The 54722-nt window shown below is 66.6% G+C and carries 60 protein-coding genes (2 of these 60 cut by a window edge); 33 read left to right on the top strand and 27 right to left on the bottom strand.

Going from position 1 to position 54722, the window contains the following annotated elements:
- A protein-coding gene (locus M3149_RS04415; RefSeq protein ID WP_251708121.1) for a D-amino acid aminotransferase crosses the window boundary here: on the bottom strand, window positions 1–529 show its 5' portion. The gene continues 350 nt to the left of window position 1, outside the view; 529 of the gene's 879 nt are visible here — the first part of the coding sequence; its start codon is at window positions 527–529; the stop codon falls past the left edge of the window.
- 150 nt (window positions 530–679) lie between these two features.
- Here M3149_RS04415 and M3149_RS04410 point away from each other — a divergent pair, with 150 nt between their 5' ends.
- The 10 genes from M3149_RS04410 (at window position 680) to M3149_RS04365 (ending at window position 8646) form a co-directional block, all read left to right on the top strand.
- Window positions 680–1186 carry an ATP synthase subunit I gene (locus M3149_RS04410; protein ID WP_251708120.1) on the top strand — a complete coding sequence of 169 codons (507 nt, stop codon included), beginning with the start codon at window positions 680–682 and terminating at the stop codon, window positions 1184–1186.
- Between the two features lie 24 nt (window positions 1187–1210).
- Window positions 1211–2077: a F0F1 ATP synthase subunit A gene (gene atpB, locus M3149_RS04405; protein ID WP_251708119.1), complete on the top strand. Its 867-nt coding sequence runs from the start codon at window positions 1211–1213 to the stop codon at window positions 2075–2077.
- Window positions 2078–2154: 77 nt separating this feature from the next.
- Window positions 2155–2400: a F0F1 ATP synthase subunit C gene (gene atpE, locus M3149_RS04400; protein WP_009519254.1), complete on the top strand. Its 246-nt coding sequence runs from the start codon at window positions 2155–2157 to the stop codon at window positions 2398–2400.
- A 126-nt stretch (window positions 2401–2526) separates the two neighbouring features.
- Window positions 2527–2997, top strand: coding sequence for a F0F1 ATP synthase subunit B (locus M3149_RS04395; protein WP_251708118.1), 471 nt, complete (start codon window positions 2527–2529; stop codon window positions 2995–2997).
- A gap of 22 nt (window positions 2998–3019) precedes the next feature.
- Window positions 3020–3550: a F0F1 ATP synthase subunit delta gene (locus M3149_RS04390; RefSeq protein WP_251708117.1), complete on the top strand. Its 531-nt coding sequence runs from the start codon at window positions 3020–3022 to the stop codon at window positions 3548–3550.
- Window positions 3551–3612: 62 nt separating this feature from the next.
- Entirely contained in the window at window positions 3613–5169 is a 1557-nt protein-coding gene (gene atpA / locus M3149_RS04385) for a F0F1 ATP synthase subunit alpha (RefSeq protein ID WP_251708116.1), read from the top strand.
- 27 nt (window positions 5170–5196) lie between these two features.
- Complete coding sequence (gene atpG, locus M3149_RS04380) at window positions 5197–6063, top strand: F0F1 ATP synthase subunit gamma (RefSeq protein WP_251708115.1); 867 nt, start codon at window positions 5197–5199, stop codon at window positions 6061–6063.
- 44 nt (window positions 6064–6107) lie between these two features.
- Window positions 6108–7517: a F0F1 ATP synthase subunit beta gene (gene atpD, locus M3149_RS04375; RefSeq protein ID WP_251708114.1), complete on the top strand. Its 1410-nt coding sequence runs from the start codon at window positions 6108–6110 to the stop codon at window positions 7515–7517.
- Window positions 7518–7540: 23 nt separating this feature from the next.
- On the top strand, window positions 7541–7957 hold the full coding sequence (locus M3149_RS04370) for a F0F1 ATP synthase subunit epsilon (RefSeq protein WP_251708113.1): 417 nt from the start codon (window positions 7541–7543) through the stop codon (window positions 7955–7957).
- Window positions 7958–8073: 116 nt separating this feature from the next.
- Window positions 8074–8646, top strand: a complete 573-nt coding sequence (locus M3149_RS04365; protein ID WP_251708112.1) for a cyclic nucleotide-binding domain-containing protein — start codon at window positions 8074–8076, stop codon at window positions 8644–8646.
- 6 nt (window positions 8647–8652) lie between these two features.
- On the opposite strand, the gene M3149_RS04360 is transcribed toward M3149_RS04365, so the two are convergent.
- The 3 genes from M3149_RS04360 to M3149_RS04350 are packed head-to-tail and all read right to left on the bottom strand — an operon-like array spanning window position 8653 to window position 10698.
- Window positions 8653–9180 carry a TPM domain-containing protein gene (locus M3149_RS04360; protein WP_251708111.1) on the bottom strand — a complete coding sequence of 176 codons (528 nt, stop codon included), beginning with the start codon at window positions 9178–9180 and terminating at the stop codon, window positions 8653–8655.
- Between the two features lie 10 nt (window positions 9181–9190).
- Window positions 9191–10102: a TPM domain-containing protein gene (locus M3149_RS04355; protein ID WP_251708110.1), complete on the bottom strand. Its 912-nt coding sequence runs from the start codon at window positions 10100–10102 to the stop codon at window positions 9191–9193.
- On the bottom strand, window positions 10099–10698 hold the full coding sequence (locus tag M3149_RS04350; RefSeq protein WP_251708109.1) for a LemA family protein: 600 nt from the start codon (window positions 10696–10698) through the stop codon (window positions 10099–10101). Before M3149_RS04350 ends, M3149_RS04355 begins: the two co-directional genes overlap by 4 nt.
- Before the next feature lie 75 nt (window positions 10699–10773).
- Between M3149_RS04350 and M3149_RS04345 the strand changes: the two genes are divergently transcribed.
- From M3149_RS04345 to M3149_RS04335, 3 genes are read left to right on the top strand one after another with little or no spacing between them, the layout of a single operon-like run.
- Entirely contained in the window at window positions 10774–11211 is a 438-nt protein-coding gene (locus M3149_RS04345; RefSeq protein WP_251708108.1) for a YybH family protein, read from the top strand.
- The gene (locus M3149_RS04340; RefSeq protein ID WP_251708107.1) at window positions 11208–12221 is read left to right on the top strand and encodes a YheT family hydrolase; all 1014 of its coding nucleotides are present in this window, start codon (window positions 11208–11210) and stop codon (window positions 12219–12221) included. Before M3149_RS04345 ends, M3149_RS04340 begins: the two co-directional genes overlap by 4 nt.
- Before the next feature lie 14 nt (window positions 12222–12235).
- Window positions 12236–12769 carry a DUF2946 family protein gene (locus M3149_RS04335; protein WP_251708106.1) on the top strand — a complete coding sequence of 178 codons (534 nt, stop codon included), beginning with the start codon at window positions 12236–12238 and terminating at the stop codon, window positions 12767–12769.
- Between the two features lie 27 nt (window positions 12770–12796).
- Here M3149_RS04335 and M3149_RS04330 read toward each other — a convergent pair whose 3' ends face one another.
- Window positions 12797–13660 (bottom strand): c-type cytochrome, encoded by an 864-nt coding sequence (locus M3149_RS04330; protein ID WP_251708105.1) that lies wholly within the window; start codon window positions 13658–13660, stop codon window positions 12797–12799.
- A 331-nt stretch (window positions 13661–13991) separates the two neighbouring features.
- Here M3149_RS04330 and M3149_RS23155 point away from each other — a divergent pair, with 331 nt between their 5' ends.
- The 4 genes from M3149_RS23155 (at window position 13992) to M3149_RS04315 (ending at window position 16937) form a co-directional block, all read left to right on the top strand.
- Window positions 13992–15317, top strand: a complete 1326-nt coding sequence (locus tag M3149_RS23155; RefSeq protein WP_251708104.1) for a tyrosine-type recombinase/integrase — start codon at window positions 13992–13994, stop codon at window positions 15315–15317.
- 89 nt (window positions 15318–15406) lie between these two features.
- Window positions 15407–16105 carry a hypothetical protein gene (locus tag M3149_RS04320; RefSeq protein WP_251708103.1) on the top strand — a complete coding sequence of 233 codons (699 nt, stop codon included), beginning with the start codon at window positions 15407–15409 and terminating at the stop codon, window positions 16103–16105.
- Between the two features lie 3 nt (window positions 16106–16108).
- A complete protein-coding gene (locus M3149_RS23150) occupies window positions 16109–16312 on the top strand; it encodes a helix-turn-helix transcriptional regulator (protein WP_353056800.1) in 204 nt (67 codons plus the stop codon).
- 223 nt (window positions 16313–16535) lie between these two features.
- Window positions 16536–16937 carry a hypothetical protein gene (locus tag M3149_RS04315; RefSeq protein WP_251708102.1) on the top strand — a complete coding sequence of 134 codons (402 nt, stop codon included), beginning with the start codon at window positions 16536–16538 and terminating at the stop codon, window positions 16935–16937.
- A 704-nt stretch (window positions 16938–17641) separates the two neighbouring features.
- Here M3149_RS04315 and M3149_RS04305 read toward each other — a convergent pair.
- From M3149_RS04305 to M3149_RS04275, 7 genes are read right to left on the bottom strand one after another with little or no spacing between them, the layout of a single operon-like run.
- Entirely contained in the window at window positions 17642–18427 is a 786-nt protein-coding gene (locus M3149_RS04305; protein WP_251708101.1) for a citryl-CoA lyase, read from the bottom strand.
- A gap of 25 nt (window positions 18428–18452) precedes the next feature.
- A complete protein-coding gene (locus M3149_RS04300; protein WP_251708100.1) occupies window positions 18453–19286 on the bottom strand; it encodes an HpcH/HpaI aldolase/citrate lyase family protein in 834 nt (277 codons plus the stop codon).
- A complete protein-coding gene (locus tag M3149_RS04295; RefSeq protein ID WP_251708099.1) occupies window positions 19283–20647 on the bottom strand; it encodes an MmgE/PrpD family protein in 1365 nt (454 codons plus the stop codon). The genes M3149_RS04300 and M3149_RS04295 overlap by 4 nt, the downstream gene beginning before the upstream one ends.
- A 16-nt stretch (window positions 20648–20663) precedes the next feature.
- Window positions 20664–21839: a CaiB/BaiF CoA transferase family protein gene (locus M3149_RS04290; protein WP_251708098.1), complete on the bottom strand. Its 1176-nt coding sequence runs from the start codon at window positions 21837–21839 to the stop codon at window positions 20664–20666.
- 9 nt (window positions 21840–21848) lie between these two features.
- The gene (locus tag M3149_RS04285) at window positions 21849–23009 is read right to left on the bottom strand and encodes an acyl-CoA dehydrogenase family protein (RefSeq protein WP_353056799.1); all 1161 of its coding nucleotides are present in this window, start codon (window positions 23007–23009) and stop codon (window positions 21849–21851) included.
- Window positions 23010–23016: 7 nt separating this feature from the next.
- Window positions 23017–23958 carry an electron transfer flavoprotein subunit alpha/FixB family protein gene (locus M3149_RS04280; protein ID WP_251708097.1) on the bottom strand — a complete coding sequence of 314 codons (942 nt, stop codon included), beginning with the start codon at window positions 23956–23958 and terminating at the stop codon, window positions 23017–23019.
- The gene (locus M3149_RS04275) at window positions 23958–24707 is read right to left on the bottom strand and encodes an electron transfer flavoprotein subunit beta/FixA family protein (RefSeq protein ID WP_251708096.1); all 750 of its coding nucleotides are present in this window, start codon (window positions 24705–24707) and stop codon (window positions 23958–23960) included. Before M3149_RS04275 ends, M3149_RS04280 begins: the two co-directional genes overlap by 1 nt.
- Window positions 24708–24989: 282 nt before the next feature.
- On the opposite strand from M3149_RS04275, the gene M3149_RS04270 reads away from it, so the two are divergent.
- From M3149_RS04270 to M3149_RS04205, 14 genes are all read left to right on the top strand, one after another.
- The gene (locus M3149_RS04270) at window positions 24990–25157 is read left to right on the top strand and encodes a hypothetical protein (protein WP_251708095.1); all 168 of its coding nucleotides are present in this window, start codon (window positions 24990–24992) and stop codon (window positions 25155–25157) included.
- Window positions 25154–26290: an acyl-CoA dehydrogenase family protein gene (locus M3149_RS04265; RefSeq protein ID WP_251708094.1), complete on the top strand. Its 1137-nt coding sequence runs from the start codon at window positions 25154–25156 to the stop codon at window positions 26288–26290. Before M3149_RS04270 ends, M3149_RS04265 begins: the two co-directional genes overlap by 4 nt.
- Entirely contained in the window at window positions 26287–27255 is a 969-nt protein-coding gene (locus M3149_RS04260; RefSeq protein ID WP_251708093.1) for an AAA family ATPase, read from the top strand. Before M3149_RS04265 ends, M3149_RS04260 begins: the two co-directional genes overlap by 4 nt.
- Window positions 27239–28648, top strand: coding sequence for a vWA domain-containing protein (locus M3149_RS04255; protein ID WP_251708092.1), 1410 nt, complete (start codon window positions 27239–27241; stop codon window positions 28646–28648). Before M3149_RS04260 ends, M3149_RS04255 begins: the two co-directional genes overlap by 17 nt.
- Before the next feature lie 54 nt (window positions 28649–28702).
- The gene (locus tag M3149_RS04250) at window positions 28703–29194 is read left to right on the top strand and encodes a PaaI family thioesterase (protein WP_251708091.1); all 492 of its coding nucleotides are present in this window, start codon (window positions 28703–28705) and stop codon (window positions 29192–29194) included.
- 30 nt (window positions 29195–29224) lie between these two features.
- Window positions 29225–31006 (top strand): acyclic terpene utilization AtuA family protein, encoded by a 1782-nt coding sequence (locus tag M3149_RS04245; protein WP_251708090.1) that lies wholly within the window; start codon window positions 29225–29227, stop codon window positions 31004–31006.
- A 44-nt stretch (window positions 31007–31050) separates the two neighbouring features.
- The gene (locus M3149_RS04240; RefSeq protein ID WP_251708089.1) at window positions 31051–32247 is read left to right on the top strand and encodes an acyl-CoA dehydrogenase family protein; all 1197 of its coding nucleotides are present in this window, start codon (window positions 31051–31053) and stop codon (window positions 32245–32247) included.
- Window positions 32248–32267: 20 nt separating this feature from the next.
- Entirely contained in the window at window positions 32268–33053 is a 786-nt protein-coding gene (locus M3149_RS04235) for an alpha/beta fold hydrolase (RefSeq protein WP_251708088.1), read from the top strand.
- 69 nt (window positions 33054–33122) lie between these two features.
- Window positions 33123–33956: an IclR family transcriptional regulator gene (locus M3149_RS04230; protein ID WP_251708087.1), complete on the top strand. Its 834-nt coding sequence runs from the start codon at window positions 33123–33125 to the stop codon at window positions 33954–33956.
- 194 nt (window positions 33957–34150) lie between these two features.
- Complete coding sequence (locus tag M3149_RS04225; protein WP_353056798.1) at window positions 34151–35320, top strand: CaiB/BaiF CoA transferase family protein; 1170 nt, start codon at window positions 34151–34153, stop codon at window positions 35318–35320.
- Between the two features lie 77 nt (window positions 35321–35397).
- The gene (locus M3149_RS04220) at window positions 35398–36228 is read left to right on the top strand and encodes an IclR family transcriptional regulator (protein WP_251708086.1); all 831 of its coding nucleotides are present in this window, start codon (window positions 35398–35400) and stop codon (window positions 36226–36228) included.
- Between the two features lie 151 nt (window positions 36229–36379).
- Window positions 36380–37357, top strand: coding sequence for a Bug family tripartite tricarboxylate transporter substrate binding protein (locus M3149_RS04215; protein ID WP_251708085.1), 978 nt, complete (start codon window positions 36380–36382; stop codon window positions 37355–37357).
- A gap of 8 nt (window positions 37358–37365) precedes the next feature.
- Entirely contained in the window at window positions 37366–38349 is a 984-nt protein-coding gene (locus tag M3149_RS04210) for an NADPH:quinone oxidoreductase family protein (RefSeq protein ID WP_251708084.1), read from the top strand.
- Between the two features lie 52 nt (window positions 38350–38401).
- Window positions 38402–39550 (top strand): acyl-CoA dehydrogenase family protein, encoded by a 1149-nt coding sequence (locus M3149_RS04205; RefSeq protein ID WP_285886441.1) that lies wholly within the window; start codon window positions 38402–38404, stop codon window positions 39548–39550.
- 28 nt (window positions 39551–39578) lie between these two features.
- Here M3149_RS04205 and M3149_RS04200 read toward each other — a convergent pair whose 3' ends face one another.
- The 12 genes from M3149_RS04200 to M3149_RS04150 form a co-directional block, all read right to left on the bottom strand.
- Window positions 39579–40448 carry a tripartite tricarboxylate transporter substrate binding protein gene (locus tag M3149_RS04200; RefSeq protein WP_251708082.1) on the bottom strand — a complete coding sequence of 290 codons (870 nt, stop codon included), beginning with the start codon at window positions 40446–40448 and terminating at the stop codon, window positions 39579–39581.
- Between the two features lie 6 nt (window positions 40449–40454).
- Complete coding sequence (locus M3149_RS04195) at window positions 40455–41105, bottom strand: 4-carboxy-4-hydroxy-2-oxoadipate aldolase/oxaloacetate decarboxylase (RefSeq protein WP_251708177.1); 651 nt, start codon at window positions 41103–41105, stop codon at window positions 40455–40457.
- 14 nt (window positions 41106–41119) lie between these two features.
- Window positions 41120–41776: an RraA family protein gene (locus M3149_RS04190; protein WP_251708081.1), complete on the bottom strand. Its 657-nt coding sequence runs from the start codon at window positions 41774–41776 to the stop codon at window positions 41120–41122.
- A gap of 17 nt (window positions 41777–41793) precedes the next feature.
- A complete protein-coding gene (locus M3149_RS04185) occupies window positions 41794–42462 on the bottom strand; it encodes an RraA family protein (RefSeq protein WP_251708080.1) in 669 nt (222 codons plus the stop codon).
- A complete protein-coding gene (locus tag M3149_RS22995) occupies window positions 42459–42593 on the bottom strand; it encodes a hypothetical protein (RefSeq protein WP_285886440.1) in 135 nt (44 codons plus the stop codon). Before M3149_RS22995 ends, M3149_RS04185 begins: the two co-directional genes overlap by 4 nt.
- Window positions 42594–42671: 78 nt before the next feature.
- Window positions 42672–43655 carry a PDR/VanB family oxidoreductase gene (locus M3149_RS04180; RefSeq protein ID WP_251708079.1) on the bottom strand — a complete coding sequence of 328 codons (984 nt, stop codon included), beginning with the start codon at window positions 43653–43655 and terminating at the stop codon, window positions 42672–42674.
- Complete coding sequence (locus tag M3149_RS04175) at window positions 43655–44845, bottom strand: Gfo/Idh/MocA family protein (protein WP_251708078.1); 1191 nt, start codon at window positions 44843–44845, stop codon at window positions 43655–43657. The genes M3149_RS04180 and M3149_RS04175 overlap by 1 nt, the downstream gene beginning before the upstream one ends.
- On the bottom strand, window positions 44842–45792 hold the full coding sequence (locus M3149_RS04170; RefSeq protein WP_251708077.1) for a Bug family tripartite tricarboxylate transporter substrate binding protein: 951 nt from the start codon (window positions 45790–45792) through the stop codon (window positions 44842–44844). The genes M3149_RS04175 and M3149_RS04170 overlap by 4 nt, the downstream gene beginning before the upstream one ends.
- Before the next feature lie 13 nt (window positions 45793–45805).
- Window positions 45806–47143, bottom strand: coding sequence for a Rieske 2Fe-2S domain-containing protein (locus tag M3149_RS04165; protein WP_251708076.1), 1338 nt, complete (start codon window positions 47141–47143; stop codon window positions 45806–45808).
- A gap of 14 nt (window positions 47144–47157) precedes the next feature.
- Window positions 47158–48195, bottom strand: a complete 1038-nt coding sequence (locus tag M3149_RS04160) for a protocatechuate 3,4-dioxygenase (protein ID WP_251708075.1) — start codon at window positions 48193–48195, stop codon at window positions 47158–47160.
- Window positions 48196–48206: 11 nt separating this feature from the next.
- The gene (locus tag M3149_RS04155; protein ID WP_251708074.1) at window positions 48207–49196 is read right to left on the bottom strand and encodes an amidohydrolase family protein; all 990 of its coding nucleotides are present in this window, start codon (window positions 49194–49196) and stop codon (window positions 48207–48209) included.
- Between the two features lie 177 nt (window positions 49197–49373).
- Window positions 49374–49712 carry a RidA family protein gene (locus M3149_RS04150; protein WP_285886437.1) on the bottom strand — a complete coding sequence of 113 codons (339 nt, stop codon included), beginning with the start codon at window positions 49710–49712 and terminating at the stop codon, window positions 49374–49376.
- A gap of 240 nt (window positions 49713–49952) precedes the next feature.
- Here M3149_RS04150 and M3149_RS04145 point away from each other — a divergent pair, with 240 nt between their 5' ends.
- Window positions 49953–50594: a GntR family transcriptional regulator gene (locus tag M3149_RS04145; protein WP_251708072.1), complete on the top strand. Its 642-nt coding sequence runs from the start codon at window positions 49953–49955 to the stop codon at window positions 50592–50594.
- A gap of 76 nt (window positions 50595–50670) precedes the next feature.
- Here the strand turns inward: M3149_RS04145 and M3149_RS04140 are convergent, their stop codons facing one another.
- The 3 genes from M3149_RS04140 to M3149_RS04130 are packed head-to-tail and all read right to left on the bottom strand — an operon-like array spanning window position 50671 to window position 53747.
- Entirely contained in the window at window positions 50671–52227 is a 1557-nt protein-coding gene (locus M3149_RS04140; RefSeq protein ID WP_251708071.1) for a DHA2 family efflux MFS transporter permease subunit, read from the bottom strand.
- Window positions 52208–53320 (bottom strand): HlyD family secretion protein, encoded by a 1113-nt coding sequence (locus M3149_RS04135; protein ID WP_251708070.1) that lies wholly within the window; start codon window positions 53318–53320, stop codon window positions 52208–52210. The genes M3149_RS04140 and M3149_RS04135 overlap by 20 nt, the downstream gene beginning before the upstream one ends.
- Window positions 53313–53747 carry a MarR family winged helix-turn-helix transcriptional regulator gene (locus tag M3149_RS04130; RefSeq protein WP_251708069.1) on the bottom strand — a complete coding sequence of 145 codons (435 nt, stop codon included), beginning with the start codon at window positions 53745–53747 and terminating at the stop codon, window positions 53313–53315. Before M3149_RS04130 ends, M3149_RS04135 begins: the two co-directional genes overlap by 8 nt.
- A gap of 456 nt (window positions 53748–54203) precedes the next feature.
- On the opposite strand from M3149_RS04130, the gene M3149_RS04125 reads away from it, so the two are divergent.
- Window positions 54204–54722: the 5' portion of an ABC1 kinase family protein gene (locus M3149_RS04125; RefSeq protein WP_251708068.1), read on the top strand. The gene runs 1059 nt beyond the window's last position; only the first 519 of its 1578 coding nucleotides appear in the window; its start codon is at window positions 54204–54206; the stop codon falls past the right edge of the window.

Below are 54722 nucleotides of genomic sequence, written 5' to 3'. Positions count from 1 at the left end.
CGACCGCACCGACGTCGGCGCTGATCTGGCGTGCAAACACCGAGCCCAGCAGGCTGGTGCTCTTGATGTGCGCCTTGCGCCAGCGGAAATCGTCGGCCGTCACGCAGGCCACCCCGCGTGCGCGCTGCTCGGCGCTGGCGAGCTTCATTTCGCTGGCCATCACGAACACGGTTGGCCGCAGGCCCGTCGGCATGACGTGGTCGCGCAGCGCCACACCGCGTGTGACCTGCAGGTAAATGAGCTGGTTGGGCACACCCGCAGCCTGGCGGTCCGCAATGAGCCGCCGGGCGATCGCCAGCCATTCGTCGCGTGTGTGCGGGTTCGCAATGCGCAACTCGCGCAGCGAGCGGTCGAGACGATCCATGTGCTCGCCAAAGCGGAAGATGCGCCCACCGTAGGCCGGCAGGACCTCGTAGACCCCGTCGCCGAAGATGAACCCTCGGTCGAGCACGCTGATGCGCGCGTCTTTCAGCGGGCCGTAATCCCCGTCCAGAAAACACAGGGCATCGGGCAGGAAGTCGGAGGTCATGGCGGAATTATCGGGCCGGGGGTATAAGAGGGCGTCGCCTGTCCTGGCGCGTTGACGAGGCGCTGGGGTTTCTACGTATAATGGGCGGCTTTGCGACCCGGACCCGCCTGTCATTTGTCTGTCTAAAGACCGTTTCCTGCGATGTCGACCATGCTGCAAGCCAAGCCGACACCGCTGAGCGACGATGACATCGAAGATGGGGCGCAAGAACCCGAATTCAAGCCGCTGACGCGCGAACAGGCGCAGCAGTGGCGCGCCGGCCAGCCAGAGCTATCGCCCTGGCGGCTGGTGGGGGTGCAGTGGCTCGTCGGGCTGCTGGCCGCGATGGTCGCCGGGCTGCTCGTGCAGTCGGTGTCTGTGGCGGCCTCGGTCTTCTACGGTGCGGCAGCGGTGGCGCTTCCTTCGGCCCTGATGGCCTACGGATTGACCTCCAGCGCCTTGTCCCGGCTGTTGTCGGGCTTTGCGCAAGCTGCTTTTGCCGGCTTCCTGTTCTGGGAGGGCGTCAAGGTTCTGCTCTCGGTGGCCATGCTGGCCGCCGCGGTGTGGGTCCTGCCTGAGCCGAACTGGGTCGCGCTGCTGGTCGGGCTGGTGTTGGTTCTCAAGGTCTACTGGTTCGGATTTTTCATCCAGGCCCGCAGACCGGTTGCAAACGGTTGACGCTCCGCGCATTGGTGCACACAAATGGCTGCTGAAGGCACTCTGACCCCCGGCGAATACATCCGCCACCACTTGGTCCACCTGACGAACAAGAAGCAGGAGTCGATCGTCGACTTCGGCGTGATCAACGTCGATTCGGTCGTGGTCAGCAGCTTGCTGGGCCTGCTCATGTGCGTCGTGTTCTGGCTGTGCGCGCGCAAGGCCACGGCGGGCGTGCCCGGGCGCTTCCAGGCCGCCGTCGAAATCCTGGTCGAGATGGTGGACAACCAGGCCAAGGCCGTGATCCACAACGCCACCAGTCGCAAGCTCATCGCCCCGATGGCTCTTGCCGTGTTCGTCTGGATCTTCCTGATGAACTTCATGGACATGATTCCCGTGGACCTGCTGCCGAGCATCTGGCATGCCGCCGGGCCGGCCATGGGTTTCAAGGACTACCTGCGTGTGGTCCCCACCGCCGATCTGTCCACCACGCTGGGTCTTTCCTTCTCGGTTCTGGTGCTCTGCCTGTTCTACAACATCAAGATCAAGGGCCTGGGCGGCTGGACACACGAATTGGTGACCGCACCTTTTGGCACCAGCAAGAACCCCATCTGGGCGCTGCTGCTGGGCGTGGTCAACTTCCTGATGCAAATGATCGAGTTCGTGGCGAAGACGGTTTCGCACGGCATGCGGTTGTTTGGCAACATGTTCGCGGGTGAGCTGGTGTTCATGCTGATTGCGCTGCTGGGTGCTTATGCCGCCCTCTCGCTCGGTGGTGGACTCTTCTTCGTCGGACACCTGATCGCCGGCACGATCTGGACGCTGTTCCACATTCTGGTCATCGTCCTGCAGGCGTTCATCTTCATGATGCTGGCCCTCATCTATCTGGGGCAGGCGCATGACGCTCACTGACGCGACCGTCCTGGACGCGCTCGGGTAATTTCGCTTCCTTTCTTTCTCAACAAACTTCCATCTCAACAGGAGTCATCATGGAAAACGTTCTGGGTCTCGTCGCGCTGGCTTGCGGCCTCATCGTCGGTCTGGGTGCCATCGGCGCTTCCATCGGCATCGCGCTGATGGGCGGCAAGTTCCTCGAGTCCTCGGCCCGTCAGCCCGAGCTGATGAACGACCTGCAGACCAAGATGTTCATTCTGGCCGGCCTGATCGACGCCGCCTTCCTGATCGGCGTGGCCATTGCCCTGCTGTTCGCCTTCGCCAACCCGTTCACCCTGTAAATCGGTTGGTCGGCCCCGCGCGGGCGCGGCCATCGCGGTGAGCGGGCGTCACGTCCGCCGCCGCCGGGGCCCGTCCGCCGCGTAGCCGGTGTGTTTTTCCCTTAGTCCACACAGAAAGGCGTTGCGATGAATATCAATGCAACCCTCTTTGCGCAGGCGATCGTCTTTGCGATCCTGATCTGGTTCACGATGAAGTTCATCTGGCCACCGATCGCCAAGGCGCTCGACGAGCGCGCGCTGAAGATCTCCGAAGGCCTGGCTGCGTCCGAGAAAGCCAAGACCGAACTGGCCGCGGCCAACAAGCGCGTCGAGGAAGAGCTGGGCAAGTCGCGCAACGAGTCTGCCACCCGACTGGCCGATGCCGAGCGCCGCGCCCAGGCCATCATCGAAGAGGCCAAGGCCCGCGCCAGCGAGGAGGCTGCCAAGATCGTGGCCGCCGCGCGTCAGGAAGCGGATCAGCAGGTCATCAAGGCCCGCGAAAGCCTGCGCGAGCAGGTGGCCGCACTGGCGGTCAAGGGTGCCGAGCAGATCCTGCGCAAGGAAGTCAACGCCGGCGTTCACGCCGACCTGCTCAACCGCCTCAAGACCGAGCTCTGATCGAGCCACAGGAACGATCAACATGGCCGAAATCGCCACCATTGCCCGCCCGTACGCGGAAGCGCTGTTCAAGGCGTGCGGTCAGGACGCCGCTGGTACGGCGGCCTGGCTCGATGCGCTGGCCGCTGTGGCGGCCGATGCCCAGCTCCAGCAGTTCGCCGACAGCCCCAAGGTTTCTGCCCAGCAGGTATTCGACCTGATCGCCGGCGTGCTCAAGACCCCCTTGCCGACCGCCGGGCAGAACTTCCTGCGCACGGTCATCGACAATGGCCGTCTGGCCGCTTTGCCCGAGATCGCCGCCCAGTTCCGTGCGCTCAAGAACGCCCGCCTGGGCACGTCCGACGCCACGGTCTACAGCGCCTTTGCCATCGAGCCCGCAGCGCTGGCCGACCTCTCGGCGGTGCTTGAGAAACGCTTTGCCCGCAAGCTCAACCTGCAGGTCGAGTTGCAGCCCGATCTGATCGGTGGCATCCGCGTGGTGGTCGGCGACGAGGTGCTGGACACCTCCGTCAAGGCCCGCCTGGAACAGATGAAGGTGGCCCTCACGGCCTGACAAGGCTTCAAGGTTCCGCCCCGCCCGTGCCGCATACCCATTAACGAAAGAAGGAAAGAGTCATGCAACTCAATCCCGCTGAAATCTCCGAACTGATCAAGTCGCGCATCGAGGGTCTGGCCGCCAGCGCCGACGTGCGCAACCAGGGCACCGTGGTGTCGGTCACCGACGGCATCGTGCGCGTGCACGGTCTGTCCGACGTCATGCAGGGCGAAATGCTGGAGTTCCCGGCCAACAAGGACGGCGTGCCTTCCTTCGGTCTGGCACTCAACCTCGAGCGCGACTCCGTCGGCGCGGTGGTGCTGGGCGAGTACGAGCACATCTCTGAGGGCGATACCGTCAAGTGCACGGGCCGCATCCTGGAAGTGCCCGTGGGCCCTGAACTGATCGGCCGCGTGGTCAACGCCCTGGGCCAACCCATCGACGGCAAGGGCCCGGTGAACGCCAAGCTCACCGACGTGATCGAGAAGGTCGCCCCGGGCGTGATCGCGCGCCAGTCGGTGGACCAGCCGGTGCAGACCGGCCTGAAGTCGATCGACTCGATGGTGCCCGTCGGCCGTGGCCAGCGCGAGCTGATCATCGGCGACCGCCAGACCGGCAAGACCGCGGTGGCGATCGACGCGATCATCAACCAGAAGGGTCAGAACATGACCTGCATCTACGTCGCCATCGGCCAGAAGGCGTCGTCGATCAAGAACGTGGTGCGTGCCCTGGAGCAGGCCGGCGCGATGGAATACACCATCGTCGTCGCCGCCTCGGCCTCCGAATCGGCCGCCATGCAGTATCTCTCGGCCTACTCGGGCTGCACGATGGGCGAGTACTTCCGCGATCGTGGCCAGGACGCGCTGATCGTGTACGACGACCTGTCCAAGCAGGCTGTCGCCTACCGTCAGGTGTCGCTGCTGCTGCGCCGCCCGCCGGGCCGCGAAGCCTACCCCGGCGACGTGTTCTACCTGCACAGCCGTCTGCTCGAGCGCGCCGCCCGCGTGAACGCCGACTACGTCGAAGCCTTCACCAAGGGTGAAGTCAAGGGCAAGACCGGTTCGCTGACCGCGCTGCCCATCATCGAAACGCAGGCCGGCGACGTGTCCGCCTTCGTGCCGACCAACGTGATCTCGATCACCGACGGCCAGATCTTCCTGGAAACCAACCTGTTCAACGCCGGCATCCGTCCCGCCATCAACGCGGGTATCTCGGTGTCGCGCGTGGGTGGTGCGGCCCAGACCAAGCTGATCAAGAGCCTGTCCGGCGGTATCCGTACCGACCTGGCGCAGTACCGCGAACTCGCGGCCTTCGCGCAGTTCGCCTCCGACCTCGACGAAGCCACCCGCAAGCAGCTCGATCGCGGCGCCCGCGTGACCGAACTGCTCAAGCAGGCGCAGTACAGCCCGCAGCCTATCAGCCTGATGGCCGCTTCGCTGTTCGCGGTGAACAAGGGCTTCCTGGACGATGTGGAAGTCAAGAAGGTGCTGGCCTTCGAGTCGGCGCTGCACGCCCACCTGAAGGACAAGCACGCCGCGCTGCTGAGCAAGCTGCAGAACGACAAGGCGATGGACAAGGACGCCGAAGCGCAGCTCACGGCCGCCATCACCGAGTTCAAGAAGACCGGCACGTACTGATCGCCCCAGGGCCAACCAGGAGCAGCGATGGCAGCAGGCAAGGAAATCCGCGGCAAGATCAAATCGGTGGAAAACACCAAGAAGATCACCAAGGCCATGGAGATGGTCGCCGCCTCCAAGATGCGCAAGGCGCAGGACCGCATGCGTGCGGCCCGGCCTTACGCCGAGAAGGTGCGTCAGATCACGGGCAACCTGAGCAAGGCGAACCCGGAGTACACGCACCCCTTCATGGAGACGAACGACGCCAAGACCGCTGGTTTCGTCGTCGTCACCACCGACAAGGGCCTGTGTGGCGGCCTCAACACCAACGTGTTGCGCGCCGTCACCAACGAGCTCAAGGCGCTGCAGGCCGCGGGCCAGAGCGCCGAGGTCGTGGCCATCGGCAACAAGGGCCTCGGTTTCATGAACCGCATTGGCGCCAAGGTGGTTTCTCACGTCACCGGGCTCGGTGACACGCCCCACCTCGAGAAGCTGATCGGCCCCGTGAAGGTGCTGCTCGATGCTTACACCGAAGGACGCATCAAGAGCGTGCACGTGGTCTACACCCGTTTCATCAACACGATGAAGCAAGAGGCCGTGGTGCAGCAACTGCTGCCCCTGAACGCCGAGACGCTGCAGGACGGCGCTGGTGGCCGCGACTGGGACTACATCTACGAACCCGACGCGCCCACCGTCATCGACGAACTGCTGCTGCGCTACATCGAGGCGCAGGTGTACCAGGCCGTTGCCGAGAACATGGCGTCCGAGCAGTCGGCGCGCATGGTGGCCATGAAGGCTGCGACCGACAACGCGGGCAACGTGATCAGCGAGCTCAAGCTCGTCTACAACAAGACCCGTCAGGCCGGCATCACCAAAGAGCTGTCCGAGATCGTCGCCGGCGCCGCCGCCGTGTAAGGCCCGCGCCCCTCCGAATCCAGAGAAAACAGAAGGTAAACATCATGTCTCAAGTGCAAGGCAAGATCGTCCAGTGCATCGGCGCCGTCGTGGACGTGGAATTCCCGCGCGACCAGATGCCCCGCGTGTACGACGCGCTGAAGATGGAGGGCTCGGCCCTCACGCTGGAAGTCCAGCAGCAGCTCGGTGACGGCGTGGTGCGCACCATCGCCCTGGGCTCCTCCGACGGCCTGCGCCGCGGCATGCTGGTGAGCAACACCAACGCCCCCATCACCGTGCCCGTGGGCAAGGCCACGCTGGGCCGCATCATGGACGTGCTGGGCAACCCCATCGACGAGCGCGGCCCGGTCGATCAGGCGCTGACCGCGTCGATTCACCGCAAGGCCCCGGCTTACGACGAGCTGTCCCCCTCGCAGGAACTGCTGGAGACCGGCATCAAGGTGATCGACCTCGTGTGCCCGTTCGCCAAGGGCGGCAAGGTGGGCTTGTTCGGTGGTGCCGGCGTGGGCAAGACCGTGAACATGATGGAGCTCATCAACAACATCGCCAAGGCGCACTCGGGTCTGTCCGTGTTCGCTGGCGTGGGTGAGCGTACCCGCGAGGGCAACGACTTCTATCACGAGATGGCCGACTCCGGCGTCGTGAAGCTGGACAACCTGGCCGAATCGAAAGTGGCGATGGTGTACGGCCAGATGAACGAGCCCCCGGGCAACCGCCTGCGCGTGGCGCTGACCGGCCTGACCATCGCCGAGTCGTTCCGCGACGAAGGCCGTGACGTGCTGTTCTTCGTGGATAACATCTACCGCTACACGCTGGCCGGCACCGAAGTGTCCGCCCTGCTGGGCCGCATGCCTTCCGCCGTGGGCTACCAGCCGACGCTGGCCGAGGAAATGGGCCGTCTGCAGGAGCGCATCACCTCCACCAAGGTGGGCTCGATCACCTCGATCCAGGCCGTGTACGTGCCGGCAGACGACCTGACCGACCCGTCGCCCGCCACCACCTTCGCCCACCTGGACTCCACCGTGGTGCTTTCGCGCGACATCGCCGCGCTGGGCATCTACCCCGCCGTGGACCCGCTGGACTCCACCAGCCGCCAGCTCGACCCGCTGGTCGTGGGCGAGGAGCACTACACCACCGCCCGCGCCGTGCAGGGCACGCTGCAGCGCTACAAGGAACTGCGCGACATCATCGCCATCCTGGGCATGGACGAACTGGCACCCGAGGACAAGCTGGCCGTGGCCCGTGCCCGCAAGATCCAGCGTTTCCTGAGCCAGCCGTTCCACGTGGCCGAGGTGTTCACCGGCTCGCCCGGCAAGTACGTGCCGCTGGCCGAGACCATCCGCGGCTTCAAGATGATCACCGCCGGTGAATGCGATCACCTGCCCGAGCAGGCCTTCTACATGGTCGGCACGATCGACGAGGCCTTCGAGAAGGCCAAGAAGCTGGCGGCCTGAGCGGCACTGCCTGAGGAACTGACATGAGCACCATCCACGTCGACGTGGTCAGCGCCGAGGAGTCCATCTTCTCGGGCGAGGCCAGATTCGTCGCCCTGCCGGGCGAGGCGGGTGAGCTCGGCATCCTGCCCGGCCACATCCCGCTGATCACCCGCATCAAGCCGGGCGCGGTGCGCATCGAGAAGGCCGACGGTGGCGAGGAGTTCGTCTTCGTGGCCGGCGGCATCCTCGAGGTGCAGCCCGATGCCATCACCGTGTTGTCCGACACCGCCATCCGCGGCAAGGACCTGGACGAGGCCAAGGCCTCCGAAGCACGCAAGCAGGCCGAGGAAGCCGTGAAGAACGCGAAGAGCGATGTGGACCTGGCCAAGGCCACGTCCGAACTCGCCGTCATGGCTGCGCAGATTGCGGCGCTGCGCAAGTACCGCCAGAAGAAGTGATTGCCCCCGATCACCCAGCAAAAGACCGGCGCCCTGCCGGTCTTTTTTTTGTCCCACCGGCTGGTCAGTGCGATAGCCCGCCACTATGATGAATCTCGCCCCAACCGCCGAGCCCCATGTCATCGCTTTTCGACAGCCCTGAACTTGCACCCGAAGAGGTGGCCGCCCGGCTGCTGGTAACCCCGACCGCGCTTGCCGATCTCACCATCGCCGATGCGATGAAGGTGGTCGGCTACATGCGGCCCAAGCTGATCAAGGCCGGCACCGTGATCATTCACGAGGGTGAGGTCAAGAGCAACGACTACATGCTGTTGCTGCTCGAGGGCGATATCGCGGTCGAAAGCGAGCTGCCGGGTCTGCACGAAAGCATGGTGGTCAACATCATGGGCCCCGGCCACATGATCGGCGAGATGGGCGTGCTCGACGGCGCGCCGCGTTCGGCCACCTGCACCGCCAACACCGACATCGCCGCTGCCGTGCTCTCGCGCACCGCGCTCATGCGGCTCATGCGAGAAGATCCGCGTCTGGGTTCGCGCCTGCTGCTGGCGATCTCGAAACGGCTCGCAGACCGCCTGCGCGAAACCACCCGCAAGCTCAAGACCTTCGCGCAGATGAACAAGGCCCTGCAGCAGGAACTGCAGGTGGTGATGAACAACCGCACCGGCGTCAACACGCGCGGGCGCGGCTGACAGCGTTCACACGCGCATCACCTCGTCGGGCTGTTCGTTGTGCGCCGGTGCGTCATCGCCGGCGGGGCAGTGCGCCACCAGCAGTGCCGACACCTCCTCCAGCGCCTGCGTGAGGCCGTCCTCGAACGCGCCTGTGCGCAGACGGGTACCCAGGCGGTCCACGATGGCCTGCCAGGTGCCGGGCGCCACCTGGCGCGCCAGCCCGCGGTCGGCCACGAACTCGATCGCGTGCTCGGCCAGCAGCAGGTAGATGAGCACGCCGTTGTTGTGTTCGGTGTCCCACAACCGCAGCCGGCCGAACCACGCGAGCGCGCGCTCACGAACCACGACCGGAAGCGCCGGATCGTCGCGCACCCGCAGCACGTAGCTGCTCGGCAGGGACGCTTCGATCAGCAGCCGCACCTCGCCCGTGTGGCGGGCCTCGCTCGCACGCACGCGCGCCGCGAGGCGCCCGGCCATGTCGTCGGGCACGGCGCGCAAGCTGTCGCTGCGATCCATCCAGCGGTGTTTGAGCAAGCGAAGCCAGCGGTTCATGTCTGTTGCCTCACCAACCGCCAGAGGCGCCACCGCCGCCGAAGTTGCCACCGCCACCAGAGCGAAAGCCCCCGCCACCACCGAAGCCTCCCCGCCCACCACCCCAGCCCCCGCCGTGGCCCCAGCCACCCTGGCCGCGGCCACCGCGTGCCGACGGCAGGCTGCCGGTGGGCACGAAGCGCGCCAGCACCGCCACCAGCGCACCGAGGGCGGCAGCGCCAGCCGCGATCCACACCACCGACGTGATGAACCACGCGAGCGCACCCGCCGCAGCACCGGTCAGCGGCACGGCCAGGCGGCGACCGAAGGCATTGCGCATGAAGCCGGCCAGCATCGGCACGGCGAACAGCAGAAACACCAGCGCATCGGGCCAGTCGGTGCCCGCGTGGTTCGAGCTGCCTGCGTCCCCCTGCCCGGGCAGGGGCAGCGCCTCCCCGCGCACGGCGGCCTCGATGCTCGCGAGCCCGGCCTGGATGCCACCCGCCCAGTCATCCCGGCGGAAGGCCGGCGCCACGGCCTGATCCAGGATGCGGCGCGCCAGCAGGTCCGGGATCGCGCCTTCGAGCGCCTTGGCCGGTGCAATGCGCATGCGTCGGTCGTCCTTGGCGATCACGAACAGCAACCCATCGCCCACGTCGCGTCGGCCGATCTTCCAGGCATCGCCCAGGCGCTGGGTGTAGTCGGCGATGTCCTCGGGCGCGGTGGTGGCCACCATCAACACCACGATCTGCGTGCCCTGGGACTGCTCGAAGGCGGCCAGCCGGGCCTCGATGCCTTGCAGGGCGGCGGCGTCCAGCGTGCCGGTGAGGTCCATCGCCCGCGCACGCAACTCGGGCACGGGCTGCAGCGCCTGTGCCACGGCGAGCGATACCCAGGCCAGCCACAGCAGGCCGGCCAGCAGGGCCGCCCGCGTCCGACTCATGGTTTCTGCGTGCCGAAGTCCACCTTGGGCGGGGCGCTGATGGTGGCCTCGTCGGCCACGCTGAAGTTGGCCTTGGGCGAGTAGCCGAACACCATGGCGGTGAGGTTGGTGGGGAAGCTGCGCGCCAGCACGTTGTAAGCCTGCACCGCCTGGATATAGCGGTTGCGTGCCACGGCGATGCGGTTCTCGGTGCCTTCAAGTTGCACGCGCAGATCGGAAAAGCCCTGGTTGGCCTTGAGATTGGGGTATTGCTCGACCACCACCATCAGGCGGCTGAGCGCGCTGCCCAGCTCACCCTGGGCGGCCTGGAATTTCTGCAGGGCCGCCGGGTCGTTGAGCAGCTCGGGCGTGGCCTGGATCGAGGTGGCCCGCGCGCGGGCGTTCACCACCGCCTCCAGCGTGCCGCGCTCGAAGTTGGCCTCGCCTTGTACGGTGGCCACGATGTTGGGGATCAGGTCGGCGCGGCGCTGGTACTGGTTGAGCACCTCGGCCCAGGCCGAGCGGCTTTCCTCGTCCAGGCGCTGGAAGTCGTTGTAGCCGCAGCCGCCGAGCAGGGCAGCGGTGCTGACGAGCAGGAGCAGGAGGAAGCGGCGCATGTGGTTCTCCCCGGCAATGGCAGCGAATGACGGGCACTATACCCCCGGGCCGTGGCGCGACGGCACAATCCAGCCATGCCCAAGCCCAAACTTCCGCCCGGCACGCCCGACGACACGGAGGCAGCTTTCTACGAGGCCTTGCAGCACGGCGACATCGATCGCCTGATGGCTTGCTGGGCCGACGAAGACGATATCGTCTGCGTTCACCCCGGCGGCCCGCGCTTGATCGGCCACGAGGCCATCCGCACCACTTTCGAAGCCATGTTCGCCAACGGCAGCGTGATGGCGGCGCCCGAAAAACTGCACCGTCACGACGACGGACACTGCGCCGTGCACAGCGTGGTCGAGCGTGTGGCCGTCCTCACCGACGATGGTCCGCAGCACGCCTTCGTGGTGGCCACCAACGTGTACGTGAAGACGCCGCGGGGCTGGCGCATGGTGGCGCACCACGCCAGTCCGGGCTCGCGCGTCGAGCCGCCCGAGATTGCCGCGACCAGGCCTGTCCTGCATTGAAGCCCGAGCCCACCACCGCCGATCTGCAGACCTACCGCGCACCGTGGTGGCTGCCCGGCGGCAACGCGCAGACCATCTGGCCGGCACTCTGGGCGCGGCGCCACTTCGGCCCTGCGCCCGTGTGGCGCCGCGAGCGCTGGACCACGCCCGACGACGACTTCATCGACGTCGACCGCGCCGTGCTCGACAGCCACCCGCAGGCGCCCTTGCTGGTGCTCTTCCACGGCCTCGAGGGCAGCTCCAGCAGCCAGTACGCGGTGGCTTTTGCCGACTTCGCTGCCGCTCAGGGTCTGGCCTTTGCCGTGCCGCACTTTCGCGGCTGCTCGGGCGAGCTCAACCGCGCACCGCGGGCGTACCACTCGGGCGACTTCGAGGAAATCCACTGGATCCTGCGCCGCTTCGCCGAGGCCGACCCACAGCGCCCCTTGATCGCCGTGGGCATCTCGCTCGGCGGCAACGCGCTGCTGCGCTGGGCGGGCGAGATGGGCCAGTCTGCCGACGCCACCGTGCGCGCCGTGGCCGCGGTGTGCTCGCCGCTGGACCTGGCCGCTGGCGGCCACGCCATCGGGCGCGGCTTCAACCGGCAGGTCTACACGCGCATGTTCCTCGACAGCATGAAACCCAAGGCGTTGAGGAAGCTTGCGCAGCATCCGGGGCTGTTCGACGGTGAAGCGCTGCGCGCCGCGCGCGACCTGTACCAGTTCGACAACCTGTTCACCGCCCCGCTGCACGGCTTTCGCGACACCGAGGACTACTGGGCGCGCGCGTCGGCCAAGCCGCACCTCGCGCGCATTCGCGTGCCTGCGCTGGCGCTCAATGCGCTCAACGACCCCTTCGTTCCCGCCTACTCCCTTCCGCGCGCGGGTGAGGTCGGTGCGCACGTCACGCTATGGCAGCCCGTGCACGGCGGGCATGTGGGCTTTCCCGCGTCGCTGGGTGCGCTCGGCCTGCCTGGCCATGTGCGCGCCATGCCCGAGGCCGTGGGACACTGGCTGCTGTCGCACACCTGAGCCTTCCCCCATCCATGGACGAGATCGTCAAGGCCGCCCTGGCCAAATGGCCCAACGTGCCGCATTGCCATGGTTGGCTCGGCCTGGACGCGCGCGGCCAGTGGTACATGCGCGATGACCGCACACAGGCCGCGGGCCCGTTCCCCCGCAGCAAGGGCTCGCTGCTGCAGCACGACAAGCTCATCGCCTTCATCCACCGCAACTACCTGGCCGACGAGCACGGCCAGTGGTTCTTCCAGAACGGGCCGCAGCGTGTCTACGTGGAGCTCGAATGCACGCCGTACGTGTGGCGGCTGCAACCGGACGGCGCGGTGCTGGCGCACACCGGCGATGCGGCGCACGTGCGATCGAGCTTCATTGACGAGGCGGGGCGCCTGTACCTGCTCACCGACCTGGGCTTTGGCCTGGTGCACAGCGCCGACATGCTGGACGCTGCCGGGCGCGTGGAATCGGGCGAGTGGGTGCCAGCGGCCGTGCTTGCGGCCGACCTGCCGCAGCAGCACGCTTACGTGCAAAGCCCCGCGGCCATGAAAAAAGCCGGTCGATGACCGGCTTTCTGGCTTGGGTGGCCGCGGTTACTTCGCGGTGTCCAGCAGGTACTGCACTGCCGCCTTGATCTCGGCATCGGAGGCGCTCATCGCGCCACCCTTCGGTGGCATCGCGCCCTTGCCCTTGATCACGCTCGCGGTGAGCGCGTCCACGCCCAGCGCAGCGCGCGGTGCCCAGGCGGCCTTGTCGCCCGTCTTGGGGGCGCCGGCCACGCCAGCGGCGTGGCACACGGTGCAGGCTTGCTTGTACAGCGCCTCGCCATTCACGGCAGCCACGGGCGTGGCAGCCGGGGCAGGTGCTGCGGCAGCAGGAGCAGCAGGTGCGGGTGCCGCCGCCGGGGCGGCTGCCATCACCGGTGCGGGTGCGGCTGCGGCGGGCGCAGCGGCTTCGGCAGGGGCAGCTTGCTGGGGTTCCTCGAACTTCGCGCCAGCGGCGTTGGCCATGTAGACCACCGCGCGGCCGATCTCGGCGTCGCGGTAGGCCCCGCCGCCCTGGGCGCCCATGGCGCCCTTGCCCTTGAGCGCCGAGTTCAACAGCGCTTCGTAGCCGGTGGCAATGCGTGCAGCCCAGGCACCAGCGTCGCCCGTCTTGGGCGCACCGGCCAGGCCGGCGTCGTGGCAGGCAGCGCACTGCGCCTTGTACACGTCGGCACCCGCGGCCAGCGGGCGGTTGGCGTCGCGAATCTCGACGACACCGATCTTCTGGATGCGTTGCGCCGTTGCCAGCTCGCTGTCGACCGCACCCGCGGCAGGCTTGTTGCCCGACGTGACGAAGTAGACCAGGCCGATGATGACGAAGACGGGCACCACGAACGCGAAAAAGGACGTCCACAGCAACTGGGCGGGCGTCTTGATGGGGCCGGTGTGGGAATCGTGCGCGTGGTCGCTCATGGGGTCCTCAAGGGGTGACAGGCGGGCCAGTCAGTGCCTGATCGGGCCTTGCGGCAAGGCCCTGCTGGCAGTGGCGGACAGCCTGCGATTATAGCCAGCGCCCCCTGGCCGCCCGGCCGATCCCGAGCGCACCGGTAGAATGCACGCTTCAGCGCGGCTGTAGCTCAGTGGATAGAGTATTGGCCTCCGAAGATCATCTTCGAGGCAAAAACAACCAGTGCTGGCTTGGCACGCAGCGTGAGTGAGCGCTTCGGGCTCGCCAATTTGGTCCAAATCGCGGACCGAAGGCTAAACCCTCCTGGATAGACCTGACTCCACCACAGGAGTCACAGTGTCTGCCATCGAAATCCCCGGGCTTGACGTCCAAGAGCGTAGTCCCGGCTCGTACCGCGTCCGCGTTCGCGTCCATCCCTTTTTCGCACTGACCGCGACGACTGCAACCGAACTGGAGGCCGTGCAGTGGGGTTGCCGCGAACTTGGCCGCCTCCAGAACCTGCACGAGCGCCTGCGAGTTGAAGGCCGCTTGCCCGCCGTTCCTCTCACGCGCTCGAAGGCCGAGGAACTTGGGCTCGCCGAGCTCATTGCAGGCGCGTCTGGCAACGCAGATGCGCCACCGTCCGCCCCGCCGGGATCGGCGGTCCTTGTCTCCGAGATCTTGGACACCTACATGGAAAACGAAGGGCGGGAACTCAGTCCCGGATATTTCAGCCGGGCGAAGCGACTCCGGAGTTACTTCGGGGCCATGACGCTGGCCGAAGTCACGGGCGCTGCCATCAAGCGGTATATCGAAGCGAGGCTACAGGGCGAGCTGGGGCTTGGCCGTTCACGCTTCGCGGCCTACGCCACCAAGAATCGCGAGTACCAGCGGAACAGGAGGAGGCGCCAACGCGGGATTCCCATCGTGCCCCGCCGCCTGTCACAGGACCTGCCGAATCCCGGGTCGGTGCGCCACGAGCTCAAGCTGTTGCGGCAAGCGGTGAAGGCCTACGCGGTGCGCTCGGATGCCATACGCGAACGCATCGGCACATACGTGATGACGCATCCCATCGTCACGTGCGCGCTGCCAAACGCGGGCGAGCCGCGCAAGCGCCGCATCAGTGACGACGAGCTCACGCGCATCCTGAAGAAGATGAAGTGTCCGCGCAAGCGCGCTGCCATCCTGCTCGGCATCTACACGTCGCTTCGTCGCAGTGAAGTCGTGTCGCTGCGCGGTGAAGACATCGACTGGGCGGAGCGGGTGGTGCGCCTGCGGCCGCCGATGGAGCCGGATCCCGAGCGGCCGGGCCAACTACGCAAGAAACGCAAGACAAAGACGGTGGAGCGCGACGTCCCGCTGGTGCCCGAAGCGCTCGACCTGCTGGAGACGCTTGCCCCGCCCGCGCAGGGACGGATTTTCCAGTTCGCGGCAACGTCTCTCACGCAAGCCTTCGGCCGCGCCGCGGAAGCTGCCGGTGTGCGGAACGTGCGCGTGCATGACGGGCGGCGAGAGGCTCTTTCCTGGCTGCATGACGTCCATGGTCTCACCCTCGAGCAGCTGACGCTCTTCTCGGGGCACACAGAAGTGAAGACCTTGCAGAAACACTACTTCCAACCCAGCGCGGCCAAGCTCGCAGCGGCCTTGGCCGGGAAGGCGCCGGCGCGAAACATTCGTGTTTGAGCGCCGGCGATCCGCCAGGACGGAAGGCTAAACACATCACCTAGACGCGTGGAGGACAAGCCGTCCTCGCCAACAATCTAGGAGATGTCATGTCTGACTACAGCTTTCCAAACAAGGACGATTCCTTCCACACCCGTGTGACCTACACGGTCGCCGCAGAGTTCATCTACCGGCTCGATGAGTACCTTGAGGATGAACATGAGTGGAGCTCCGCGGACGGCTCCGTCCCCGCGGAGAGCCTCTTCGCAGCCATGGAGTGTGCAGAAGCGGCCGTGGGGATGCTTCATGACCTGGAGTGCGCGTGGACAGACCCCACCGTCCCAGGCTGGGGGCAGTTCGTCATCAATCCAGAAGCCCTGTCCACGATGCGCGAGGATGCAGCGAGCATCGTCAATGGCGCAGCAGAAGCGGTGAACGGCATCGCGCAGGCGCTCGCGCCTGCGCCTACCTCCGCCAGTCCAAAGAAGGCGAGGTTGCTCGCTGTGCTAGGCAACGAGTTCTTCGCGCGGTTCCATGCATTGTGCGACTGGGTGATTGGAGACGCCCAGTCCAACGTCGAGAGTTGGAAGGTGCAGATGGTCCGCGGCTGTATTGATGCAGCGATGGGAATGTTGCATGAACTCAAAGAGGCCACGTGGGCGGAAGGCGGCGAAGTGCCCGCACGGGCCATCATCCCGCTGCACGACCATGTCATCAGTGACCGGCTCGAATATGCCGGCACTGCCGCCGTGCGGCTGATGGGGGAGGTCTACCAGGCTGTGGCCGAAGCAGTGATGCAAGAGCCCTGAGGCATGCGCACCACCGAATCTCAAACGGCCATGTATCTCACTGCACCGGAAGTCGCCGGCCTTCTTCGCATCAGCCTTCGCAGTTTGTACACGTATGTCCGCGAACATCGCGTTCCCGCACCAATCTGGCTTGGTGGGAAGCGGCTCTGGCCCGCTCAGTCCGTCCACGACGCCTTGGGTGCAGCAAGTCGTCGCAGACGCCGTTGATGCGGAGAGGGGTGCCTCGAGCACCTCCGTCGTTTTGCGGGATTGCTGGCCATGCGTGTTCTTGAGGCGCCTTGCGCGGCTAGAGAAACTACAGCAGGCAACCACAGCCGCCTAAGTACTTGCAGGCCAGCCACTCTCGCCCCGCACATTGACGTAAGCAGGTCGGCGACAGGGGACACACGGAATCGGGTGCGCACGCCGTGCATCTGGGGGCCAACGCCGCTTGAATGGCAAGAATGTGCTCCCTGTGCTTCACGACCCGACCAAGGACGGATGCTTAAGGATTGAGCACCAAGGCTGCGAGCGAGGCGTGGCGCTTCGCTGGCCGGTTTCACGCGCACTTGTCAACAGCTTTATCCACCGTTATCGTGATCAAGATTCGTGTGCAGGTATCGTTTGGCCAGATTGTCGCGATGCCGCTCCTCATCAGTGCGTGTCGATGCCGACGCTGGGCCTTACGAAGGTGCGCTACCGCGGCCTTATCACGGAAAATCTGCTGTTCATGGTCGCGCTGGCCGAGTTCTGCATGATTCGCGGTCAGCTCTGGTGCCCGCGCAGGGATGGGCGTCCGCAGGGAGCTCGTCTGGTGCACGGGCAGATACAGCGTGATGACCCGGAAGGCTAAGACTCTGACCTACAGCAATCCAGGTGCAACGGCCTGCAGGCCGCACGTTCGGAGCTGCGACTGCCGCAGCAACTTGCCAAGCTCGATAGGTTCAACCTGCTGATCTCGGACGACCTGAGGGATGTGCGGCACGATCAAGCCGAGGCGCCGTTGTGTTTGGGCTGATCCGGTTTTCGATCTGCGCCACCAGTCCGACGCACTCGCCACGGGAGTCGCCCATCCCCAGGATGCCACCGCAGCAGACATGGGGGATGCCTACATCGCGAACCCGCTCCAAATCCACAGCCGGTGGGTCATAGGCCCGCGTTGATGATGGGCCCATAAAGCCTTGGGGGTTCGCCACGCCGCGCCCATGCAGAAGATCGACGCACCCTGCTTGCGCGCAGCACGCGGCCACCGCCGCTGGCTCCGAGAGTTTGCTGGCCTCGACACCCGTCTTCGAATGCACCGAATGCGGGCCGTAGCCGAAGTCTTAGTCGCCCGTCTTGATCGAGAGGCGGCGTTGACAGCAGAGATCCGTTTGGGTCGAAGTGCTTTCGATGAACTGGCTTGGCGCGGAAGATCAGACCGTTGAAGGGCAGCTCAAGCAGCTCGGCCACATCGGGCAAAGGCCAAGGGGACTTTGCAGTCGGCACCGCGGCGGTGGGGCGCACCACCCGGACAGCGTGATGCTCATCGTGGTCTGCACGGTGGCCACCTCGAGGTCACGCGCCAGGCCGGATGTGTGCGGTGGCCTCATCTTCGACCCGCTGCCAGATCTCCACCGCCATCGGTTTGTTGCTCTCCTCCAGAATGTGGCCGACCAGGCCGATGGCGCGCGCGAGCACGCCGATGCCCCGGACGATCTTCCACGGCAGGCCGAGTTCGCAGCAGATGGCGCCGATGGCTCCGGTGGCGTTGACCGGCAGCATCTTTCCGGACAGTCGCTCGGCCTCAGCGCAAATCAGCTGCTCGAGCTTGATGTAATCGCCAGAAAACCCGTTTTCCGCAGCGATCTGAAACAGCCGCGGCGCGCGCGGATCCACCGGCTTGTGCAGAGGGTGTCCGAGGCCGGGCACGATGGCGCCGCGCGCGCGGAAGCCGGCCACGACTTCGCGCGCGATCTTCTCCAGATCGGCATCTTGCGTGCCCGGGGGCAGCGCCTCGTACAGCATCTTCGCGGTGCCTTCGGTGGAGCCGACGAACACCGACCCCAGCCCGCACAGCCCGGCCGCCACGGCGGCCTGCAGCGATTCCGGAGCGCCAGCGTAGGTCAATCGGGCGGCCAGTGCGCTGGGCGTGATGCCATGTTCAACCAGTGTCACCGCCACTGCGTTGAAAAGCTTCGACTCCGCCGGCGTCGGCATGCGCCCCACGATCTGCAGGTAGGCCATGTCGCCCAGGTTGATATGGCCCATCAATTCGTCGGGCAGGCTCTTGCCGTGGACCTCGATGCGATCCGGCGTGCTCCAGGCGATGTCGGATCGAATGGGTTTGGTCTTGCGGGGCATGGGTTTCCTCTCGTTGCTTGGGGATTCAGGCAGCCTCACCTGCGCTGCGCAGGATGGCCAGCGCGCGCTCGTGCAGCGGCTTGTCGATCATCTGGCCGTCGACCGCCACGGCGGAACCGCCTGCGGTGGCAAAGGCAGCGCAGACACGGCGCGCCCAGGCGACGCGCTCGGCGCCCGGCGTGAAGGCGGCCTGTACGGACGCCACCTGCGCGGGATGGATGCACAGCTTGGCGCCGAACCCGAGCCGCCGCGCGCGCTCGGCATCGGCGCGCAGCCGCACCAGATCGCCGATGGCGGTGCTGACGCCATCGGCAGGTGCGGCCAGTCCGGCCAGGCGGGAAGCCAGCACCACATGGGAGCGGAAGTGCAGCAACTCGTCTTCGCCGCCTTCGGGGTCGCACTCGATGCCCAGGTCCAATGCCAGGTCGACGCTGCCGAAGGCCAGCCGCACCACGCCAGGCACCCGAGCGATGTTGCGCGCCTCCTCCACACCGCGGGCCGATTCGATGATGGGCAGCACGTCCTTGAAGCAACGCTCGACGACAGTGCAGGCCGCATCGATGCCGTCAGCCTTGGGCAGCATCACGGCCGCGACACCGGGGTGGCGGCACAGTTCCACGTCATCGTCGAACCAGGGGGTGCCTGCGGCGTTGATGCGCACCAGCAGGAGCGTCCGTTCATCCAGCGCGTTCGCCAGGGTGTCGCGGGCGCGGCACTTGCCCTGTGGCGCCACTGCATCCTCCAGGTCGATGATCACTGCGTCGGCGCCCGACGCGCGCGCCTTGGCATAGCGCTCGGGGCGGTCGGCGGGCACGAACAGGTAGGCGCGCGGCAACCTGCCGCAAGCATCAGCGCTCATCGCGGCAGCCAGCGGCCCATGCGAGGGACATCGACAAGTGCCCAGGTGCGGGCGATCAGGGCGTCCATCTCCGCTGTCGTCGCCGCCCCGCCGTAGGCCGCGAGACGGTGCACCTTGGCCTCCAGCTCGGGCCGGCTGAGTGTGTTGCCGGGGTCGCCCTTGGGCTCGTCGACCCTGCCCTTCAGCGTCCGACCGTCGCTGGTGCGGACGGTGACCTTGCCGATCCAGCGCTGCGGATAGGCGCTGTCGACCTCGCGGTCGAGTTCCATCGAGACCTTGTCCCGCAACGCGACCACACGGGGGGCCAGGAAGTGGCGATCGAATTCGTCCAGGCCGGCATAGCCGTGTTCCGCCACCAGGGCCAGCACGGTGCCCATCGAAAACTTGGCCTGGTGGACCGTGGTGGGAACGACGACCCTGCCGAGCACGTCGATCGCGCCCTGGTGCACGTGCGCGACAACGGCCGCGATGTCCTCAGGCTGGAGCCTGTGCTCATGCATCACCAGCAGCAGCGCATCGGCACTCGGATGGGTGTGGCGGCACGAGGCGTGGTACTTGAAAGAGGTCTCGACCGTCGCCCACCGGCTGCCAAGCCTGCTGGTCAGCCGCTTCGGGTCCGCGTCGCTCGACATGCCGGCAGCCAGCCCTTGCGCCCCCTCCAGGATCTGGCGGGCGCCGGTGAACCCGTCCCGCGCCAAATAGGCCGATGCCAGCCCGCTGGAGGCAGCATGAGCGCAGTGCAGCTGCTTGGAGTCGGCGGCGTCGCGCAGGAATTCCCAGAGTCCGGCGGCCTGGGTACCGGCGCTGCCGAAGGCATGCAGCATCTGCGCCGCGTCCAGTCGCAGCAGCCGTCCGGTCGCAGCGGCGGCTGCGAGCGTTCCAGCGGTGGCGGTGGTGTGGAAGGTGCGGTAGTGCGAACGGCCGAGGAATTCACCGACGCGGATGCCCACCTCGTAGCCCGCCACGACCGCGGCGAGAAACTCGCGCCCGCTCGCGCCGATGGACTGCGCGACCGCCAGCGCCGGCGGGAACACCACTGCGCCGGGGTGGAACACCGACCCGTTGTGCACGTCATCCTGTTCGACCACGTGCGATGCCGCGGCGTTCACCATGGCAGCGAAGTGCGGAGATGTCAGTCGCCGCGAGATCAGCACCTCGGCGGCCCCATCGGCCGGGCCCATGCTGCGCGCGTAGGCCTCGATGGACTGCACCGCCCGGGCGCATTTCCCTGCCAGGGCCGAGCCGGTCCAGTCCAGGAACAGGTCTTCCGTGCGGCGCAGCACAGGCGCCGGAATGCCACCGAAGTCCAGCGCGGCGGCGAAGGCGGCGAGTTCCGCCCCTGGATGATCTTGCACGTGCACGAGAGCTCCTTCGCGCTCAGACCGCGCCCGCAGCCCGCAGCCGCGCAATCTCCGCCTCGGAGTAGTGCAGTTCGGCCAGGATGGCATTGGTGTGCTGGCCAAGGATAGGCACGGCGCCCATCGGCGGCGGCTCGGCACCGCAGACATGGTGGGGCGGGAACAGCGCCGGCACCGTCCCCTCGGGCGTATCGATCGCGGCCCAGCGCCCCCGCGCCTTCAGCTGCGGATGCCGCCACAGGTCGGCCATCTCGTTGAGCTGCGCATTGGCGATTTGTGCGCTTTCCAGCCGCTCGATCAGCTGCGCGGCGGTCAGCCGGGAGAAAACGCCCTCGATGATGTCGCGCAGCTTCTCCTTGTGCGCCAGCCGGTTGGCGTTGCCCATGTACGCCTGCGCCAGCTCCGGCTGCAGCAGGACCTTGTCGCAGAAGACCGTCCATTCGCGGTCGTGCTGCACCCCCAGCACCACCGACTTGCCGTCGCCGCAGCTGAACGGGCCATAGGGATAGATTGCTGCATGCGCGGCGCCGGCACGCGGCGGCGGTGGCTGGCCGTCGAGGGTGTAGAACAGCGGGTAGCCCATCCACTCGGACATGGCCTCGAGCATGGAGATTTCGAGGCGACGACCACGGCCGGTCCGTCCGCGCTCCAGCAGGGCTGCGAGCACGCTGCTGTAGGCGTACATGCCCGCCGCAATATCGGCAATCGACAGCCCGGCCTTGCAAGGCTGCTCCGGCGTACCGGTCACCGAGACAAAGCCGGATTCGCTCTGGATCAGGAGGTCATAGGCCTTCTTGTCGGTGTACGGCCCGCCGTCGCCGTAACCGGAGATATCGCAAACCACGATGCCCGGGTTCACGGATTCCAGGCTGGCGTGGTCGAGACCCATGCGCGCGGCGGCACCGGGCGCGAGGTTCTGCACCAGCACGTCCGCTCGTTCCACCAGCTTCTGCAACACCGCGCGCGCTTCCGGGTTCTTCAGGTCCAGCGTCAGGCTTTCCTTGCTGCGGTTGCACCAGACGAAGTGGGAGGCCAGCCCGCGGGTGCGTGTGTCATAGGCGCGGGCGAAGTCGCCTTCCCGCGGACGTTCAACCTTGATGACCCGCGCGCCCAGATCTGCCAGCTGGCGCGTGCAGAACGGCGCGGCGATGGCATGTTCCAGCGCGACGACCAACATGCCTTGCAACGGACGCATGACTTCCCCTCAGAACGAACGCGGAAGGCCCAGCACGTGCTCGGCAACGTAGGACAGGATCAGGTTGGTGGAGATGGGCGCCACCTGGTAAAGCCGGGTCTCGCGGAACTTGCGCTCGACGTCGTATTCGCAGGCGAAGCCGAAGCCGCCATGCGTCTGGATCGCCGTGTTGGCCGCCTCCCACGATGCCTTGGCAGCGAGGTACTTCGCCATGTTGGCCTCCGCGCCGCAGGGCTCGTGCGCGTCGAACAGGTCGCACGCCCGCCACCGCATCAGATCCGCGGCTTCCAGCTCGATGTGATTTTCCGCGATCGGGAACTGCACGGCCTGGTTCTGGCCGATCGGGCGGTCGAACACACGCCGCTCGTTGGCATAGGTGGCGCTGCGCTGGACGAACCATCGCCCGTCCCCGATGCACTCCGCGGCGATCAAGGTGCGCTCGGCGTTCAGGCCATCCAGGATGTACTTGAAGCCCTTGCCTTCCTCGCCAATGAGGTTCTCCGCAGGGATCTCCAGGTTCTCAAAGAACAGCTCGTTGGTCTCGTGGTTAACCATGTTGCGGATCGGCCGCACCGTCAGGCCCTTGCCGATCGCCTGGCGCAGGTCGACGATGAAGATCGACATGCCTTCGGACTTGCGCTTCACCTCGGACAGGGGCGTGGTGCGCGCCAGCAGGATCATCAAGTCGCTGTGCTGGACGCGCGAGATCCACACCTTCTGGCCATTGACGACGTAGCGGTCTCCACTGGCGCTGCGCACCGCCGTGGTCTTGAGCCTGGTGGTGTCGGTGCCGGTCGTTGGCTCCGTCACACCCATGGACTGCAAGCGCAGCGCACCGGTGGCGATCTGGGGAAGGTAACGGCGCTTCTGCTCTTCCGAGCCGTGGCGCAACAGGGTTCCCATGTTGTACATCTGGCCATGGCAAGCGCCAGCGTTGCCGCCGTTGCGGTTGATCTCCTCCATGACGACCGAGGCTTCGACCAGCCCCAGCCCGGCGCCGCCGTATTCCTCGGGGATCATCACGGCGAGCCAGCCGGCCCGCGTGAGGGCATCGACGAAGGCCTCAGGGTAGCCGCGCGCCTCGTCGATGCCGCGGAAGTACGCGTCGGGGAAGCGCTTGCACAGGTCCCGCAGGGCCGCGCGCATCTCGGGGTGGCGTTCGCGATCCACGGATGACCTACAGCGACGAAACGAGTTCCGGGACCGCCGCGAACAGGTCGGCCACCAGTCCGTAGTCAGCCACCTGGAAAATCGGTGCCTCGGCATCCTTGTTGATGGCGACGATGACCTTGCTGTCCTTCATCCCAGCCAGGTGCTGGATGGCGCCGGAGACGCCGACCGCAACGTACAACTGCGGCGCAACGATCTTCCCGGTCTGGCCTACCTGGTAATCGTTTGGTGCGTAGCCCGCATCGACCGCGGCGCGCGACGCGCCGAGCGCGGCACCCAGCTTGTCGGCCAGTGGCTCCAGTACCGCGTGGAACTTCTCGGCCGATCCCAGGCCGCGGCCACCCGACACGATGATCGAAGCAGCGGTCAACTCCGGGCGTTCGAGCGCGACCACCTCGCGACCCACCAGCTCCGTCAAGCCGAGGTCGGGGCCGGGGGGGACGCTTTCCACCGCGGCAGAGCCGCCGCTCGCTGCAACCGGGTCGAACGCCGTCGTACGGATGCTCAGGACCTTGATCCGATCATGTGACTGCACGCGAGCGACGGCGTTGCCGGCGTAGAACGGACGCCGGAACGTGTCCGGGGATTCGATGGCCGTGACATCGGAGAGCTGCGAACTGTCCAGCAAGGCCGCGATCCGCGGCAGGACGTTCCTGCCAGAAGCCGTGGCCGCCGCCAGAATATGCGTGCACGAGGCGTCGGCACGTACCTGCTGCACCACGAGCGCGGCCAAGTTCTCTGCCAGCTGCGCGCCGTAGTGGGGGGCGTCGGCCAGCAGCACCTTGGCGACGCCGGCCGCCGCCGCGGCCGACTCTCCCGCGGCGGCGCAGCCGCTGCCGGCCACCAGCACGTGCACCGGCGCGCCGATCTGTACCGCCGCAGCGATGGCGTTGAGCGTTGCCGGCTTGAGCGCGGCGTTGTCGTGTTCTGCAATGATGAGCGTAGACATCAGATCACCTTCGCCTCTTCCTTGAGTCGCTTGACCAGTTCGGTTACATCGGCCACCTTGATGCCGGCCTTGCGCCCCGCAGGCTCTTCGACACGCAGCACGGCCGTACGCGGCTCCACGTCCAAGCCCAGCTCCGAGGCCTTGATGACTTCAAGGGGCTTCTTCTTGGCCTTCATGATGTTGGGCAGCGTGATGAAGCGCGGCTCGTTGAGGCGCAGGTCAGTGGTGATCACCACCGGCAGCTTCATCCGCAGCGTTTCGAGGCCACCGTCAATTTCCCGACTGATGGTCGCCGCATCGCCCTCGATCTTCACGCTGGACGCGAAGGTCGCCTGGGACCAGCCCATGAGTGCCCCGAACATCTGCCCGGTCTGGCCCGCGTCGTCGTCGATTGCCTGCTTGCCGAAGATGGCCACCTGCACGCCTTCCTTCAGGGCCACGTGCTGCATGAGCTTCGCCACGGCCAGCGGCTCCAGGACGGCATCGGTTTCGACCAGCACGCCGCGGTCGGCGCCGATGGCCATGGCGCTGCGCAGCGTCTCGTGGCAGCCGGCGACGCCACACGAAACCGCGATGACCTCGGTGGCAACCCCCGCCTCCCTCAGGCGCACCGCCTCCTCACAGGCAATTTCGTCGAAAGGGTTCATCGACAGCTTCTGGTTGGCGAGATCGACGCCGGAACCATCCGCCTTCACGCGCGCCTTGATGTTGTAGTCGAGGACCCGTTTTACAGCGACCAGTATCTTCACTTCAGCTCCATCGTTCCATGTACATGAACTTCCGCCCGCAGCGGCCGCGCATCTTAACATCTAACAAACGTTAGCTCGTTACAGGGCTGCCCCGCCGCAACGTCGCAGCCGCCGTCCCGTGGCACACGGCAGCTCGTGCTCCGTGACAGGCTGGGGAGTGACGGCAGCGCATTTTTTCTGTACGATGCGACTTCTAACGTTCGTTAGGCAAAACGCGTTACCGAAGACCTTCCGCCTGCGCGCGTGTGCCGTTTCGGCTGCGCCGCGCAACCAGCGCTTAGCATGCCCGTCCTGCAGACCCAGACCGAGTGCGCCTCCGCCCCCTTCGCCCACTGTCGCCAGCAGATGCTCGTGCCGGTCGAGCGCTTTCGCGAGCGCCCGCCGGCCAACGCCTTCGGCGGCGGCGTGATGCGCAAGCTCGCGGTGCGCCAGCTGGGGTTCCACCGATGAACCCCGTTGACGCAGGGAGCGGCAGGTACCCTGCCGGTAGCCTGCTCGCCGAAATGCGCGATGCGCTGCGCAGCGCACCGCCAGTGGCGCGCGGCGGCCCGTTTCCAGATGCCTGGTGGCAGCACTTGGCGCGGCGCGGCATGCTGGGCGTAGGTTTCGACGCCGGGGGCCGCGCCGCCCGTGCGGACTGGCCGGGGATAGCCGCACTGGCTGGCGTCATTTCGCACGAGAGCGCCCACCTCGGGTTGGCCCTGGCATGGCTGATGAACGAAATGCTCGGCCGCTTCGTCCTCGGCCCGTTCCTGGCCAACGAAGACGAATGCGCGCTGCTCCGCCTGATGGCAGAAGGCCGCAAGATCGTCGCACTGGCCATCTCGGAGCCGAATGTTGGAGCTCACCCCAAGCTGCTGCAGTGCTCTGCGCGCCGTCACGACGGACAATGGCTGCTCGATGGCGAGAAGTCGTACGCGAGCAACGGCCCGGCGGCCGATGCCTTCGTCGTCATCGCGACCACCGGCGAGCACATGGGCCGCAAACAATTCGACGCTTTCCTGGTCGATGCCGATGCACGGGGGCTGAACCGGACACATGCGGGCGCAGCCGCCGTGCTGCCGCCCCTCGGCCACTGTGGCCTGTCGCTCGTCGCCTGCCCTGTCGCCGACGTCCGCCGCCTGGGCGCCTTCGGCAATGCTTTCGACATGATCGCCAAACCAATGCGCGCCCTCGAGGACAGCTTGCTGGCCGGCGCCACGGTGGGCACGATGCGGGCCCAATTGGAAGGGCTGACGCGCGGGAAGCGAGGCGCCAACCCGACGCCAGAGACGGTCGAAGGTCTCGGTGCGCTGAGGCTCGAGTTGCAGGCGATCGAAACCCTGGCAACCGAATGCGCAAGGGAACTCGGCCGCCACGGCCCCGGCGAGCGCCTCGCCGACCTCAATGCCGGCGTGCGCATCGTGCTGCAACGCTGGCAGGACTCCTGCGAAGCCGTTGCCACTGCACTCGGCGACCCGGCGCCTGAATTTCTCGATCTCGCCAGCGATGTGCGCGCCGTGCTCGGCATCGCGCGTCGCGTCAGCGAGGCGCGCCACATGAAAGCCGGTATCCGCATGGTCAGCCTCAAAGGAACATCATGAAGTCCCTGCATGACTCGCACTTCGACAGCGTCGAAGTGGTGTCCTCCCGCCTGTCCCACGTCGACTACATCGCGAGCCGCCAGCTTGCCACCGCGGTCTACCTGGCCTTCAATCTCGAGAAGCCGATCCTGGTGGAGGGCCCGGCCGGAGTCGGCAAGACCGAACTCGCCAAGAGCATGGCCTCCATCCTGGAAGTGCCTCTGATCCGGTTGCAATGTTATGAAGGACTCGACGAGTCGAAGGCGCTGTACGAATGGAAATACGGCAAGCAGCTGCTCTACACCCAGCTGTTGAAGGACAAGCTGGCCGAACTGATGCAGGGCGCCGTCGGCCTGGCGGCATCGATCGAGCGGCTGCACAGCCACGACGACCTGTTCTTCTCGGAGCACTTCCTCGAGCCGCGGCCGCTGTACCAGGCGCTGCACCAGGAGCGCGGCTGCGTGCTGCTGATTGACGAGGTGGACAAGTCGGACCCGGAGTTCGAGGCCTTCCTCCTCGAAGTGCTGTCAGACTTCCAGGTGTCGGTGCCGGAGCTCGGCACGATCGCGGCCAAGGTCAAGCCGCTGGTATTCCTGACCAGCAACAACACGCGCGAGATGAGCGACGCGCTCAAGCGCCGCTGCCTGCACCTGCACATTCCCTTCCCGGAGCCCGCGGTGGAGCGGGCGATCCTCGAGCGTCGCGTGCCGGGTCTGTCGCAGGCGCTGAACCGGGAGCTGGTCGCCTTCGTGCAAGCGGTGCGCGCCATCGACCTGAAGAAGCAGCCCTCGGTCAGCGAGACCATCGACTGGGCCAAGACCCTGCTGCTGCTGAACGCCGAGCACCTGCAGTTGGACCTGGTACGGGACACTCTCAATGTGTTCCTCAAGTTCGAGCAAGACATTGCCTCCGCCAGCGAGCAGCTGCCGGCCCTGCTCGCCCAGGCTCGCAAGGACGCGGAGCTGCCGCATGCAAGCAACGCTTGAGGACTTTTTCAAAGCGCTGCGCGGCAGCGACCTGGACGTGAGCCTGAATGCCCAGATCGATGCGGCGCGCGCCACGGCGCTGGTGGGCTGGCACGACCGCGAGCTGCTCAAGAGCGCGCTTGGCGCAACCCTCGCCAAGACCGTGCCCGATCGTGCCGTCTTCGACCAGACGTTCGATCGTTTCTTCCATTTCGACGCTTTCGAAACGCAGCGCGGGGGCAAAGGAGGTTCGCGGCCCGCGCCGTCGCGGCCCGATGAGCAGCCACCGTCAGCCGCCGAAGGCAGTGACCAGGGCAGCGGCGGTCCCGGCGGGTGCCATGGCAGTGCGGGCCAGAGCTTGTCCCAGCTCCTGTTGTCGGGTGATTCAGCCGCGCTGTCACGCCGCATGCAGCAGGCAGCGCGCGATGTCGGCCTGACCGACATCTGGTTCTTCACGCAGAAGGGCTACTACACGCAGAAGATCCAGCAGGCCATGGGGCTGGAGCTGCTGGATCGGGAGATCACCGAAGCGCGCCGGCAGACCATGGCGCCGCAGCGCGTGGCCGAGCTCGAGCAGGCGCGCAAGCACCTGTTCAACGAGGTACGCAACTTCGTGGAATGCAAGCTGTCGATGTACGGAACGGCACCCACCCGCGAGCTGCACGACGACTTCCTGCAGACGCAGAAGCTGTCTCACATCGACCGCCGGGACTTCGCCCGCATGCACGAGATCGTGCGCAAGATCGCGCGGCGCCTGGCCGAACGCCATGCCCGCCGCAAGCGGCGCGAACTGCGCGGCCAGCTGGACTTCCGCCGGACGATGCGCGCCAACGCAGCCTACGGCGGCGTGATGTTCGAGACCTTCTGGCGCAGCACCAGGGTGGAACGCCCGCGCGTGGTGGCCATCTGCGACGTGAGCGGCTCGGTGCGCCAGTACGCCCGCTTCCTGCTGCTGTTTCTCTACAGCTTGGACGAGCTTGTCCCGGACGTGCAGTCCTTTGCCTTCACCAACCACCTCGTCGACGTGACTGCCACGTTCGCAGCCCTGCCCGTCGAGCAAGCGGTGGACCGCGTCCTGCAGGCAGTGGGCGGCGCAGGCACCGACTACGGGCAGGTGCTGGAAGACATCGACGCGCAGCTGATGCACCGCATCGACCGCCGCACCACGGTGCTGATCCTGGGAGACGCCCGCAACAACCGCGGGCAGGCTCGCGCCGAGATCATGAAGACGCTGTACGGGCGAGCCCGGCGCGTGATCTGGCTCAACCCCGAGCCGGTGTCGTTCTGGGGCTTGGGCGATTCCGAGATGAAGCGGTACTTGCCCTACTGCCACATCGCGCGTGAGTGCAATTCGCTGCGCCACCTGGAGCGCACGCTCGACCAGTTGCTGCGCACCAACAGCGCCAGCGCCTGAAGAAGAGGAGCCGGCGGTGCCCCGACCCAGCCCAGCATTCAACGGAGGACCAGCGTGAGCGAAAAAAAGATTCCCCAGCACGTCGTCGACGCCTTCTGGCAGCGGTGGGGCAACAACAGCTTCATGCAGGCGCAGGGCCTGCAGCTCGATGTGGTCGGCGTCGGCGAAGCCGTGGTGCGCCTGCCGCGAGCGACGGCTGCCCAGCGCGGCGGCGGCGGTTCCGACAGCGTGCTCAACGGCGGCGTGATCGCCTACATGTTCGATGGCGCACTGGGATGCGCCATTGCCTCTTCACTGCTCGCGCGCCCCGACATCGGCAGCGTGGACCCGCGCAGCTTGCGCCAGTCGACGATCAACCTCGACATCAACTATGTCGACGCGGCCACGGGCGAGCATTTCGAAGCCCGCGGCAAGGTCGTGCGCGCCGGCCGCAACATCGCCTTCGCCGAGGGCGAATTGCTCGATGCGCAGGGCCGCACCTGCGCGACGGCCAAGGGCATCTGGCGCATCTTCTGGCCCCGCGAACCGGCACCGGCGCAGGCATGAGCCCCCAGTACCCACCCGCAGACCTACACCATGAGCAAAGACACCCTCCGCATCGGCTGCGCCTCCGGTTTCTGGGGCGACACGGAATTCGCAGCAGCCCAGCTGATCGAGCACGGCGACATCGACGTGCTGGTGTTCGATTATCTGGCCGAGATCACCATGTCGCTGCTGATCCGCGCCAAGGCGAAGGACCCGGCCCAAGGCTACGCGCCCGACTTCGTTGCCACGATGAGGCCGCTGATGAAGCAGATCAAGGACCGCGGGATCCGGGTCGTGGCCAACGCGGGCGGCGTCAACCCTTCCGGCTGCCGCGAGGCACTCGTGGCCGCGGCGCAGGCCGAGGGCGTCGACCTGAAGATCGCGGCGATCCTGGGCGACGACCTGATGCCGCAGGTGGAGGTCCTGCGCGCGGCAGGCGTCAGGGAGATGTTCTCCGGCGCCGCGTTCCCGGCCAAGGTGATGAGCGCCAACGCCTATCTGGGCGCCTTCCCCATCGCCGCGGCACTGGCCGCGGGTGCCGACGTCGTCGTCACCGGCCGTTGCGTCGACAGCGCGGTCGCCCTGGGGCCGCTGATCGCGCACTTCGGCTGGAACGCCGAGGACCTGGACAAGCTGGCCCAGGGCAGCCTGGCCGGCCACCTGATCGAGTGCGGCACGCAGGCCACCGGCGGCAATTACACCGATTGGGCGAGCGTGCCGGGCTGGGACGACATGGGCTTCCCCATCGCGGAGTGCCGCGCAGACGGCAGCTTCGTCATCACCAAGCCGGCCGGCACCGGCGGCCTGGTCTGCCCATCCACCGTCGGAGAGCAGATGCTCTACGAGATCGGCGACCCGCGAGCCTACATCCTGCCGGACGTGGTCTGCGACTTCACTTCGGTGACGCTGGCGCAGGTGGGCCCGGACCGCGTCGAGGTGAAGGGTGCGCGCGGGCTTCCGCCGACTGATCAGGCCAAGGCGAGCCTCACCTATGCGGACGGATTCCGCGCGATGAGCCTGTTCATGATCGGCGGCATCGACGCCGGCCCGAAGGCACGCCGGACCGGCTCGGCGATGCTGGCGCGCGTGCGCCGCCACTACGCCGCGCGCGGCTGGCCGGACTTCACCGAAACCAGCGTCGAGGCCATAGGCGCGGAAGACACCTACGGCCCGCACGCGCGGAGCTCGGCGCGCGAAGTCATGCTCAAGGTCGGCGTGCGTCACCCGATGAAGGACGCGCTGGAGCTGTTCTCGCGCGAGGTCGCTCCGATGGCACTGATGTCGTCACCCGCCGTCACCGGCTTCACCGGCGGGCGCCCCAAGGTGCAGCCCGTGGTGCGCCTGTTCTCCTGCCTGGTGCCCAAGAACCAGCTCGAAGTCAACATCGACATGGGCGGTCAGAAGCTCGCCGCCCCGCAGCTGGCCGGCAAGCCGCTGGACGCAGGCAGGCTGCCCGCGGTGGGCGGCCCGCTGCCAGCGGCCGGTGCGTTCGCGCGCGGTGCGCGTACCGTGCCGCTGGTGCAACTGGCCTGGGGGCGCAGCGGCGACAAGGGCGACTCGGCCAACATCGGCATCATCGCGCGTCGGCCCGAGTTCCTGCCGTACATCCGCGCGGCGATCACGGAACAAGCGGTCGCCCTCTGGTTCGGCCATGTGGCCAGCGGCGAGGTCCGGCGCTACGACCTGCCCGGCACGCACGCCTTGAACTTCACCCTTCAGCAGGCCCTCGGCGGCGGTGGCATCGCCTCGGTGCGCATGGATTCCCAGGGCAAGGCCTTCGCGCAGATGCTGCTCGAGCATCCCGTGCCCATCCCGGCCGACATGGCGCTTTGACTCCTGCGACGCCTGCGCCCTTACACAGACCAGAAGGACTTTCCATGAACACCGTCACTTCGCCGACCGGGCGCCAGACCGCCTCGTCGCAGATCCAGTCGCGCGTGCGCGACATCCAGGAGGCCACGCGCGGCGTCACCGCGCAATACCCTCGCAGCTACATCCTGCAGTGCATCCAGGAAGACCGTTTTCCGGAGGAGCTGTGGCAGGCGCTCGGCACGTTCGGCCTGCTCGGCCTGTCGGTGCCGGAAGAGCACGGCGGCTCCGGCGGCGGTGTTCTCGAGATCACGGCGCTGAACGAAGCCCTCGCGCTCGCCGGCATACCCACGCTGTTCCTGGTGGTCACCGGGCTGGCGCGGGTGCCGATCATCCGCAACGGCACGCGCGAGCAGATCGCCAAGTACGTGGCGCCCACCTGCACGGGCGAGAAGAAGATGTGCTTCGCCATCACGGAGCCCAATGCCGGCACCAACAGCTTCGCAATGACCACCCTGGCGACGCCCAACGCAGGCGGCGGCTGGACGCTGAACGGGCAGAAGGTCTTCATCTCCGGCGCCCGCGATGCCGACACCATGATGGTGGTGGCCCGCACCACCAAGGCCGCTGAGGTCAAGCACCGCACCGAGGGCATGTCGCTGTTCGTGCTGGACATGAAGACGCCGGGCATCACGCTCAGGCAACTCAACATCCAGGTGGAGACCGCGGAGCGGCAGTACATGGTGTTCTTCGACAACGTGCAGTTGCCCGCCGACGCCGTGATCGGCGAGCCCGGCAAGGGCGCGAAGCTGATGTTCGAAGGCCTGAATTCGGAGCGCCTGCTGGCCGCAGGTGCGGCACTGGGCCTGGGCGACTACGCGCTCGCCAAGGCGGTGGCCTATGCGAAGGATCGGAAGCCGTTCGGCAAGCCCATCGGAAGCTACCAGGCGCTGCAGCACCGCATGGCGCTGGCGAAGGCGGAGCTTGAAGCCGCCAGGCTGATGACCTATGACGCCGCCGACCGCTTCGACAGCGGCGAGGACGCAGGCGCCCACGCCAACATGGCCAAGCTGCTGGCTTCGCGCGCCGCCGTGGCCGCGGTGGAAGCCGCCCTGCAGACGCACGGCGGCTACGGGTTCGACCGCGACTACGACATCGTCACCCTCTGGCCGATGATCCGGTTGCTGGAGATCGCGCCGATCAACAACGAGATGCTGCTGAACTACGTGGGCGAGCATGTCCTGGGGCTGCCGAAATCGTACTGAGACGGGCACATGGAGACCTGATGCAGCAGCATGAGTTCGTCGCTGGCGGGCACCGCCTGAGCGCCAGCAGCTGGGGCGATCTCGACGCCGGTGGGCCCGTGGTCGTCATGCTCCACGGCGGCCTGGACTGCACGAGTACGTGGAGGAACCTGCCACAGGCCATCGCCGAGACCACCGGGCTGGCCGTGCTCTCTTACGACCGTTGGGGTTATGGCCGATCGGACACACTGACGGCAATCCGCGAGCGCAGTTACCGGTTCGAGGAGTCCGGTCCGGTGTTCGCAGAGGTACTGCGCCACTTTCGCATCGACAGCGCTGTGCTTTTCGGCCACAGCGACGGCGGCGCCATGTCGCTGCTGGCCGCAGCGGCCCACCCGCGGGCGGTGCGTGCCGTCTGCGCCTGCTCGCCCACCATCTCGCTGGACCTGCATATGGTGCGCGGCATGGAAGTGGCTCGCCAGGCATTCGAGCGCGGCGGACTGCGCGAGCGGCTCATGCGCCACCACGGCGACAAGACCGACGCGATGTTTCGGGGCTGGCACGCACCGTGGTCGACCGAAGACGCCGTCCTGTGGTCCATGGCCGAACAGCTGGGCGGCGTGCGCTGTCCGGTGGCAGCGCTGTTCGGCCAGGCCGACCCCTACGGCTGGCGACCCAGTGCCACGGCGCTGGTCACCCATGGGACGATGCCTCTGGAAGTCACGGCCCTGCCCGGCGTCGGGCATGACCCGCAGCACAAGGCCAGGGACGTGGTGCTGTCCGCATTGCATCGCCTGCTGCTCGCAATGACATCAGACCCCGGCTGACCTCCCCACTGGTCTCACCACCCCTGGCGATCGGGCGTTCGGTCGGGGCCGCAGTACCATAGCCGCCGCATGAAAGCGAATCTGAAGAAGCCGGCGGCGCGGCAGAGCGGCGGACCTCGCTCGCTGGCCCGGTTGCTCGCCCTCTTCGACGTGCTATCAGCGGCACCCGACGGCTCGAGCCTGGCGGAACTAAGCACGCTGCTCGGCTCGCCGAAGAGCAGCCTGCGCAACTTGCTGCGTCCCCTGGTCTCCGAGGGCTTCCTCATCCACGACAGGAATACGTACCGGCTCGGCCCCTCCATCTTTCGCCTGGCCTCCAGTGTGCTGCACGCTTGGTACCTGCCGCGCGTGATGCGTCCGGTGATGGAGCAGCTTGCCAGGCAGACCGGCGAAAGCGTCATGCTCTCCGTGATGGACGTCGAGAAGGCCTTGATGATCTACGTGGACATCGTCAACGGGCCGCATCCGGTGCGCTATCAGATCGCGGCGGGCAGTGTGCGGCCCCTTTTCGCGAGCACCGCCGGGCGTGTCCTGCTCGCGCACTCGGATCGCCAGTGGCGGCAGCACTACCTGCTCGGAGTCGACCTGGACGTCGCGTTGGCCACACCGCTCACGAAAGCATCTCTCAGGAGAGAAATCGAGCAGATCCAGGCGGAAGGGATCGCCTGGTCCCTGGACGTGTACATGACCGGCCTGAGCGCCGTCGCCGCCCCGCTTTTTGGGGACGGCGGCCGGTGCGTGGCATGCCTCAACATCGCAGGACCGACAGACCGCTTCCGCCCGCAGCTCGACAGGCTCAAGGACCGGGTGAAGACGGCCGCGGCCAAGGGTTCCAAGCTGATCGCGGCCACCGAGGCCACACCCGGGTCAGAGGGTACGGGCCGACTTGAATGGGCAGCCTGAAGCGGCCTATGTCCTGCGGCTGGCGGCCATCACCCGAGCCGGTTTTCGGCGTGTGGTGAGGTCCAGCATCCGTATGCCTGCCAAGGGACCGCTGCCGCTGTCCGGCTGCATGTCCTGCATCCCGATCGCTCCATGTTTGACGTGGCCCTGCGCGCAGTTTAGATTCCCGAACATCGTTCGTAAATGAGTGCTGTGTGAACGCGTCCTCCACCCGCGGCCCGCTGGCCGGAATCAAGGTCATCGAGCTCGCCGGAATCGGACCCGGGCCCATGTGCGCCATGCTGCTGGCAGACCTGGGCGCGACGGTGCTGCGCATCGACCGACGGGAGCCCTCCGGCCTCGGCATCGAACGCCCGCTGCGCCACAACCTGCTGTTGCGCAACCGGCACAGCATCTCGCTGGATCTGAAGGATCCCGATGCGGTTGACGTGGTGCTTCGGCTGGCGGAGAAAGCGGACGCGCTGATCGAGGGCTTCCGCCCTGGAGTGACGGAGCGCCTGGGACTCGGCCCCGAGCCCTGCCTGGCGCGCAACCCGCGGCTCGTGTACGGCCGCATCACCGGTTGGGGCCAGGCCGGGCCGCTGGCGCAACGGGCCGGACACGACATCAACTACCTTGCCCTCACTGGCATCCTCGACGCCATAGGTCACGCCGGCGCGCCGCCTTCGATCCCGTTGAACCTCGTGGGCGACTACGCGGGCGGGTCGCTCTACCTCGCAGTGGGACTGCTGGCCGGTGTGCTGGAGGCCAGGCAGTCGGGGCGGGGACAAGTGGTGGACGCCGCCATCGTGGACGGCGCGGCACACCTGGCGACCACGTTCTTCGGCATGCTGGCCGCAGGAATGCTCGGGGACCGGGGGACCAACATCCTCGACGGCGGGGCGTACTTCTACGATGTGTACGAGTGCGCCGACGGCAAATGGGTGACCGTCGGCCCAGTGGAGCAGAAATTCCTGACCGAATTGCTCTGCCTGCTCGGGATCGATCCCGCCGCCGTCGGCCGCCAGTCGGACCGCGCCGCGTGGCCCAAGGCCCGCGAGTTGCTGGCCGCGAAGTTCCGCACGGCGAGCCGGGAAGAGTGGACGACGCGCCTGCAGGACAGCGACGCGTGCTTCGCGCCCGTTCTGAGCTGGGCCGAGGCGCCGCGCCACCCGCACCTGGCGGAGCGCGGCACCTTCATCGAGGTCGACGGCGTGACGCAGCCCGCCCCGGCGCCGCGCTTCTTCCGCAGCGTTCCCGACCAGCCAACACCCCCCTCGCCGAACGACGCCGACGTCGCGGCCGCACTGGCTGGCTGGCTCCCGGCCCAGGACATCGTCGCGCTGCAACGCGCCGGAACGCTGCGGCAAGCACCTGCTTCCTGAGCGCCACGTTCGTCCTGCGCATCACCCTCCCCCTTGCCCGGGTACGATGCGGTTCCCCTCCTCCACTGGTATTTCCCTTGCCCCGTGTCCAGGCAGAAGCTGCCGCTCCGAACGATGGTGAAGTCGCGGGCCCCCGCTCGCTGATGCGCGTGCTGGGCATGTTCGATGCCCTCTCGCGCGCGCCACAGGGCATGGCGCTTTCGGAGCTGAGCGAGGTGCTCGGCACCCCGAGGAGCAGCCTGCTGAATCTGCTGCGTCCGCTCGTGGCGGACGGCTACCTGGTGAACGACCGCGGCCGCTACCGGCTGGGCGGCGCGGCTTTCCGCCTGTGTGCGGGCGTGCAGGCTGCCTGGAAGTTCGACAGGGTGGTTCGCCCCTTCATGGAAGACCTCTCCCGCAGCACGGGAGAAACCGTGCTGCTCGGCGTGCTCGAGCGCGAAACGGGCGTGATCACGTACGTGCAGGTGATCCACAGCCCCCACCCCGTGCGCTACCAGATCACCGCGGGCACCGCACGACCGCTCTACGCCAGCTGCGCCGGCCGGGTGCTGCTCGCCTATTCGCAGCCGCAGTGGCGGGACGACTACCTGGCGACGGTGGCGATCCGCGCGAAGACCGCCAGGCCGATCACGAAGACATGGCTGCGCGAGACATTGCAGCAGATCCGGCGCGATGGCGTGGCGTGGGCGATCGATTGCTACCTCGACGGCCTCGCCTCCGTCGCGGCGCCATTGCTCGATGTCGATGGCCATTGCCTCGCATCCCTCAGCATCGCCGGGCCGTCGAGTCGCTTCAAGGCCGACCTCGGCAGGCTGATCGCGGCGGTGCAGGACGTCGCGCGACGCGCGTCGGGCGTGCTGGGGGGCGTGCACTTGAAAGTGTCCGGAGAAGACAGCTTCCGGTTGTGAGTTCCCAAGAAAAGCCCGCGAGCCCCGGTGCCGCGACCTGGCTTGGAGCACCCTTTCGTTTGCCTATGCAAAGGGCGTTGACCTTCGGGATCGTGGATGATATTTTCTGAACCGCGTTCGGTTTTTTGAACCCTTCAGCCGGAGACCGTGCATGACGACGAGAATCGCCAGCCAGTTGCTGGCCATCGGATGCCTCGCAAGCCTGCTGGTCCCGGCTGCTGGGGCCCAGGAGGCATACCCGACCAAGCCTGTGCGCCTGGTGATCGGCTTCGCCGCGGGCGGCGGCACGGACGTGATCGCGCGTGCTTTGGCCGAGCGGCTGGGCGGCATTCTCGGCCAGCCGGTGGTGCTCGACAACAAGGTCGGGGCGAACGGGAACATCGCCGGCGAGATCGTGGCGAAGGCGCTACCCGATGGGTACACCCTCTTGTACAACACCTCCTCCATCGTGATCAGCCCGGCGCTGTATCCGAAACTGTCCTACGACGTCACCAAGGATCTCATTCCGGTCTCGATGACGGCGAACCTGCCGCTCGTGCTGGTCGCTTCGAAGAAGCTCGACGTACGTTCCCCACAGGACTTCGTCAGCTACCTGAAGCGCAATCCAGGAAAGCTCAACTACGCATCGGCCGGGAATGGAAACATCACGCATCTGTCCACGCTGCTGATGCTGCAGTCTCTCGGGGCGCAAGCGACCCATGTCCCCTACCGCAGCGAGGCACCGGCGCTGGCCGACCTCGCCGGCGGCCAGGTCCACTTCTACCTCGCCACCGCACCGGGTGCGATCCCCCTGATCAAGGATGACCGCATCCGCGGACTTGCCGTCGGCACGCTGGAGCGCATGGACACGCTGCCGCAGCTGCCCACCATGTCAGAGGCGGTGGTCAAGGGTCTGGAGGTCGGCGCCTGGTCGGGCATCATGGCACCGGCCGGCACCAAGCCGGAAATCATCCAGAAACTGGATGCCGCGATCGCCGCCGCGCTGAAGGACAAGGCACTGCTGGAGAAGTTCGCGGCGCAGGGCGCGCTGCCCCGCTACATGCCATCGGCGCAATACGGCACGTACATGCGCGACGAACTGGGCAGGTGGGTGCAGATCGTGAAGGCAAACCCCGTGAAGATCGACTGAGCCGCCACATGTACACCGCCGTCGTCTGCCGCACCCACGACGGCCCGGATTCGCTGGTGCTCGAGCAGTTGCCGAGCCGACCACTGGCCGCCGGCCAGGTGCGCATCGCGATGCAGGCGGCGGGTCTCAATTTTCCCGACCTGCTGATGTCGCGGAACCTGTACCAGGTGAAGCCGCAGCTGCCCTTCACGCCCGGCATGGAGGGGGCGGGCCGCATCAGCGAGGTCGGCGACGGCGTCACCGGCTACGCCGTGGGCGACCGGGTGATGTTCACCGCGTGGCATGGCTGCTTTGCGCAGGAGGCGATTGCACCGGCGGAGGAACTACTGCGCGTGCCACAGGACTTCACTTTCGCCGAGGCTGCGTCGTTCGTCGTGGCAGTCTCCACGGCGACGAACGCCTTGCTGCAACGCGCCACCCTGCAGCCGGGTGAGACGTTGCTGGTGCACGGGGCCGCGGGTGGCGTCGGCCTCGCAGCAGTGCAGGTTGGCAAGTTCCTCGGTGCGCGCGTGATCGCCACGGCGTCCAGTGCCGACAGGCTGGCCCTCGCTGCCAGCGAGGGCGCGGACTTCGGCATCGACTACCGCCGTGAGAACTTCAAGGAGCGGGTGCTCGAGATCACCGCCGGCGAAGGCGCGGACGTCATCCTCGACACGGTGGGCGGCGAGGTCTTCGAGCAATCCATGCGCTGCATTGCCTGGGGCGGGCGTCTGCTCGTGGTGGGGTTCGCCAGCGGACAGATCCCCCAGGTGAGGACGAACCAGCCCTTGCTCAAGTGCTTCAGCATCGTGGGCGTACGGGCGCTCGAACATGTCAAGCGCCGGCCACACGAGGGGGCAGCCTACCGGGCCTGGATGCTGGACGCCGCGGCGCACGGCAAGCTGCGGCCGAGGGTGTGCGCGACTTTTCCGCTGGCGCGGTTCCGCGACGCGTTGGCGCTGCTCGAAGGACGGCAGGCGACCGGCCGCGTCGTGCTCGAGATGCCATCGTGAGCTGGCGGAACCGCGCTTTCACGGAAAGAAAGGAATCCAGGTGTCCCTCCTGTTGACCGAAGACCAGGTGCAGATCCGCGAGCTCGTGCGCCGTATCGCACGTGAACGCGTCGCGCCCCGCGCCGCCGAGATCGACCGCACTGCGGAGTACCCGCAGGACATGTTCGACCTGCTGCGCGAGCTCGGCCTCTTCGCGCTGCCGTTCCCCGAGGCGTACGGCGGCTCGAACAGCATGGTGTCGTCGTGCCTCGCGATCGAGGAACTCGGGCGCGCGTGCTACAACACGGCCTACCTCCTGCTGCTGCAATGGGTGCCTTTCGGCGCCATCCTCGCCGGAGGCACGCAGGAGCAGCGCGAACGTTTCCTGCCGCGGCTGGCAGCCGGCGAATTGCGTGGCGCCATCTCGAGCACGGAGCCGCAGAGCGGGTCCGATGTGGCAGGCATCAGGACGCGCGCAGCCGAAGTACCGGGCGGGTTCCGGCTGACCGGCTCCAAGATCTGGTGCACCAACTCGCACATCGCGGACTTCGTGCTGGTGGCGGCTCGGGTCGGTGACGAGAAAGGCAAGGGGTCGGGGAGCATCGGCCTGTTCATCGTGGAGCGCGGAACGCCAGGGTTCGTGGTGGGACGTAGGGAAGACAAGATGGGCGCGCGGGGCGTGCCGGCTTGCGCGCTGTTCCTCGACGATGCATTCGTCCCGAGTGAGAACGTGCTGGGCGAGCCCGGCAAGGGCTTCAAGCTCGTGATGGAGACATTCAACAAGAGCCGTCCGCTGATCGGCGCGCGCGGCGTGGGGCTGGCGCAGGGGGCGACCGACCTCGCCCGGGAATTCGTGCAGAACCGGCAGGCTTTCGGCCAGCGTGTCAGCGATTTCCAGGGGGTACGCTGGATGCTGGCGGACATGGCGATGCAGACGGAGGCCGCGCGCAACCTCGTCTACAAGGCGGCTGCGATGGTGGACGCAGGCGTGTCGCTCGAGCAGCTCGCATCCATCGCGGCCATGTCCAAGTGCTTCGCGACCGACGCCGCCATGAAGGTGGCCACCGATGCGGTGCAACTGTTCGGCGCCGCCGGCATCTCCAACGAATACCCCATCAACCGCTACTTCCGCGACGCGAAGGTCCTGCAGATCGTCGAGGGGACCAACCAGATCCAGCGGAACATCATCGCGGACCGTTTGCTCGGTCGCGGGGCGCGCTGAACGCCTGTCGGGACTTACCCGAGGTGCCTCACTGCCGCGGGATGTTCGTCGCGCGGATCGCGGCGCCGAAACGATCCGTGTAGCTTCGAAAGCTGGCAGCGAGTTCTGACGGCGAGAGATGCGCGGGCGGCGGGGAACTGTTGATGACTGCGATGGCGTCGCGGAAGGCCGGGTTCCCCATGATGCGGCCGATCGTCTGGTTCAACCGAGCGACGATGTCGGGCGGAGTGCCGGGCGGCGCCAAGATGGCGCTCGGCACGCTAACGTCCACGGGGAAGCCGGCTGCTTCCCTCACTGTCGGAAGACCAGGGTAGTTCGGCGAACGCGTGCTGGAGGCAAGCGCCAGGTAGCGCAGCTTGCCGGCCTTCACGTGCGGTGACGCCACGCCGGCGTCGAAAGCGAAGTCGACCTCCTTCGCCAACAGCGCGTTGGTCGTTTGCGCGGAACCCTTGTAAGGCACGTGCACCGCCTTGATGCCGGCGCCGCTGAGCAGCAACTCCGCAGCGACGTGCAGAGGACTGCCGGTCCCCGACGAGCCGTAGGTCAGTTTGCCGGGGTTCTGCTTGGCGTAGGCAATCAGATCATTGACGCTATGAATGGGAAGATCCGCTCTCACGACCAGTGGAAGCGGCGAGAGGCTGGTTGCTGCCACGGGCACCAGTTCCTTTTGCATGTCGAACTGGTACAGGTGCGGGTTCATGGTGATCGTACTGCCCGGCGAGTACAGCAGCGTATAACCGTCGGGAGCGGCACGCACCACGTATTCGACGCCAACGTTGCCGGCTGCGCCGACGCGGTTCTCCACGACCACCGGCTGCCGCAGTTCTTCGGCAAGAAAGCGTCCGATCACCCGCGCGGCAACATCGGGCGCGCTCTGTTGCCTCCTGTCGGTATGCATGACGGTTCAGAAGTTGTAGATCTCGAGCGTGCGCTCGCCGGCCCGCAGCCGCTGCAGGATTGCCGCTTCCTTGGCCTCGCGCTGCTCGGCGTCGTGCACGAGTTCCGCCGCCCGCTGGCGCGGCAGCACCACCACGCCATCGGCGTCGCCGACCACGAGGTCGCCGGGATGGACTGCGAGGTTGCCGAACAGGGTCGGATGGTTGATCCAGCCGCGCGCGTCAAAGTCCTTGCCCGTGCCGCGGATGCAGAGTCCCCGCGCGAACACCGGAAAGCCCAACTGCTCGAGCATGGCGCCGTCGCGCACGCAGCCGTCAATGGCCAAGCCGCCGAGGCCGCGCGCCTTCGCCGCCACCGACATGATCTCGCCCCAGTACCCCCACTCGTGAGCATCGCCCACGTGCACGACCAGCACGTCGCCCGGCTGCGTCACATAGATGGCGCGGTGCAGCCAGAGGTTGTCAGCGCCCGGTGAATCGACCGTCACGACGGGGCCACAGATGCGGAAGGAAGGCGCTACCGGCTTGATGGCGCTGGGCATACTGCCGATGCGCCCGGCCGCCTCGTGCAGCGTGGCTGCCGACAGCCGGCGCGCCTTCTCCACCACGGCAGGCGCCACACGGTCTATGTCCGCGCGGATGGTCGGGCCCGAAGGCATCTTCGGAGCGCCACTCACGGCGTGTTCCTCGCCTGGAGCTGGTGGTAGCGGTGCTTCTCGCGTGCATCGCGCAGGCTCATGCCTTCGCGCACGCTCTTGCGGATCGCGTCCTCCGCGGACTGGATCTCTTCCGCGGCGGCGAGCACTTCTTGCTCGAAGGAGGCGGGGATGACCACTACGCCGTCGGCGTCGCCGCGGATCAGGTCCCCCGGGCAGACGCGCACGTTGCCCACGTTCACTGGCACCTGCGTGGCCTCCACCTGCACCCGGTCCTTGCCTGTGCGCATCCAGTGGTCGCGGCTGAACACGGGGTAATTCAGCTCCAGGCACAGGGAGACGTCGCGGTTGATGCCATCGATCAGCGTTCCGGCGATGCCCTTGCGGCTGGCGATCTCCGTGAGGATGTCGCCCCAGACAGTGCAGTCTTCCCGGCCATTGTTGTCCAGCACGACGACCGTGCCCGGCGGCAGGTCGTCGATGTAATCGCCCACGGTGCCGGCGGGCTGACCGGCGGGGCCGTAGCGCAGGGTCCAGGCACGTCCCGTCATCCGGAAAGAAGCCGAGCGCGGCTTGATCTTCGAGCACTGGCCGATCAGCCCGTGCCGGTCCAGCGCATCGCTGAGCGTCGCCGTGTCCAGCTTCGCAGCGCGCGCGACGTTCATGTCCTGCATGCCGATGTTTCTCCCGCTCATTTGAGCATGTGTTCGTAGTCGGCGCCCATGACCTCGGTGATCCGCGCACCGGCGAGAAGCGCCTTGGCCATGGCGGCCTCACGGCCGGCGATGTGTTCGGCAGTGTCAAGGACACGACCGATGTCCGCCGCGGAGACGAAGACCACGCCGCTGGCGTCGGCAATGGCGTAATCCCCCGTGCCCACCGTGACGTCACCAATCGAGATCGGACGACCTGCCTCTGATTCCACGACGCGGCCGCGCGCGGTGCGCGCCGTCAGCGCGCGCGCGTAAACCGGGAAGTCGTAAGCGCGGGCCTCGTCGATGTCGCGCACGGGGCCATCCGCGATCACGCCAGCGATTCCGCGCAGCTTGGCACCGAGTGACAGGATGCCGCCCCAACTGCCCGCGTCCAGGCCGGTGCGCTGCTCGACGACCACCACGTCACCCGGCTGCGCCATCTCGATCGCGGTCGTGCCGAGGTGGCGTGGAGGGCCTTCCTGCGCGGGCGCTTGCGCAGCTGCAACCAGGCGGTAAGTGACCACGCGGCCGGCAATGCGCCGCGTGGTGGACCGCTGTTCCAGGCCACTCAACGCGGCAGGAAGTCCCAGTTTGTCCATGGCATCGGAGACGGCACAGACATCGAGCCGCGAAAGGCGGCGGACGAATTCGGCGGGCGTGCTCATGCCGAGTCCTCCCACCGTGTGGCGGTGCCAGGCAACCGCGGCGGCAGGCCGGCATGCAGCTCATGCAACCGCGCGGCGCAGTCGTACAGGCCGCGTAAGCACTCGAGCAATTCCCTGGGGTCGATGCTCATGCGTCGCTCTCCTCTCGTGATGGTGCTGCCAGCTCGGTTCCGCCGCCTTGCCGTCGCCTTGGGGTGCGGCAGCCGTAACTACAGGTCAAGAGTGATGGCATCTCCCTTGGCTCGGGAGACACAGATCATCATGCTCCTGTGACACGCCGGGTCTGCAAGGATCAGGTCACGGTGATCGCACTCGCCGCTGACCACCCTTGCCTCACAGCTGCCGCAAATGCCCTCCATGCAGGAGTAAGGGACGTCCAGGCCCGCCGCGCGGACGACTTCCAGTATCGACTGGTGGGCGCCCACCTGGAGCGTGAGGTTGCTCCGCGCCAGATGCACCGTGAACGCCGAGTCCGGCCCGGTCCCCGCGGCCTCGGGCGGAGCCGAGAACCACTCGACGTGCACCGTCCGTTTGTCGCGATGCCGGACCACGTCGAGGAATGCTTGAAGGAGGCTGCTCGGGCCGCAGCAGTAAAGGTGTGTGTCAGCGGAGGTTTTCTCCACCAGGGCCTGCAGGTCGAGTTTCGAAACTCCAGGCATCGCATCGAAAACCGGCACCACTTCGCCTCCGAGCTTCAGCAGATCCTGCAGGAAGGCCGCTCGCGCCGGAGTTCGCGCACAGTAGTACATCGACCAGTTCCTGTTCAGCGTGGTGAGGCGACGCGCCATCGACAGCAACGGCGTGATTCCGATACCTCCGGCGATCAGCAGGCTTCGCGCAGCGTCCTCTGCCAGTGGGAAGTTGTTGCATGGCTCTCCGACGCGCAGGACCTGCCCTTCACGCACGTGATCGTGAATCCATTGCGACCCGCCTCGACTCGCCGGATCCCGCGCCACGGCGATGACATAACGGTGGCGCTCCGACGGGTCGTTGGCCAGGGAGTAGTGGCGCTGCAGCCCACCCCGTTCAGTGGGGACGTGAACCTCGATGTGGGCACCCGCGCTGAATCCTGGAAGGTACTCTCCCGGCATCGCCCGCAGTTCGAGCGAGACGACGCCTTCGGCCTCCTCGCGCCGAGCCGCGACGACCACATCCCGCATGGGAACGCCATCGGCGCGCAAGACCGCACTCATCAAAGGAAAACCTCCGCGCCGGTCTCGCCCGAGCGCAGCACCGCAAGGCAAGCAGCCAGCGTGCCGCGAGCAAATCGGCCATCGTGGATCGGCGGCTTGCCGTCGATCACGGCCGCACAGAACTCGTCCAGCAAGGCAGCGCGCCCGGTTCGCGAACAGTCGATCGAGACCTCCCGCACACCTTCGTCATCATAAACAGTCAGGCCAGCGGGGGAAGTGCGAACGTCCGCGCGTTCATAGGTCAGGATCATCTGCCCGAAATGAGCCTGATGCGTCGGCACGCTCGTTGGCAAGTTTCCTCCATACCCGTAGCGGTCCGTTCTCATTGCGGCTTCTCCACCTCCTGCCGCGAGCTCCCGGAGCCGACGGCGCGTGGCGCCATGGGTCGGGCGCTTCACGCGACCACTGGAGCTCACCCAGCCGTGAAACTCGTCGCTGTCGAAGTGGTCGTAGCCGCTGTAGACCATGGTCGCGGCCGCTCCAGACGCGAACTGCACGAACGCTGCGCAGCACCCTTCCGTGGGACGCGTGCCGTCCAGCTTCCACAGCGAGGCACGAACTGAGCGTACCTCGGAATTCGCGGCGAAGCGAGCCACTTCGATCTGATGGGGGATCTGGTTGTAGATGATGCCGCCGCCCTGCGCCGTGTCGAGCTCTTCGGGTCGGCGCGGTCGATACATGAAATCCGTGTAGTTCAGCATCGCCACCATGGCCAGCCGGCCGAACTCACCTCGCGCAGTGAAGTCCCGCAACACGCTCACCGCCGGATCCGAACTGTGCGTGTGTCCCACCATCATCACGATGCCGGCCCGCTCCGTCGATTCGATCATCTCGTCGCAGTGCTGCAACGTCAGCGCAATGGGCTTCTCGACGATCACATGCTTGCCGTATCTTGCGGCAAGATGCACATGATCCCGGTGCAATTGGTGCGGGGTCGCGATGTACACCGCATCGATGTCAGGACGCGCAACGAGTGCCTCGGCCGTTTCCTCTGCGGCAATTCCGTAGTCTCTGGCAAACCGCTGACGCAGCAGCGCGTTCAAGTCCGCCGCGCCACCCAGGACCGTGCGGGGATGGGACGCCAGGGCAGGCACCATGATGCCCCCCGCCATTCCCAGCCCGAGCACGCCCACGCGCAAGCGCCGATCGCTACCGCTATTGAACTGTGACATCTGGCGCAGCTGGCTCATTGCCGAGGGATGTTCGCCGCGCGGATCGCGGCGCCGAAACGATCCGTGTAGCTTCGAAAGCTGGCGGCGAGTTCGGACGGCGAGAGATGCGTGGGCGGCGGGGCGCTGTTGATGACCGAGATGGCGTCGCGGAAAGCCGGATTCGCCATGATGCGGCCGATCATCTGGTTCAAGCGGGCCACCAGTTCGGGCGGAGTGCCGGGAGGCGCGAAGATCCCGCCGGGCACGCTCACTTCCACGGGAAAGCCGGCTGCTTCCTCCACTGTCGGAACACCAGGGTAGCTCGGAGAACGCGCGCTGGAGGCAAGCGCCAGGTAGCGCAGCTTGCCGGCCTTCACGTGCGGTGAGGCCACGCCGGCGTCGAAAGCGAAGTCGATTTCCTTCGCCAGCAGCGCGTTGGTCGTTTGCGCGGAACCCTTGTAAGGCACGTGCACCGCCTTGATGCCGGCGCCGCTGAGCAGCAACTCCGCAGCGACGTGCAGAGGACTGCCGGCCCCCGACGAGCCGTAGGTCAGCTTGCCGGGGTTCTGCTTGGCGTAGGCAATCAGATCCTTGACGCTATGGATGGGAAGATCCGCTCTCACGACCAGCGGGAGCGCCGAGAGGTTGACCGCTGCCACGGGCACCAGTTCCTTTTGCAGGTCGAACTGGTACAGGTGCGGGTTCATGGTGATCGTACTGCCCGGCGAGTACAGCAGCGTATAACCGTCGGGAGCGGCACGCACCACGTATTCGACGCCAACGTTGCCCGCTGCGCCGACGCGGTTCTCCACGACCACCGGCTGCCGCAGTTCTTCCGAGAGAAAACGCCCTACTGTCCGCGCCAGCACATCGGGCGCGCTGCCGGGGGCAAAGTTGGTCACCAGCTTCACAGGCCTGTCCGGCCATGTCTGCGCAAGGCTCATCAAGGGCAGCAGAAGCAAGAAAGAAAGAAAGAGCCTGATCATCTGTTGTCTCCGCTCATGAAAGAACCTGCTGCATGCGCTGGCGAACTTCAGGGGTCTGCAGCAGACTTTCGAAATCGCCTTCCGCAGACATCGCCGCCACTGAACGCTGCTTGTACGAGTCCGGGTTCCGGGGCAGAGCGGGCTCGATGCCGCTCGAGAGGTCCTTCGCTGCCTTCAGAAGCATGCGCCGCGCCGTGATCACCGGCAGGTCGGACGGCACGAGCATCTCTCGACTGCGGTCCACGATCTTTCCTGGCCCCACTCCAGGAACACTGCGCATGTTCTCCTGAAGAGAGCGATCCTGATCGGTGATGGCCTGAACGCCCGCGAATGTCAGCGACTTTTGGCGTTCGCGGTCGATCTTGTAGTCGTTCTCGCGAGTCGCCAGGGGCAGGAACGTGTCGATGACGAACCCCTCCGGCAGCTGGTACGCCCCTGCCTGCAGGGGTGGCGGGAAGGCCGCACCGGACAGGAACATGGCTCGGTGCTCGCTGCTCAGCGGCTCTCCGTGACGATATGAATAGGTGAAGATCATGACGTGTTCGTCGTCCACTGGAACCCAGGCCCTGCCGCCCCGCGGGTAGAGATCGCCGGGATCATTGGGGATCATGCTGAACATCGGCATGAACCACTGCGTGACGCGCCAGTAGTACTGCCCTGGCGATTCGGTCTGCCGGCGAGCGCCGTAGATGAAGCCGTAGTCCGTTTCCCGGAGCGTGATGAGCGGGGCCCCGTCGTTCATGGCGGGCGGCAGCGTCGGGCTCAGCGGCGCCGCCAGCGACCGATGCAGGAAACTCACATGTGAGGTGTCGATTTCGCCTTCCATGCCCTGCGCCCAATTGGATCGCTGGAGCCAGCGAGCCACCTGCACGTGCGAGGGGGGCAGGCCCAGCCACTCCAGGCCGGGAAGCGACGGCTCGAGTTCCGGCGGGCCCATGTAGATCCAGACCAAGCCGCCGGCCTCCTTGGCTGGGTAGGAGGTGAGCTTCGCACGCTGCCGCAGCGCCGGGGCGTTCGCCGTGGCAGGCAGATTGGGAATGTCGACGCAGTTTCCATGAACGTCGAATTTCCACCCGTGATAAGCGCAGCGGATGCCGCGTTCCTCGTTGCGGCCGAAGAACAGCGGCGCGAGCTTGTGGGGACAGTACGCGTCGATGATGCCGACCAGCCCTTGACTGTCCCGGAAGGCGAGCAGGTCTTCCCCCATCACCCGGATGCGCTTGGGCGCGCCGTCCGGCTCCTCGATTTCGGAGGTGAGCAGCGCCGGCAGCCAGAACCGCCGAAGCAGCTCGCCCATCGGCGTCCCCTTGCCGACGCGGCAAAGGAGTTCATTGTCGTCCTTGTTGAGCATACTCGAAGCGCCCTTCAGTGATGAGCATCGCCGCCTGCAGCGGCGTGGGTGTCGGCATCCGGAGCCCAGACTGCGAAAGCCGCCCCCACGCCTGTTCCGGCGGGGGTGCGGTAAAGCGGGTGGTAGGCGTGCCAACGCATTTGCAGCGGGCCTGCCGCACCGGCCAGCGCGATCCAGTTCAGGATTTCGGAGGAGCCGGAAATCAAGGCCGCGCGCGGAATCGAAGTCAGGGTTTGCGCATCACCCAGCGCCATCGCGCCGAGGATTTTCCGGTCGAGGTCTTCGTCCACGACAAAATGGCTCAAGCCGCCGGACGCGATGAGTGCAACCCGCAGGTCATCCGGGACGGCTTCGACCACTCGGCGGAGTGCCTGTCCGAAATGCCAGCAACGCGATGCGCTGGGAACGTTGGGACCGTAGTACGTATTCAGCAGCACGGGTGCGACCGGGAGGCTCCGACCACGGAACAAGCGTTTCACGATAAAGCCGTAGGCGTGTCCGAATCCGGCGGCATCCGGCTCCTCGACACGATCGCAGGCGGCGATGTCGAAGTCCTCGTCAACGAGGCCTCGGATCAGGTTTTCGCTGAAAGATGCCGCGCCCGGGATGGTGTGTTGATCGTCCATCAGGTAACCGCGGGCCATGGCGTTGCGCCACCCCTCGCGCTCGTCCGGAGGGAATTTGCGGCAAGTCACGATCTGAGCGCCATGGAAGATGGCGATCGCAGGCTGGTTGGAGGAACCAAACAGTTCGCGCTGGTCGTCGCCGATGATGACAACGATGTCCGGTCTGGCCGCCGACAACGCGTCCGCAAGGTGGTCCAGTGCAGCGTTGCAGGCGCTCTCTTTTTGCGCCAGGATTTCCGGCGAGATCTGTTCCGCGCAACGCGGCCCGAGTTCAGCCAGAACCTCGTCGTACCGCAGCAGTCTTCCGTCGCTCATGTTGAGCGCCTGATTGGCATAGTCTGCTTCGGCGCGGTGGCGCCAATGCTCCGACCCGAGCGTGAGAAGTGGGGTGTGCGACGAACCGATCCCCAGAACGATGCGTGCCATGGCGGTTCCTGCTACTCGTCCTTGCGGAACCGGCCGTACAGGCGAGTGCAGTTGCACTCGAACACGTTGCGCCGATCTTCGGCCGAAAGGAAGTTGATCGACTCGATGACGGGCTTGAGGTCGTCGAAGTCCCGGCCACTGGCGGGATCCTTCGCACTCCCCGTTCCGGGTTTCTCCGTTCCGAACAGGACGCGATCGGCGCCGACCGTCTTGAACAGCAGCTCCAGTGCGTTGCGGTCGTAGGTGCAAGTGTCGAAATGCAGTTGACGCAGCTTCTCATCGAAGCTCATGCCGCCGCGCCGCACCGCCCAGGCCCGGAACCGCCCCATGTGGTACGGAATCGCGCCGCCCCCGTGGGGCACGATGAGCTTTAAGGTGGGAAAGCGTTCGAAGACCCGGGACTCCATCAGTGAAATGATCGCGATACTTTCCTCGTTGATGAACTTGAGGGTGTAAGACTCGCGCGGGTGGCAACTGCTCGCCGAATGCACCAGTGCAGGCACGTCCAGCTCGCACAGTTTCTCGTAGAGGGGATACCAGAACGGATCGCCCAGCCCCGGGGGCGGTGTGCCGTCGCCCTCGGTGGGATCCGGGTTCAGCAGGCAGCCGATGAAGCCCTGCTCCTTCACCCGAAGCTCGAGCTCCGGGATGCACCCTGCCGGGCTTTCGTCCCGATACTGCGGCAAGCCTGCAACCCCGCGGAACCTGTTCGGAAACATCTGGACCGTGCGGTGAATCAGGTCGTTGATATGACCCGCCCAGAGCGCCCCCACGCGCTGAGGTTTCACGGAATGCATCTGCATGTACGGCCGGGGTGACAGGAACTGTATGTCTGTGCCCACCCTGTCCATGATGTCGATGATGCTCTGGCCCGCGAGGCGCACCGCCTCGTCGCTCAGCTTGGCGGCTGACGCCGGATTCCCGCGGTTCGCCACGAGTTCCGCCATGTACTTGTAGCTTTCCGGCGGCACGACCACATGCGCGTGGGAGTCGATGATCATTGTTCAGTCCTGTTGAAATCGCGGCGGCGGTGGTGTGCCGTTTCGGGTTCTGGAGAATCGAGGGTGGCGCAGGCGTGGGAACGAGGGACGTCCCCGGATACCTGGTGCGCGGAGTTTGGGAACTGCGCCCGGACGCGGACATGCCGCCGCCCGGTGTGATGGAAGCCAGCGACCGGGTCACGTCGGGGGCACATCCATCACCGCAATGGCTTCCAGCTGAACCAGCATGCGCCCGGGCAGATCCACGACCTGTACATGACGCGCCGGCCGATCTTCGGGATCCGGGAAACAACGCAGCCACTGTTCATTGATCGCTTCACGCTGCTCGTTGTTCTTCACGAAGACGGTCACCCGGACGACGTCGTCCAGCGTGGCCCCTCCGATGCGCAGCAACTCCCGCAGGTTCTCGAACATGAATCTGGCCTGCGATGCATCGTCGTCGGGGTACTGGTCAGTGCGTGGGTCCTTGCCCATGACGCCGGACGTCCACAGGACTCCCCCGACTCTGGCCCCCATGGGGATGGGGGCGGCTCCATGCGTGACACCAGGCAGGTGCAGAGACTGGCGCCTTTTCGGCGGGACGGACGAAGCCAAGAAGTTCCCCTTTCAGACGGAGTCCATCCTCTTTGAATTCAATTATGAGTTCAATAGGGGTTACTACCGCGAAGCTTGTGCTTAAGATGGGCGCTTCAGCGGTAAACAAGAGGTGAGTTGATGCAGGCAGCTACTGGTGTGCTCGGGGACGACAACGGGGCCATGGCACGTTCACTTCGGCACCTCAAGGCCAAGATCATCAGCGGGGAGCTCAGCCCCGGAGAGCAGATCCGGCAGGAAGAAATGGCCGAGCAAATCAAGGTGAGTCGCGTGCCCCTTCGTGAAGCGCTCAACGTGCTGACCGACCAGCAATTGCTGGTGCACCGGCCGCATCAGGGTTACTTCGTTTCCAAGCGCGCACCGCACGAGCACGCGCAGATCAGGAGAATGCTGAGCCTGCTCGAAGACGAGCTGATGAGTACCATCGCGTGGCCGGATCCGGAAACGCTGGCTGCACTTTCCGGGTTGAACTCCCGGATGTCGATCAGTGCGCGGTCGGCTGACATCGAGAGCCTGGTCGAGCTGAATCGCGAGTTTCACTTCCGCATCTTCAGCCTGTCGCCGCACAACCTGATCCTGCAGGAGGTCCGCCGCCTCTGGTCCATGGCCGAACCGGCCATCTGGAGCAAGTTCCAGCACCCCGAACACCGGGAACGCACGCTGGTGGAGCATGACGCCTTGCTTGACGCACTTGCCAGCCGCGAGCGGAAGCGCTGCATCGCAGAACTGGAGCGGCATCGCAACAGCGTCGCGGCGGGCGGGTTCCCTTGGCCCGCACCTGCACGCAAGCGCACCCGGTGGTGAGTCGGGGGTCGCGTCCGTTCCGCGGGCCCTTTGGAGGCGACAACCCGACTGCGCAGCATGGGGCCCCAGTTGCTCCTCAGCGTCTTGCCCGCATCCACAACGCCGGCAGGATTCCCACCCAGAAGACGAGTCCCACGAGCGCGAAGCCGTCGCCGAAGGCCAGCGTCTGCGCCTGCGCGGCGATCACACGGGCGAGGTAGTCCATCGCACCCGGAAGGGTCTGGATGGCGGGTACTCCCAGCGCGCCTTCCAGGCTGCCGATGCGTTGGAGAAGCTCCAGCGTCGACCCGTTGCCGGCGGTCTGGGTCCCTGCCAACGCTTCTGCATGGAAGGCCAGGCGGATCTCGACCGCGGCGGACAGCAGGCTCACGCCGGATGCTCCGCCCAACTGGCGCACGAAGTTGATGGTGCCGGTGCCCTGCGCCAGCAACTCGGAGGGCAACACCGACAGTGCACCGGCGTTGAGCGCCGGCATCATCACCCCCAGGCCGATCCGCCCGAGCGTGACCAGCAGGGCAATCCGCCAGAACCCGGTATCCACGCTGACGTCGTACAACAGCGCGTTGGAGAGTCCGAAGATGAACAGCCCGGTGGCGATCAGGAGGTAGCCGGGCAGGCGGTCGGCCATCCGGCCGGCGATCGGAAAAACCAGCCCCAGGACCAGCCCGCCGGGGATCAGCAGCTCGCCCGCGCGGGTCGGCGTGTAGCCTTGGACGGTCTGCACAAACAACGGCACGAGGTACGAGGAGCCGTAGATGCCGGCGCCGAAAATCAGCGCCACCAGTGCCGCCGCGGCGTAGCGCAAGTGCCTGAACACGGCCAGGTCGACCAGCGGTTCGCGGATCCTGAGCTCCCACCCGATAAACGCAAGCAGAAACACTGCGCCGCTGCATGCCATGCCGAGCACGAAATTCGAATCCCAGCCTTCGCGCTGTCCGCTGGCCACCGTGGAGAGGGAGAACGCAAGGAACAAAGTGAGCAGCACCAGGCCGACGAAGTCGAACCGGGCTGCTTTGCCACTGTGCACGCGAGGAGGGAGGAACGCCCAGCCGAGCAGCATGCCGGCCACCGCGCTTGGCAGTCCCATGTAGAACACCCAGCGCCAGTCGTAGCTGTCGGTCAGCCAACCGCCGAGTACGGGTCCGACGGCCGGCGCCAGCACCACCCCGATGCCGTAGATGCCCATCGCCCGCCCCCGCTCGCCGGGCGGAAACACACGGAAGATCATGATCATCGCCAGGGGCTGCAGGATGCCCGCGGAGATGCCCTGCGCCACCCGTGCGAGGATCAACACGTTCTCGTCCGGCGCCAGGCCGCCCGCGAGCGACGCAAGCGTGAACAATGCCAGCGATCCGACGAAGGTGGCGCGCACGCCGATCGCATCGTTGAGCCACGCATTGAGCAGCATCGAACCCGTCATCGCGGCCAGAAAGCCGGTGGACATCCACTGAACCTGGTCCTGCCCGATGCCGAAGACGCCCATGATGTCGGGGAAGGCCACGTTGACGACGGTCGACGACAGCACGACCGTGATGGTGGCCATCATCGTCGTGGTGACGACCAGCCAGCGGTAAGCGGGGCCATGGCGCTCGAAGTACGGGGCGAGGCCGTGGTCAGCGCTGCCGGGTGTCAACCGATACCTCGACCATCATGCCCGGCTTGAGCAGCAATCCCTCCTGCCGGATCGCCAGGCGGAGCGGAATACGCTGGGTGATCTTGGTGAAGCTGCCCGACGGATTGGGGTTCGGCAACAATGCGAATGCGCTGGTCGCGCTGTGCCCCACCAGACTCACCGTGGCTTCGAACACGCGCTGCGGGTAAGCGTCCACCTTGACCTCGGCGCGCTGGCCCACACGGATGCCCGCGAGATCGGTTTCCTTCACATTTGCTTCCACCCAGACCGCTTGTGGGTCGTGCATCAGCAGCACGCGCTGGCCGGCCCCGAGGTAATCGCCCGTGTTCGCGAAGGTGCGGTCCACCACGCCGTCCACTGGACTCACCAGCTGCAGATCACGCAGGTCAAGGCGCGCCAGCCCGAGCCGTGCGCGAAGACCCTCGGCGTCCGCCCGGGCACGCTGCGCCTGCGCCGTCAACGAATCGAGCCGCGCAGCGGCCTCCGCCCTGGCAACGCGCGCCTTGGCGGCGCTCTCTTCCGATCTCGCCTTTTCCTCTTCGCGCTGGGCGATCTTGTACGCGGTGGCGCTATGCTGCGTGCGCTGTTCGGAGACGAATTCCCGCTTCACCAGATCCAAGTCGCGCTCATGGTCTGCACGCGCGTTGGCCGTGTTCAAGCGCGCCTGTTCCAGGGCGAGCCCCGCGGTCGCCAACTGGCTCCTGGCTTCGCTGAGGGCGGCCTGGGTCGAAGCGCGCGTTTCCACGATCAGGAACTCCAGGCGCAGCACCTCCGCCTCGGCGCTGCGCAGGCTGGCCTCCTGGGCACTGGTGGCCAGGCTGGCGTTCTGCGCGTAGATCTCCGCCAGCACCTGGCCACGGCGCACGACCTCGCCTTCCTGCACTGCGCGGACAGCCAGCCAGCCCGGAGCGCGGCTGGCCACGGAGATCATTTCGGCGGCCACACGCGCGTCGGTCAGGACCACATGCGTCAGGCGGTGATGGACGAACCGGGCGGCCACGGCCAGCACGACCAGGGCTGCCGTGACGTAAACCGCGCGCCGCAGCCTGGTGCGGCCGGCCGCCGGTCCCCTCATGGTCAGCCGCTCAATCATGGATGGATTCGAGCCGCTGCTTGATCTCGCTCAGGACGGCTATGCATTGCTCCACGCGCGGTTCGTCGATCCCTGCCAGCACGTCGCGCCGCAGCCCCGAGGCGATCTTGCGCACCGCTGCGCGCGCCTTCTTTGCCTTGGGCGTCAGCACCACGCGCTTGGCGCGGCGGTCCTCCTCGCAGACACCGCGCTCGATCCAGCCGTTGCGCTCGAGCCGATCGAGCAGCCCCACCAGGGTGGGACCCTCCACGCCGACGGAGTCGGCCAGCACCTTCTGCGTCAGTCCCCCGGCGGGCACCTTGAGAAGGACCATCCACTGGGACTGCGACAAGTCCAGGTGCCTGAGCCTGCGGTCCAGGCGTTGGCGCCAGAGCCGCGATGCTTCCTGCAGCAAGGCACTGAAACGGTACTGGTCGTTCTCGTTCACGGCACTGTTGGATAGCTAGCTATTAGTTAGCTAGCTAACGTCTTCATGTTAGCGGCCCGCTGAGCGCCGGTCAATGCGAATGTTTGGCCGCGAGACAGGCGCCATACGCGCCCCCTTCCTTTTGCGAACCCTCGGATCTCTCGCGATGGGCTTGCTCGACTTGCCCGGCCAGCGGCTTTCCCTTGCGCGGCTGCGGTGCACTGCAGCCGTGGCGGATCGGCCAGAATCGGTTGTTGCTGCATGGAGATCATCAGACATGAAGGAACAGGTATGGGTGGAATGCGTGGGAGACCTGATCGTGGCCCGCATGCGTGGTGCGGTCAGTGCCGAAGTGCTGCGCGAATGCCAGGAGCAGGTCGTGGCGCTCGTCCGCGAGCGTCGGGTGCGGTTCAGACGGCCGACAAGTCGCTGCTCAGCCACTTCACCGCCGCGACCATATCGTTGTAGCGTGAGCTCTTGCTGAACGAGCGCGAGCGGCTCGCACAGATCCTGGTGCTGTTCGGACGCCACGGCGTCAAGGGCCTAGCCGGCCTGCTGGGTATCGGACAGGGACGCGAAGAGCCCCTGGAAAACGCGCGCCCCGAGGCGGTCGTGGCCCTGATGCGCGACCTCGGTCCTGTTGCCGTGAAGTTCGGCCAGCTGCTGGCGATGCGCAGCGACCTGCTGGAGCCGGAATGGACAGCCGCACTCTCCACGTTGCAGGATCGCCTGCCGCCGCTGCCCTTCGAATCGCTGCGCCCGATCGTGGAGGAGGCCGTCGGAGCCCCGCTCGGTAGCGCCTTCCTCGCTTTCGACGAGGTCGCGCTCGCGGCCGCCTCCATTGCACAGGTCCACGCCGCGACACTGACGGACGGCCGCGAGGTGATCGTCAAGATCCGCCGCCCGGGCATCGAGAGGCAGGTGGATGCCGACCTGCGCATCCTGCGCCGGCTGGCGCGGATGGCGCAACGCCGGCTACCGACGCTCGCGAGGCTC

The organism is Hydrogenophaga intermedia, from assembly GCF_023715105.1.
Classification (GTDB): domain Bacteria; phylum Pseudomonadota; class Gammaproteobacteria; order Burkholderiales; family Burkholderiaceae_C; genus Hydrogenophaga; species Hydrogenophaga intermedia_A.
The sequence above is the reverse complement of the archived record's forward strand: the minus strand, read 5'-3'. Positions and strand labels throughout refer to the sequence as shown.

Bases quoted from the DNA above. Each gene is read 5' to 3' on its own strand.
- M3149_RS23150 (WP_353056800.1), top strand. From the start codon at position 16,109: ATGCGCACCACCGAATCTCAAACGGCCATGTATCTCACTGCACCGGAA.
- atpD (WP_251708114.1), top strand. From the start codon at position 6,108: ATGTCTCAAGTGCAAGGCAAGATCGTCCAGTGCATCGGCGCCGTCGTG.
- M3149_RS04355 (WP_251708110.1), bottom strand. From the start codon at position 10,102: ATGAGTCGGACGCGGGCGGCCCTGCTGGCCGGCCTGCTGTGGCTGGCC.
- M3149_RS04175 (WP_251708078.1), bottom strand. From the start codon at position 44,845: ATGAGCCAGCTGCGCCAGATGTCACAGTTCAATAGCGGTAGCGATCGG.
- M3149_RS04390 (WP_251708117.1), top strand. From the start codon at position 3,020: ATGGCCGAAATCGCCACCATTGCCCGCCCGTACGCGGAAGCGCTGTTC.
- M3149_RS04330 (WP_251708105.1), bottom strand. From the start codon at position 13,660: ATGAGCGACCACGCGCACGATTCCCACACCGGCCCCATCAAGACGCCC.
- M3149_RS04160 (WP_251708075.1), bottom strand. From the start codon at position 48,195: ATGGCACGCATCGTTCTGGGGATCGGTTCGTCGCACACCCCACTTCTC.
- M3149_RS04150 (WP_285886437.1), bottom strand. From the start codon at position 49,712: ATGGGGGCCAGAGTCGGGGGAGTCCTGTGGACGTCCGGCGTCATGGGC.
- M3149_RS04180 (WP_251708079.1), bottom strand. From the start codon at position 43,655: ATGAGTGCGGTCTTGCGCGCCGATGGCGTTCCCATGCGGGATGTGGTC.
- M3149_RS04245 (WP_251708090.1), top strand. From the start codon at position 29,225: ATGAGCAAAGACACCCTCCGCATCGGCTGCGCCTCCGGTTTCTGGGGC.
- atpA (WP_251708116.1), top strand. From the start codon at position 3,613: ATGCAACTCAATCCCGCTGAAATCTCCGAACTGATCAAGTCGCGCATC.
- atpG (WP_251708115.1), top strand. From the start codon at position 5,197: ATGGCAGCAGGCAAGGAAATCCGCGGCAAGATCAAATCGGTGGAAAAC.
- M3149_RS22995 (WP_285886440.1), bottom strand. From the start codon at position 42,593: ATGAGCATCGACCCCAGGGAATTGCTCGAGTGCTTACGCGGCCTGTAC.
- M3149_RS04320 (WP_251708103.1), top strand. From the start codon at position 15,407: ATGTCTGACTACAGCTTTCCAAACAAGGACGATTCCTTCCACACCCGT.
- M3149_RS04165 (WP_251708076.1), bottom strand. From the start codon at position 47,143: ATGCTCAACAAGGACGACAATGAACTCCTTTGCCGCGTCGGCAAGGGG.
- M3149_RS04370 (WP_251708113.1), top strand. From the start codon at position 7,541: ATGAGCACCATCCACGTCGACGTGGTCAGCGCCGAGGAGTCCATCTTC.
- M3149_RS04360 (WP_251708111.1), bottom strand. From the start codon at position 9,180: ATGAACCGCTGGCTTCGCTTGCTCAAACACCGCTGGATGGATCGCAGC.
- M3149_RS04260 (WP_251708093.1), top strand. From the start codon at position 26,287: ATGAAGTCCCTGCATGACTCGCACTTCGACAGCGTCGAAGTGGTGTCC.
- M3149_RS04270 (WP_251708095.1), top strand. From the start codon at position 24,990: ATGCCCGTCCTGCAGACCCAGACCGAGTGCGCCTCCGCCCCCTTCGCC.
- M3149_RS04170 (WP_251708077.1), bottom strand. From the start codon at position 45,792: ATGATCAGGCTCTTTCTTTCTTTCTTGCTTCTGCTGCCCTTGATGAGC.
- M3149_RS04365 (WP_251708112.1), top strand. From the start codon at position 8,074: ATGTCATCGCTTTTCGACAGCCCTGAACTTGCACCCGAAGAGGTGGCC.
- M3149_RS04345 (WP_251708108.1), top strand. From the start codon at position 10,774: ATGCCCAAGCCCAAACTTCCGCCCGGCACGCCCGACGACACGGAGGCA.
- M3149_RS04335 (WP_251708106.1), top strand. From the start codon at position 12,236: ATGGACGAGATCGTCAAGGCCGCCCTGGCCAAATGGCCCAACGTGCCG.
- M3149_RS04305 (WP_251708101.1), bottom strand. From the start codon at position 18,427: ATGCCCCGCAAGACCAAACCCATTCGATCCGACATCGCCTGGAGCACG.
- M3149_RS04185 (WP_251708080.1), bottom strand. From the start codon at position 42,462: ATGAGCACGCCCGCCGAATTCGTCCGCCGCCTTTCGCGGCTCGATGTC.
- M3149_RS04410 (WP_251708120.1), top strand. From the start codon at position 680: ATGCTGCAAGCCAAGCCGACACCGCTGAGCGACGATGACATCGAAGAT.
- M3149_RS04200 (WP_251708082.1), bottom strand. From the start codon at position 40,448: ATGCATACCGACAGGAGGCAACAGAGCGCGCCCGATGTTGCCGCGCGG.
- M3149_RS04210 (WP_251708084.1), top strand. From the start codon at position 37,366: ATGTACACCGCCGTCGTCTGCCGCACCCACGACGGCCCGGATTCGCTG.
- M3149_RS04240 (WP_251708089.1), top strand. From the start codon at position 31,051: ATGAACACCGTCACTTCGCCGACCGGGCGCCAGACCGCCTCGTCGCAG.
- M3149_RS04350 (WP_251708109.1), bottom strand. From the start codon at position 10,698: ATGCGCCGCTTCCTCCTGCTCCTGCTCGTCAGCACCGCTGCCCTGCTC.
- M3149_RS04145 (WP_251708072.1), top strand. From the start codon at position 49,953: ATGGCACGTTCACTTCGGCACCTCAAGGCCAAGATCATCAGCGGGGAG.
- M3149_RS04215 (WP_251708085.1), top strand. From the start codon at position 36,380: ATGACGACGAGAATCGCCAGCCAGTTGCTGGCCATCGGATGCCTCGCA.
- atpB (WP_251708119.1), top strand. From the start codon at position 1,211: ATGGCTGCTGAAGGCACTCTGACCCCCGGCGAATACATCCGCCACCAC.
- M3149_RS04265 (WP_251708094.1), top strand. From the start codon at position 25,154: ATGAACCCCGTTGACGCAGGGAGCGGCAGGTACCCTGCCGGTAGCCTG.
- M3149_RS04255 (WP_251708092.1), top strand. From the start codon at position 27,239: ATGCAAGCAACGCTTGAGGACTTTTTCAAAGCGCTGCGCGGCAGCGAC.
- M3149_RS04135 (WP_251708070.1), bottom strand. From the start codon at position 53,320: ATGATTGAGCGGCTGACCATGAGGGGACCGGCGGCCGGCCGCACCAGG.
- M3149_RS04290 (WP_251708098.1), bottom strand. From the start codon at position 21,839: ATGCGTCCGTTGCAAGGCATGTTGGTCGTCGCGCTGGAACATGCCATC.
- atpE (WP_009519254.1), top strand. From the start codon at position 2,155: ATGGAAAACGTTCTGGGTCTCGTCGCGCTGGCTTGCGGCCTCATCGTC.
- M3149_RS04155 (WP_251708074.1), bottom strand. From the start codon at position 49,196: ATGATCATCGACTCCCACGCGCATGTGGTCGTGCCGCCGGAAAGCTAC.
- M3149_RS04195 (WP_251708177.1), bottom strand. From the start codon at position 41,105: ATGCCTTCGGGCCCGACCATCCGCGCGGACATAGACCGTGTGGCGCCT.
- M3149_RS04230 (WP_251708087.1), top strand. From the start codon at position 33,123: ATGAAAGCGAATCTGAAGAAGCCGGCGGCGCGGCAGAGCGGCGGACCT.
- M3149_RS04300 (WP_251708100.1), bottom strand. From the start codon at position 19,286: ATGAGCGCTGATGCTTGCGGCAGGTTGCCGCGCGCCTACCTGTTCGTG.
- M3149_RS04395 (WP_251708118.1), top strand. From the start codon at position 2,527: ATGAATATCAATGCAACCCTCTTTGCGCAGGCGATCGTCTTTGCGATC.
- M3149_RS04190 (WP_251708081.1), bottom strand. From the start codon at position 41,776: ATGCAGGACATGAACGTCGCGCGCGCTGCGAAGCTGGACACGGCGACG.
- M3149_RS04235 (WP_251708088.1), top strand. From the start codon at position 32,268: ATGCAGCAGCATGAGTTCGTCGCTGGCGGGCACCGCCTGAGCGCCAGC.
- M3149_RS04280 (WP_251708097.1), bottom strand. From the start codon at position 23,958: ATGTCTACGCTCATCATTGCAGAACACGACAACGCCGCGCTCAAGCCG.